The organism is Mycobacterium sp. ST-F2, assembly GCF_001905655.1.
In the GTDB taxonomy this organism is placed as follows: Bacteria; Actinomycetota; Actinomycetes; order Mycobacteriales; family Mycobacteriaceae; genus Mycobacterium.
Map to the genome: position 1 here is coordinate 1 of NZ_JMHT01000036.1, position 56,334 is coordinate 56,334.

Here is a 56,334-nt window from a genome sequence, read left to right on the forward strand (position 1 = left end):
GGGGGGGGGGGGGTGCCGCCAGAGACCGGCCGGCGGGGCGGGGAGCCGGTCGGCGAGCCATTGTGGCGGGCCGGCGCCGCGGACGTTCACCGCGAAGTCGAGCATGCCGGGCGCCACCGCCTGATCGCCGTGATAGCGCGCCCCGAGTTCCACAGGTAGACCCTAGTTCAGAGGTGCCGGAGGCCGAGAAGGACCAAATGGTCGCTCGCATGACCCGCAGAGCAGCCACTTGGTCCTTCTCGCGCAGAAACGATGCGCGCGGTGCGGGCGCCCAGATACATCAGGGACAATGACACCGTGACCCCGCAGTTGGTGCTATTCGACCTCGACGGGACGCTGACCGATTCTGCCGAGGGCATCGTCGCCAGCTTCCGTCACGCGCTCGCCGCCGTCGGCGCAGACGTACCTGACGGTGACCTGGTGACGCGCCTCGCCGGCCCGCCCATGCACGTGACGCTGGGCTCGCTGGGCCTGGGCGACCGTGTCGACGAGGCCATCGCCGCCTACCGCGCCGACTACACCACCCGCGGCTGGTCCATGAACCGCATGTTCGACGGCATCGAGGACCTGCTGGTCGACCTCCGGGCCGCCGGAATCCGCCTGGCGGTGGCGACGTCCAAGGCCGAGCCGACGGCCCAGCGCATCGTCGAGCACTTCGGCATCGACGGGCACTTCGAGGTGATCGCCGGCGCCAGCGTCGACGGCACACGGTCGGCGAAGGCCGATGTCGTCGCCCACGCGCTCGCCCAGCTGGCCCCGGTGCCCGACCGAGTGCTGATGGTCGGCGACCGGTCGCACGACGTCCACGGCGCCGCGCATCACGGCATCGACACCGTCGTCGTCGGGTGGGGTTACGGCGCAGACGATTTCATCGAGGGCTCGACGGTACGGCGGGTCGCCACCGTCGACGAACTGCGGGAGGTGCTGGGTGTCTGACCGCGTGCACGTGACGTTCATCTGTTCGGGCAACATCTGCCGGTCGCCCATGGCCGAGAAGATGTTCGCCCACCAGATCAGCGAGCGCGGACTGGCCGACCTGGTCCGGGTGACCAGCGCCGGCACCGGCGGCTGGCATGCGGGCGACCCCGCCGACAGCCGCGCCGAGCGGGTGCTGCGCGCGCACGGCTACCCCACCGCGCACGCCGCGGCGGCCATCAGCGAAGAGCACCTGGCCGCCGACATGGTCGTCGCCATGGGCCGCAACCACACCCGCATCCTGGGCGACCTGGGCGCCGACCCGGACCGGGTTCGCATGATGCGGTCGTTCGACCCACGGTCGGGCGCCCACGCGCTGGACGTCGAAGACCCGTACTACGGCGGCATCGACGATTTCGAAGAGACCTTTACCGTGATCGAGGCCTCCCTGCCCGGCCTGCACGACTGGGTCGACAAGCTACTGGCGGAACGAGGCGACTGATGCGCCGCCTCGGGTTCCTGCTGCGGCCGCAGTGGCTGGCCCTGTTCGTCGTGGTCATCGCGTTCGCCTACCTGTGCTTCACCGTGCTCGCGCCGTGGCAGCTGGGCAAGAACACCCGGACCTCGCGCGAGAACAACCAGATCGCGTCGTCGCTGAACACCGAGCCGGTGCCGCTGACCTCTGTGCTGCCGCATCAGGATTCGTCGGCCCCGGACTCCCAGTGGCGACGGCTGACAGCGACGGGCCACTACCTCCCCGCGGCAGAGGTGCTGGTCCGGCTGCGAACCAACGATGGTGACCCGTCGTACGAGGTGCTGACCCCCTTCGCGGTCGACGGCGGCCCGACGGTGCTGGTGAACCGCGGCTACATCAAGGCCGGTGAAGGCGTACCGCCGTTCGCGGCGCCACCGCCCGGAACCGTCACGATCACCGGTCGGCTGCGAGACGCCGAGCCACTCATGTCGGGCAAGGAGCCGTTCACAGAGAACGGTATTCGGCAGGTGTATTCGATCAACCTGACCCAGATCTCGCAGCTGACCGGCGTGCCACTGGCGGGTGATTACCTGCAGCTGGTCGACGGCCAGCCGGGCGGACTCGGCGTCATCGCACTCCCCCATCTGGACGCCGGCCCGTTCTTGTCGTACGGCATCCAGTGGATCGCGTTCGGCATCGTCGCACCGCTGGGGCTGGGCTACTTCGTAGTGGCCGAGATGCGGCAGCGCCGGCTGGAGAAGGCCCAATCCGGTTCGCGCACAGACACTTCGGGCGGACCGGACCCCGAGGGGCCGGCAGCCCCGGTCACTGCCGAGGAGAAACTCGCCGACCGCTACGGCCGGCGGCGCTGAGCCCGACAGCCACCAGGGCCGCCAGCGCCTGCACCCGGCGGGTCAGCCGTACCGCGCGACGCAGATCGGCAGGCACCGGAGCGGGCCCCGAACCCAGCGTCGGGCGCATCTCCAACCGGTGCGCATATTGCGTCGGTCCTCCGAGCCGCACACCCAGGGCGCCGGCGAAGGACGCTTCCGCAACACCCGCATTGGGGCTTGGGTGCTTGTGCGCGTCTGAGCGCCAGGCGCGCCACGCCGCGGCGGGCCGGCGGGAGGCCGCCATGACACACAGTCCCGTCACGCGGGCCGGCAGGTAGTTGAGGACGTCGTCGAATCGGGCCGCCGCCCAACCGAACCGGGCGTAGCGCGGGTTGAGGTGACCGATCATCGCGTCCAGGGTGTTGGCACCGCGGTAGACCAGCAGGCCGGGCACCCCGGCGACCGCACCCCACAGGATCGGCGCCACCTGCGCGTCGGAGGTGTTCTCCGCGACCGATTCCAGCGCGGCCCGGGCCAGCCCGTCCGCGTCGAGCGCCGATGGGTCCCGCCCGCACAGTGACGGCAGCAGCTCGCGGGCGGCAGTCACGTCGTCGCGCTCCAGCCGCACCGCCATCTCGGCGCCGGTACGCGCCAGCGACGTCCCGCCCAGCGCCGTGTACGTCGCCGCGGCGGTGACCAGGGTCTTCGCGACCGGCCCCCGAGCGGCGCGCTCCAGCCCCAGGCCCAGCGCACCCAAGCCCACCAACAGCGCGGCGGTGTGACCGGCACCGGCCAGCCGGTTGTCGGCGTACGTGCGGCGTTCCAGGGCAGCCGCGGCCGTGCCGAACAGGGCTACCGGATGGCCCCGCTGCGGGTCCGCCCAGCACACGTCGGCCAGGTAGCCGAGGGCCAGGCCGACCGCCCGTGGGGCGCTTCTGTCAAACACGCCGGGCAGCGTCTCACAAGGTGTTTACTCGGCTTCATGCGGCTCGGTCCCCCTCGGCACCCGACGCGGGTTGTCGACCTCATCAACCCCGCGGCGGTGTTGGCGCCGGCGGCCAACGTGATCATGCAGTTGGCCTTGCCCGGGGTGGGCTACGGCGTGCTGGAGAGCCCCGTCGACAGCGGCAACGTCTACAAACACCCCTTCAAGCGCGCCCGCACGACCGGCACCTATCTGGCGGCCGCGGTGTACGGCACCGACGACGACCGCGCGCTGATCCGCCGCGAAGTGGACCGCGTCCACGCGCTGGTGCGGTCGACGGCATCGAGCCCGGTGAAATACAACGCGTTCGACCCGAAGCTGCAGCTGTGGGTGGCGTCGTGCCTCTACCGCTACTACATCGATCAGCACGAGTTCCTGTACGGCCCGCTCAGCCCCGAGGCTGCCGATGCCATCTATCGGGACGCCCGGACGCTCGGCACCACGCTGCAGGTACGCGAGGGCATGTGGCCGCCCGACCGCGTCGCGTTCGACGAGTACTGGAAACGCACGCTCGATCAGCTACAGATCGACGAACCCGTCCGCGAACACCTGCACGGCGTGGCGTCGCTGGCGTTCCTGCCCACCCCGCTGCGCCAACTGGCCGGTCCCTTCAACCTGTTCGCGACGACGGGCTTCCTGCCTGCCGAGTTCCGCACCCACATGAAGCTGTCATGGACGCCGGGCCAGCAGCGCTGGTTCGACCGGCTGATGACGGCACTGCGGCTGGCCGACCGGATCATCCCGCGCGACGTGTGGCTACTGGGCTACCAGCTGTACCTGTGGGACATGCGGGCCCGCGCGCGGCGCGGAAAACCGGTGGTATGAGGCAACATTCACGATCAGGAGGCATCTCATGGCATTTGCAGCACTGAACCATGTCGCCGTCACCGTCAGCGACATGGCGGTCAGCGGACCCTGGTACCGCGCCCTGATCGGCGACGATCCGGTGCTCGACGAGCACACCGACGCCGGCTACCGACATCTGGTGTGGGCACTGCCCGGCGGCACGTTGTTCGGCATCCACGAGCACGACCGCGCCATCGAGCCGGGCCAGTTCAGTGCATTCCGGGCCGGCCTCGACCACGTCGGCTTCGGCTGCGCCTCCCGGGCCGAACTCGTCGAATGGGCCACCAAGCTCGAGGAGATGGGCATCGCACACGGCGGCGTCGTCGACGCGCCCTACGGCTCGGGCCTGAGTTTCCGCGACCCCGACGGCATCGCGCTGGAATTCTTCGCGCCGCCGGAGTGAGTCAGCGCGCGCTGAACTCGATCGGCAGCGCCAGCGGCCCCGAGATGCCCGTCAGCGGCTTCCACGGCACCGGGCCGGTGACGCGAACCGCGGTCAGCCGCGCGGTGATGACGCGCAGCGCCTCGGTCAGTTCGACACGGGCCAGGTGCGCCCCGAGGCAGTAGTGCATGCCGCCGCCGAAGGTCTGCATCGGTGCGGCATCCTGCCGGGTGATGTCGAGCCGGTCGGGATCGGCGAAAACCTGCGGATCCCGGTTGGCCGCAGCGGTATTGGCAATCACCACCGAGCCGGTCGGAAACGTCATGCCGCCAAACTCGACGTCGACGGTGGCGACCCTCATCGCACCGGGCACGATCGGCGTGTGCCGCATCAGTTCCTCGACCGCCTGGGGTGCGAGGTCCGGACGACGCGCCAGCAGCTCCCACTGCTCAGGGTGCGCGGCCAGCACCTGCACGGCGGCAGCCAGTTGATTGCGCGTGGTGTCGGTGCCGGCGATCAACAGGAGCGCCACCAGGTTCGCCAGCTCGTCGTGACTCAGGCGGTCGCCATCGTCTTCCGAGCGAATCAGTTCAGAGATCAGGTCGTCGCCCAACGACCGCCGGCGGGCGGCGATCAGCTGCTCGACATACGCGCTCAACTCCGTCCAGGCCCGCAGGATGCTGTCCGCATGCTCGGCGACGCCGAGCCCGAAGGCCTGCATGATGTCCGCCGCCCAACCGGTGAACAGCTGCCAGTCCGACGCCGGCGCACCCAGTAACGCGCAGATGATCGGGACCGGGTACGGCGTGGCGATATCGGCGACGACGTCGCACCGCCCCGCAGCGACCTGCCGATCCACCAGCTCGGTGATGACGTCCACACAGGCAGCCCGCATGCGTTCGGCCGCCCGCGGGGTGAACGCGCGGGCCACCAGCCGGCGGAGCCGTTTGTGTTCGGCGCCGTCCATGCTGACCAACAGTTTGGTGACTCGGTCCCAGATGGGCCCCGACGTGATCCCCTGCACCGCAAGCCCGTTCCCCTTCGGGTTGACCAACCTGGAGTCCCGCAGCACCGCGCGCACCAGGTCGTAGCTCAGTACTTCGGGTCCGTACTGCCCCAACGCGATCGGCCCGTGCCGCCGCGCTTCGGCGATGGCCGCACGGAACTCGTCGGGGGTGCTCTCGGGCCCGTAGGTCAAGGTCGGCAATGCCATTGCTGTGGTCATGCCTCGACTATCGCCGCGCAGCACCCGATGCTGCGTCGGCCGATGTGCGTAAAAATTCGCCGCGACATGCGTACGCCGAACCGACCACTGGACAACTATTGGCCATTTGGCTGATGCTTACGCCATCCGCACCGACGCAAGCTGACTGACATGAGCGAACTGCCGACTGGAACGGTCACGCTGCTGCTGGCCGACGTCGAAGGCTCGACGCGGCTCTGGGACACCCAGCCCGACATCATGCGTGCGGCGATCGCGCGCCTCGACGACATCCTCGCTACCGTCGCCGCCACCCACCACGGCGCGCGCCCGGTCGAACAGGGCGAAGGCGACAGCTTCGTCATCGCCTTCCAGCGCGCCGCCGACGCGGTGGCCTGCGCCCTGGATCTACAACGCGCCCCGCTGGCCCCGATCGCCCTCCGCATCGGGCTGCATACCGGTGACATCCAGCTGCGCGACGCGAACAACTACATCGGCCCCACCATCAATCGCGCGGCGCGACTGCGCGACCTCGCCCACGGCGGCCAGACGGTGCTGTCCGGGATCACCGAAGCTCTTGTCGCCGAGCAACTTCCGCCTGACGTCACGCTCGTCGACCTCGGCAGCTACGCCCTGCGCGACCTACCCCGCGCCGAGCACGTCGCCCAGTTGTGCCATCCCGACCTGCGCAACGAATTCCCTCCGCTGCGCACCGCCACGACCCACTACAACCTGCCCGTACAACTGACCAATTTCATTGGGCGCCAATCGGAAATCGACCACGTCCGGCGAACGCTCGACGACCACCGGCTGGTGACGCTGACGGGAGCCGGCGGAGCCGGCAAGACCCGACTGGCCGTGCAGGTGGCCACCATGGTTGCCGGCGAATTCGACGGTGTCTGCTACATCGATCTGGCGCCCATCAACCACCCCGAGGCCGTCGCAGTCACTGCAGCGCGGACCCTGAATCTCCCCGACCAACCCGGCCGGTCGACCACCGAGACCCTCCAGCGGTTCCTGCGTGACCGCCGCCTGCTGCTGGTGCTGGACAACTGTGAGCACCTGCTGGAGGCCAGCGCCCAGCTGGCCACCGCGATACTCGCTGGAGCGCAGCAGCTTTCGATCCTCGCGACCAGCCGCGAACCCCTCGGGGTCTCCGGGGAGGCGACGTGGCAGGTGCCGTCGCTGCCGTTGGCCGACGAGGCCGTCGCGTTGTTCGCCGACCGTGCGCGGCTGGCCCGGTCGAGCTTTTCCCTCACGGAGGACAACACGTCTTCCGTGACCGAGATCTGTCGCCGCCTCGACGGCATGCCGCTGGCCATCGAATTGGCCGCCGCGCGGGTCCGGACGCTGACGTTGACGGAAATCGTTGACAGCCTTCATGACCGCTTCCGCCTGCTGACGGGAGGCTCCCGCACGTCGGTTCGCAGGCAGCAGACGTTGCGCGCGTCGGTGGATTGGTCACATGCGCTGCTGACCGACAACGAACGAATCCTGTTCCGGCGGTTGGCCGTGTTCCTCGGCGGCTTCGACCTCGACGCCGCCCGCGCCATCGCCGGCGACGACACCATCGAGCGCTACCAGGTGCTCGACCAACTCACGCTGCTGGCGGACAAGTCGTTGGTGGTCACCGACGACACCGGCGGCCGTACGCGATACCGGCTGTTGGAGACCATGCGCCAGTACGCGCTCGAAAAGCTCGGCGAGTCAGGCGAAGCCGACACCATCCGGTCGCGGCACCGCGACTACTACACGGCGATGGTCTCGCAGCTGAGTGCGCCCGCGCGGGCCGGCCACGATCAACGCGTCGCGCAGGCCGAGTCCGAGATGGACAATCTGCGCGGCGCATTCGAATGGAGCCTGGAAAACCACGCGGTCGAGAACGCGCTGAGGCTCGCATCTTCGCTGGACGTGCTGTGGTGGACGCGTGGTCGCGTCCAGCAGGGCCGCACCTGGTTCAACGCCGCGCTACCCGACCACGAGCCGCCTGACGTCGCCCCCGCCGTCTACGCCCGCGCCCTCGCCGAGCATGCGTTTCTCGACACGTGGGTGACCGGTTCTGCCAGCACAGAATCCGCACGACGAGCCCTGTCCATGGCCCGCGAACTCGACGATCCGGCTCTGCTCTTCCGCGCGCTGACAGCCTGCGGCTTCACCTTGGGTTATACGGGCGAAGCGGAAGTCGCCGCAACCTATTTCGTCGAAGCCGGCGAGTTGGCCCGGGCGGTGGGCGACAGCTGGGCGCTGATCCAGATTCTGGCGTGGCAGGCCAACATCGCGCAGGCCGCGGGCTTCCCACTGACGGCGTTGCCCTACGCCGAAGAGGCCTGCGTGCTGGCCGAAGCACTCGACGACCGGCACGGTCTACGGATCAGTCAGGTCAGCCGTGCCTGGGTGCACGTTCAACGTGCCGAACTCGGCGCGGCCGTCACAGAGTTCCGCGCCATCCTGGCCGACGCGGAGGCCGCCCACGACGAAATGTCCGCGATCGGCGCCACCACCGGGCTGGCCGTCGCGCACGCCAACCAGGGCCACGCTGCGGACGCTCGCACCATGGCGTTACGCGCCGTCGAAATCGCACGAGGCCTCGACGTCTACTTCCTCGGCTTGGCCACCGGGACTCTGGCCATCGCCGAGCTGGCGGCCGACAACATCACCGCGGCACGCCAGGCCAGTACCCAGAACTGGGAGCAGCTCGGCGCCACACATCCCCAACTCGCGACGGAGCACCTGACCCACCACACCGTGCACTCCGCCCTGGCGGAGGGTGATCTGCCCCTCGCCCGCCATTGCGCCGAGACGTCTGCCGGACGGGCGACCGGCTGGCATCAGGCGGTTGCGCAGCTGGCGTGGTCCCGCATCGCGCAGGCCGAAGGTCAAGTCGACGAGGCTGAACGCCACGTGCATGAGGCCGTGGCCGCCGCCGCGGACAGCGGAGCCCTTCTGCCCCTGGCTGACATCCTGGAACATCTTGCCGCGCTTGCCCTCTGCCACGATGCCGCCCGCGCGACCCGGATTCTTGCTGCCGCCGATGCGTTCCGTCAGCGCACCGGCGTCGTCCGGTTGCCCATGTACGACGGTGCGTACGACGAATCCATCGCCTCCGTTCGCGCGGCGATGTCCCCGGAAGACTTCGCCGCGGCATGGGAGGAAGGCGCACGGCTGTCGACGGACGAGGCCATCGCCTACGTCCAACGCGGGCGAGGCGAACGACGGCGGTCCACGACCGGATGGGACTCGATCACCCGCGCCGAACTGGACGTGGTGAAGCTCGCCGGCGACGGGCTGGGCAACAAGGAGATCGCGGCGCGGCTGTTCGTCTCACCGCGCACGGTGCAGGCTCACCTGTCACACATCTACGCGAAGCTGGGACTGACGTCCCGGGTGCAACTGGCCCAGGAGGCCAACCGACGAGGACTACCGGCGGACGAATGTCGTTGACTGTCAACGGAATCAGTGGATTCCGGCCAAAGTGACGCGGGACCACCGCCTCAGGGCTATGGTCGAGACGTAGTCATGTGAGCTGGGACGCGGGGGTGCTTTCGTTCCTCAGCACGTGTTGGATGCCGTACCGGCCCTCGCGCCAGTTTGTTGCGTCTGCCCAACAAGAGGAGCTGTCATGAGCACAGCGGCCGAGCGCGCAGCCCAACTGGGCTTGGTGTCCCGACTGAAATCGTCCTATCCGGAACTTCCCGACGCCCCCTACCCCGACATGCTCGACTCCGCCCGCATCGCGGCGTACCTCAAACCCGTCCACGACGTGGGTGGCGAGCCCGACGCGCCCATGGAGTACGTCAACAAGCAGTACGAGCTGTGGGAACACATGACGTACGTGATCTGCGAGGTGCTGGCCTGGCGCGGCATCTGGCTGTCGGAGGAACGCCGCCGCATCGGCAACGTCGACGTCGGCCGCGCCGAGTACCTGGGCCTGCCCTATTACGGCCGCTGGTTGTTGTCGGTCGCCCGGGTCCTCATCGAGAAGCACCACATCAGCCTCGGCGAACTCATGGAGCGCATGGCTGAGGTCAAGGGACGGTACGAGGGCGGGCTCGACGGGAAGACCCTGGACGCCAGACCCAAATCCGAAGGCGACGGCGCGAACGTCAAACGCAACAAGCACCACATCGACGCCGTCGGCATCGGCGATCCGCAAATCTACGCCGGCAAGGCCGGCACGCCGAAGTTCAAGGTCGGCGACGCGGTGACGGTGCGCGAACTGCCCGTCATCTTCTACACCCGTACGCCCGAATACGTGCGCGGCGCGACCGGCACCATCGCGGCGCAGGCCTACGAAAGCCCGGCGCCGGAAGACGAGACCTGGGACATCCCCGAAGCGCCTCCGGAGTGGTTCTACGTCGTCCAGTTCAAGCAGTCCGAGCTGTGGGACGGCTACACCGGGCCGGCGAAAGACACGCTGCGCACCGAAATCCCCGAACGCTGGCTGGAAGCCGCCACGTAGCTCAATTCACTGTTGCCAGAAAGGATTTGCATGTCGGATCACCATCATGATCATGACCACGATCACGCCCGCACGGTGAAGCCCATGGTCGACGAGGTCACCGACTTCGAGGTGCTCGAGATCGCGCTGCGCGAATTGTGCATCGAGAAAGGCATTTTCACGGCCGAGGAGCATCGACGGTTCACCGAGTTCGCCGAGCAGATCGGCCCCACGCCGGCGGCCCGGTTGGTCGCCCGGGCCTGGCTGGATCCCGAGTTCAAAGAGCTCGCCGTCAACGACTCACTGGCCGCCAGCAAGGCCGTCGGTGTCGACTGGCTGGAGCCGACGGGCTTCGGCACCCCAAGCGATTTCGTGGCCTTCCAGATTCTCGCCGATACCCCCACGGTGCATCACGTGATCGTCTGCGCGTTGTGCTCGTGCTATCCCCGGCCGATTCTGGGGAACTCGCCGGAGTGGTACCGCACGCCCAACTATCGTCGGCGCCTGGTCCGCTGGCCACGCGAAGTCCTCGCCGAATTCGGGCTGTATCTGCCCGACGACATCGAGGTGCGGGTCGAGGATTCGAACCAGAAGCACCGGTTCATGGTGATGCCGATGCGCCCCGAGGGCACCGACGGGTGGACGGAAGATCAACTCGCCGAGATCATCACGCGCGACTGCCTGATCGGGGTCGCGCTGCCCAAGCCGGGTGTGACCACCAACGTGATCGTGAAAACCCGCCCGGCCATGCACCCGGGGACGGCCGGATGAGCGAGATCGCGCCACTGCGGGACATCGTGGCACGCGACCAGGTGTGGTCGCGCATGGCGGCCAAGTGGGGCGTCGAAAACCCGGTTCCCCCTTGGAAGACCAGTCTCGACGGACTGTGCGACGCGCTCGACCATTCCGCCTGCGACACCGAGGTACTCACCTTCAAAGAACGCCGCGACGAGGAGGACGCGCTCTCGGCCACCGTGTACGCGGGCGTGCCGTACCCGGAAAGCCAACTGGTCTCGCTCGCACACTCGCTCGTCGTCCGCGGCGTCATCAGCGAGGCCGAGTTGCAGGAACGACTCGCGAGTGTCCGAGCCAGGCTGGAGGCTTGAGGTCGCCGGTCACCGCCGCAGCCGCGGAACCAGCATCGGAACCTGCTCGCGATAGGTGCGGTACTGCTCGCCCAGCGCGGCGATGAGGTCCCGTTCCTCGAGCTGGAGCGCAACCAGGATGTACGCCGTCGTCGTGAGCGAGAACAACAGGTGCCCGGCCGTCATGGTCGGAGTCGACCAGAACGCGACGAGGAACCCCAGCATCAGCGGGTGGCGCACCAGGCGGTAGAGCAGCACCGTGCGGAAACCCTTCTCCGCATGGGCTTTCGACTGCCACGCGAGCACCACCTGGCGCACGCCGAACAACTCGAAGTGGTCGATCATGAAAGTCGACGCGAGGACCGTGACCCATCCCGCCGCGCCCAAGGCCTCGAGTGCCACACCGGCGGGCGCGTAATCCACGTGCCACACCGTCGTGTCGATCGCGCGCCACTGCCAGAACACCAGCGCCAGAGCCGATGACGCGAACAGGACGTAGGTGCTGCGCTCGATGGCTGTGGGCACGAAGCGGGTCCACCACCGCTTGAAGGCGGGCCGGGCCATCACGCTGTGCTGCACCGCGAAGACGGTCAACAGGCCGAGGTCGATGATCACTGCCTGCCAGACCGGTGCGTCGATCGCGCGGTCGACGCTGCGCGGCACGACGATGTCGGCGACGAACCCGATCGCGTACAGGAACACGCCGAGGAACAGCGCGTAGCTGACCGCGCCGTAGGCGAGCGCCGCGATGTGGGCCGCCCGTCTGTCACCGGGTTGGTGAGCCGTGGGGTGGTGCAGCACCGGACAGCTGGTGATCTTCACCGTCGGTGGTGTGGCGCTCATGGGACTTCCTCTCGGGTGGTGCGGTTTCGGATTCACCCGACAATCGGCCGTCGCCCTTCGCCAAAAGTTGCACGGCGATGAAATGGCGAGGTCACCTGCGTATTTCACGACTTCTTCAGTGCTCGACAACGCCGCCTGGGCACGGTCATGCCGTCACCAACGACACCTGAGGAGAACAGCAATGAACGGAACCAAATACCTGGGCGGTGTGGCCGCACTCGTGGCGATCGCCGGCCTGGCCACGGGCACCGCGATGGCGGCACCCGCTCAAACCGACGGCGCCACTCTGTACATCTGCCAGGACATCGGCAATCCCAGCAGCTACCGGATCACCGTCAAGGGTGCCTATCCGATGCAGCAGCCCGACGCGGCCGGCTATCTCATCCACATGAACGACGGAAACCACCCCGGCGGCACCGGTCCCGGCGGACTGCGGGTGCAGCTCAAGGGCGACGACCCCGGCAATTCCGATCCCGACATCGGCTATGGCTTCTACCCGACGACGCAGACCACGAGCGAGGGATACCTGCAGGCCGGTCCCAGCGGGCTCGAGTACCGACGCGAAATGGTTGTTCCCCGACCGAATTTCAACGAGGACTACAAGCAGCCCGGATCCGATGACGACACGGACGAGGTCTATGCCGTCGCGACGTTCCGCGACGGCGGCGGCGGGGAACGTCGCGCCGTCACCCAGGTCATCTCTCGCCATTTCGAGGTTCAAGGCATCTGCGACGGCTGCTGCCACTGAGCTGCCACATCAACCAGGAGGAACACGACAATGACCACCTACTCATGGCCGGCGAAACTCGCCGCGGCCGTTATCGCGCTGACCGCCGCCACCACCGCGCCGGCGGCCGCGGCCCCCAAGCCCAGCGGCGCAACGCTTTTCCTGTGCCCTGATTTCGGGAAGCCCGGCTACTACCGGGTGACGATCCGAGGCATCTTCCCCATGACGCAGGCCGATGCCGAGGGCTACCTCATTCACATCGACGACAACCCGGCCAAGCCCGGCCACATGGTCTATTACCTTCAGGACGACGACGGCAACGGCCACGAAGGTGACACCAGCATCGCCTACCTCACAGTGCCGCACCGGCATTCGGATGCCGGAGGCTTTCTGCGGGCCGGTCCGGGCGGGCTGGAATACCAACGCGAGTTGTCCGTGCGAGCCTACGACCTCGATGCCGACGGGACCAAGTGGTACGACCCCGACCGGGTTACCGGTGAAGACCTCGACGAGATCTACGCCGCGGCAACGTTCATCGACGCCGACGGCGGGGCGAGGACCCAGATCAGCCAGCAGATCGTCAAGGACTTCACGGCCCGCGGGGTGTGCGACGGATGCTGTTCCTAGCCCGCGTCTCACATGAAGCGGCGCAGCGCCGTTCGTGTGTACTCGACGATCTGCGTCCCCGTCAGCACGACACTGTCGACGCCGTCCAGCTCAGCCACCTGAGCGGCGTCCAGGGGCGGCCGCCGGCCCGCGGCAACAGCCGCGCGATGGAGCGCCGCGGCGTCGGCGACGGCACCCACCTGGAACAGGAACTGCGCCACGCGGCCCAGGTTGTCCCATTGCAGCGGAATGACTTTCGACGGGCCTGCGATCACGAACATCTCCAGCGTCGTGGTGAAGCCCCGCGCCGCGGCGACACGATCGCCGCGGGCGGCGTGAATGGTCGCCGACTCCATTTCGGCCATGGCGATCAGCCAGGTGTTCTCGACCGACGCCGCCAATTCGCGGGCGTCGCAGATGGTCAGCATGGCCTCGTCCGGCGCGCTGACTGACAACGCACGGGCCAGCGCACAGCGCGCCAGGGCTCGGGCTGTCGGGTTTCCCGTGCCGTCGGCGATCCGCACCGCTTCCTGCACGGCCGGCAACGCCGCATCATGCGTCCGCATCGCTTGGTGCCCAAGGGAAATCCGCTCGGCCATCAGGACCCTGCGCAGCGGGTCGGTCGTCTCCGTGTTCCGGGAGAACAAGTCCTCGAAGTAGGCCGTGCTGGTCACCGCATCGCCGTCGTTCATCGTGACGTCGGCAAGCACGTCGGCCGGATACGCGAGAAACGACACGCCCGCGCCGGGCTCGCGGCCTTCTGCCAGTGCGATGATCGTCCGCGCGTGCGCGAACTCCCCAAGTACCTGGTAGCCGCGTGCGACGGTACCGACCGCCGCCGGAAACAAGGGATGGTGGCGGTCGGCTGCCTGGATGGCCTGTTCCACCCAGTCCATCGGGTCGTAGCCGACGCGAAGGTGGATCTCCGGCAGCGACGTGGCCAGCCGAAGGGCAAGGTCGATGTCGTGGCTCGCCATCGCGAACTCGAAGGCCGTCCGCAGGTTGTCGAAATCCGGTGCGACGAAAGTGGTTCCGGCCTTGGGCAGTACCCGCTGCACCCATGCCGCCTCGTCACGCCCGCGCATGCCCGCCGACGCACGCTCGGCCAACTCGACAAAATACGTCGCGTGGCGCGACGCCACCTCGTCGATGGTTCCGTTGTCCCGCAGGCGTTCCCGGCCATAGGCCCGCAGGGTCTCGAGGACGTCGTACCGCGTGCCGCTCGGTCCGGTCCGTACCGTGACCATCGACTTGTCGACCAAGCCCATGAGCATGTCGAAAGCGTCGTCGTCGGTGGTGCCGGGATCGGCGCACACACCATGAACCGCGTCGATGTCGAAACCGCCGGCGAACACCGACAGGCGCGTGAACAACTGCTGTTCGGCCTCGGACAGCAGTCGGAATGACCAGTCGATGGTCGCCGTGACGCTCTGCTGGCGTGGGTGCGCGCCGCGCTTGCCGCCGCTGAGCAGCCGTAGGCGGTCCAGTCGATGGGCGACATCCGCGCTCGACATCGCCCGCATCCGCGCGGCCGCCAGCTCGATGGCCAACGGCACCCCATCGAGCCGCCGGCAGATCTCCGCGACGGCTCCGACCGGCTCGCGGTCGGGGTCGAAATCCGGCCGACTGGCCTTGGCCCGGTCGACGAACAGCGCGGCGGCGTCATCCTCCGACAACGGATGGACCGGCACGATGCGCTCGGCTTCCACACCGAGCGGTTCCCTGCTGGTCGTCAGTACCTGCACTCCGGGGCACTCGTAGGTGATCCGGTCGATCAGCGCGGCCGTCGTGGCCAGCACATGCTCGCAATTGTCGATGACCAACAGCATTTTCAGCGGGCGCAAGTGATCGATCACGACGTCATCGACGTCCTGACCGTAGCCGGTCTGTACGCGCAGCGCGGCCGCGACGGTGCGCCCGATCGCCGAACCGTCGCTCAGCGGTGCCAGCTCGCAAACCCACGCGCCGTCAACGAAATTGGCGGACTGCCGGGCCGCGGTCTCCAACGCGAGCCGGGTCTTGCCGACACCCCCGACACCCGTGAGCGTGACGACCGGTCCGTCCTCGAATGCGGCGATGACGCGGCGCACATCGTCATCGCGCCCGACGAGCCGCGTCGCCCGCCGCGGCACCACTGATTCAGCCACGGGAGCCACGACCGGCACCGCTACGGCTTGCTCGGCGGGCCGGTTCGGATCGCCGTCGAGGATCTGTTGCTGCACGGCCTGCAGAGCCGGACTCGGGTCGACACCCAACTCCTCGACGAGCCGTTCGCGCATCGCGCGGTACGTGTCCAGCGCAGCAGCCTGTCTGCCGCAACGGTATTGCGCCAACATCAGCTGGCCGGCCACCCGCTCGTCGAGCGGATGCGCCTGCTGCATCGCCGTCAGGTCGTTCAGCAACTCACCGTGACGCCCGGCAGCGAGTGCCGCGTCATTGCGATCGAGGACTGCCGCGAGACGCTCGGCCTGGAGCGACCCACGCACCTCGTTCGCCCACGGCGTGTCGAGCGTGGCGAACGGCTCACCGCGCCACAGCTCGAGCGCGCCGTCGAACAGGCGGGCTGCCTCAGCCGGGTTCGGCGCCGTCCGCGCCCGAGAAAGCATGTCCCGGAACAGGTAGACGTCGACGGTGACCGCATCGGCCTGCAATGTGTAGCCGGCCGGTCCCCGGACGATCTGCACCCCCTCGGCCTCGGAGACGAGCTGCCGCAGCCGAGAGATATACGCCGCCAACGCATTACGCGCCTTGTGCGGTGGCTCGTCAGCCCACACCCGGTCGATGAGCTGATCCGACGACACCGGCCGGTTGACGTCGACCAGTAACGACACCAGGACGCACCGCTGGCGGGCATGACCGACATCGAGGCGCCGGCCATCGACCAGCACCTCGACATCGCCGAGTACCCGAAACTCCACCGCCATCGACGTACAGCGTCCTCCAAGTTTCGGCGGGCCGCCCGGCAATCGCGGCAATCACCACCGGTGCACGCCTACCCGTTGCTGCCATTGTTGCCGTTGCCGTTGTTGCCCTGGCCACCGGTTCCGCCGGTACCTCGCGGGCTGCCACCGTCACCACCGTCGCCGCCCTTGGCGGTACCGGTGGTCGTGGTCGCGTTTCCGCCGTCGCCGCCGCGACCGCCCGTGCCCAGCGGGCCGGTGTTCCCGCCCTGACCCCCGCCGCCGGCTTTCGCCGCGCCCGAGGTCGACGACGCCGCGCCGCCAGTACCGCCCGCGCCTCCCTTGCCGACTCGCGAGTTCGCGCCGGAACCGGCGTAGCCGCCGCTGCCGCTCACACCTGCTCCGCCGCCACCGGCGCCGCCCGCGCCACCGGTTCCCGAGAATCCGCCGTCACCACCAGGCCCACCGCTGCCGCCCACGCCCAGCCCTTGGCTGCTCGCGCCGTTGCCGCCGGCACCGCCGCGGCCGCCGGTCCCGAGGAACGTCCCGGACTTGCCGCCGCGCCCACCCGTGCCACCCACGGCTGTCCCGCCGTTGGTGGCGTTGCCACCCTTGCCGCCGTCGCCACCGTTGCCGGCGATCAAACCGCCGTTACCGCCGACCCCACCTCCGCGGCCCATTCCCCCGTCGCCCGACGTCGCGTTCCCGCCGGCACCGCCGTCGCCCCCGTTGCCGAACAGCCCGGCGTTGCCGCCGTTGCCTGCACCCTGCGTTGCGGTCCCGTCGCCACCCCTGCCGCCGTTGCCGAACAGCAGTCCGCCCCGCCCGCCGTTCTGCCCTACGCCGCCGTCGGCTCCGTTGCCGATCAGCAGTCCGCCGTTCTCGCCGGGCTCGTCGCCGTTGCTGATGAGCATGCTGACGAAGCCACCGAACGGATTACCCACCGGGGCGGGTTCGAGAACCCTCGACGCCGGTTGCCCCGTAGGCGTCGCTGCGACCGGGGCCAGTGCCGCGGGGCCGAATACGAGCGCGGTGTCCCCGGCGACCCGGGCCCGGGGTTCGATGCCAGGCCGGACGCCGAATCCAACAGGATCGGCGGCAACGGCGGCAGCTACCGCTGTAACCGAAATATGCTGTTCCACAACGGGTTCTGCTGATGGCCCCACCAGTTCTGTCCGCTCTCCGACGATCGGGGTCGGCGCCACCTCCGGAGCGTGAACCGTTGCCACACCGCCCCGGACCACCAAGGGCGCATCCATCGACGCGAATGACGTTGGCAACACGGCGATTCCAACGCCCAGAGCAACCGCGAGCGGACCAACCCGCCCGATTGTCTTCAAGTCCAACACGGTCTTCTCCGTTCCTCATCAAGGTCATTGCCCGACGAAGCCATCGGACGGTTCGACGATGGATCCCGACAGTTGCGCTCGGCTGAAGCAGTTGTGAAACACCGGCGGGTCCGCACGGCAGGACACGGCTCGGTGCGCAGCATCTGACCTGCACATTTCAGGAATTCATCAAAGTCACGGCAATCGGCGGGAGGCACGGTTGGAGACACCGCGACGGCCGTCGCGGATACCGCACCCAGAAATGGAGAGACCCATGAAGCGCTACCTGATCGAGCGGGAAATCCCCGGCGCCAGCGAGCTCACCGAGGCCGAACTGGCCGACATTGCCACGAAGTCCAACGACGTCGTGGCGACCCTCGGCGTGCCCTATCGCTGGATCACCAGCTATGTGGCGGGTGACAAGATCTACTGCATCCACGAGGCACCGAGCGAGGACGCGATCCGAGAGCACGCGCGCCGGGGCGGCTTCCCCGCCGACAAGGTGTCGGTACTGGCCAACGAATTCGGCCCCGGGTCCGCCGACAGCTGATGGCGCTTTCGGCCCACAGCCGGCGCACAGGTGCCACACTGGCGGCGTGACGACAAACGATGTCTACGAACGGCTTGGCGTGCTCGAACAGTTGGTCCGACATCTCTACGAGCAGACGGGTATCCCCATGCCGGATGTGCGGGCGATGGCGCAGACCCAGGTGTCGAACCGCGTGCTCGAACTGCTCGCTTCCGGCAACAAGATCGCCGCCGTCAAGGCTTACCGCGACGAGGCCGGAGTCGACCTGCCCACTGCGACCCGGGTTATCGAATCCCTTTAGCCCCGAGGAGCTTTCGCCATGCTCGCAGTCATCGCAACGATCCCGGAGAGTGGCGGCCCAACGGCGGCGGTGGCGAGCCCGGGCGGCGATCGCCTCTACGTCGGGAATAGCGATAGCCCGACGGTCTCTGTGATCGCCACGGCCTCCAACGCCGTGATCGACGCGATCGGACCCGGTGCCGGATTGCAGGCCGCGCAGCAGCTGGTCGTGCACCCGGACGGCACCCGCCTGTACTGCAACAACTTCGGCGGAATGTCGGTGATGGACGTCAACGCCAAATCCGTCGTTGCCGTGGTTCCGTCCGCGTGGGCCGGCCAGGTCGCAATCCACCCCGATGGCTCCACCATCTACCTCGCGTCGGGCGGTGACAGCAGTGGCAATCCCGACCCGAAAATCGTGCTGATCGACACCGCCACCGACGCCGTGACCGGGACCATCAAAGTCGACGGGGCGTATTACGTGGCCGTCAGCCCCGATGGCGCCCGGCTCTACGTTGCGGGCTACACCGGAGGCCTGATCTGGGCCGTCGACACCACCAGCCACAGCGTCGTCAAAACGTTTGCGTTCAATAGGCCGATCGGCGGATTCGTCGTCAGCCCCGACAACAGTCGCCTCTATGTGCTGGGTGAGGTCAAGTTCGGGGTGACCACCAGCAATGTGACCATGGTCGATGTCGGCACCGGCGCGGTCACCACCGCCATCACCTTCCCGCTGGGTCAGGAGCTCACCGACATCGCCGTCGCACCCGACGGCTCCGCGGTATACACCACTCAGTTGACGGGCGATGTGAGCCGGATCGACACCGCCACCATGGCCGTGACCGACACCGTCAATGTCGGTAATTACGCAGGGGCCGTTGCCGTTTCGCCCGATGGTTCGCGAATCTACGTCACCAACCGGTTCGGCAACACGGTGTCGGTGATCGCGCAATTGCACGTTCCCGCCGGGGGCGTCGACCTTCCCGATCTGGTCGGCAAGCTCATCGGCGGCGCGGCCGCGGGCGGGAACGGCTGGTTGGTCATCGGCGATCACTTCTATCCGATCCCGCCCCGTGAGCCCGCGCTGCAGGCCATTGCCCGCGCGCTCGCCCCTCACCTCGGCAAGCCGGTGCAGAACCACGAATTGGGCCAGCGCCTGCGCCGCATCCTGGCGTCCGATCCCGAGGCCCCGAAAATGGCGCCCGGCACATTTCACCCCGACGGGCATCGCCCGCAGCACTGACCGCGGCCAGAACATTTGCGATACCTCCGCATCGAGACAAATTTGTCGCTACCGTCAATTTGCTCGCGTTCCACAGTCTCGGTCAGGAGCTTCTCAATGCACACACTCACAGCCCGCTTGACCCTCCCCGCTACCGCGACCGCTTTCCTGGCTGCGAGCGTCATCGCCATCGCGCCGCCGCCACCCGCGCTGACCGCCCTCCCGGCAGTGACCGCGCACCCGGCAGCGATACCGACCGTGCAGGTGCCCGATATCCAGCTCGCGGCCACGGTCGCCGACATCTTCCAGTTCCCCGCTTTCAGGCAGTGGGTGGTCAATCAGGTCGACGATGCCCTGACCATCGGCGTCGGCCTCGCCAAAGCGGGCCAGGGCGTCGGGCAGACCGTCGCCGCCATCCCGGGACTCGTCGTCACCGTCACGCAGCAGGTACTCGCCCGCGACCTCGTCGGCGCACTCGGCACGGTCGAAGCGGGACTGATCGGTGCCGCGACCGTGATCGGCGGGCCGATTCTGGTCTCCGTCATCGAGCGCAACCAGCGCCAGATCGCGGTGGACCTGGCGCTGCAACAAGCCGTCCCCGCGGCGCTCATCGGTCTCGGCACCGGCCTGGTCGGCGGGTTCAACGACGTCGCGGTCTCCGCCATCGTCGCCGGCCAGAACGTCGTGGCGGCCCTGCTGCCGCTCAACATCGGCAATCTCGTCACCGCCGTGGTCGACGGCGCCAAGCTCGTTGCCCATGGCCTCACCACCGGCGCCGGCAAGGTCGTCAACGGGATCGTGTTCGCGCAGCAGACCATCGCCAATGCGCTCGCCACCACGCCGCCACCGCTCGCCGCCACGACGCCCGCCCCGACAGCTGGGGTGGCCGCCACCGCGATACCCAAGATCGTCGCGACGAAGGTCAAGCCTGCGACGAAACCCACGTCAGCCAAGCCCGCCGCGACCACTCCGGCCGCCGACGACCCGACTGACACCACCAAGGACACGAAGGCCTCGGACACCGGCGGCAAGACCGAGAAGAAGACGACGGAGAAGAAGCCAAAGCCGAAGGCCGGCAACAAGACCCGTGGCCACAAGGCTCCGTCGACGTCGCAGGCCGCGGCCTGATCAGGGCGCTTCACGCGCTGGTCAGAAGGTCACCGAACTTGAGGCTGAGCCAGGGCTTGCGGCCTCCGGCCACGATCTTCCCCCGCAGAATAGAACGCCATTGGCCGCACCGGCCGTAGCCCACCAACAGGTACGCCACGGGGTCGGCGGAGATCCAGCAGTCGGCCTGCCCGGTAGCCGGGCCGACGACGGCAGTTCCGTCGTCGATCGTCATCCGATAGCTGGGACCGCCGCGAAAGCGGAGCTCGTAGGCGACGTGCAGGCCGTCGGCCTTTTGCCGGTCGACGTAGTCGGGAACCATCGCCATGACGCCCGCGATGATCCGCAATGCGTCGGCCCGCGAGATCGGCCAGTCGGCCCCGACGGCGCGGGCAATGTCCAGACCGTGGATGAGCAGTTCACCCAGCATTGCGCTGGTCATGATGGGAACGGTCATCGGTAGACCGTTGAACGTCAGGATCGGTTCATCGGGAGGCCGCTGACCCCCGACCGAGATGAATCCGTCCGCGGCGACGACCAGCATATCCGCGAGACGTCCCAGATCCCGCTCGGTGAACTCCTGCAGCAGCCGAGCATTCGCGATCCCCCCGCGCTCGCCCGGGGTCGCATCGTCGGGGGCGAGCCCGAGGTAGTCACGGACGTCGACGTCGCCGGTAACGACGCCGGTGTAGTGCCGCAGGCTGGTGACAAGGTGAGCTGCGGTCTCGGCCACGGTCCAGGTGAGGTTCGGAACCGGGGTGGCGGGCTCGGCCACCGTGCGGACAAGCGCCGAGGTGCGACACGCGGCAGCCCGCAACGCGTCCTGTGTACCTGCCAGGTCGATACCGAACACGGTGATGATCGTCGCACCCGACGCGCGCTCGCGGGCAGAACTTCTTCGGGGCTATGAGCGGAAGTCGCCGTCTGGAGAAATGTTGGTGGGCGCGGACGGTATCGAACCGCCGACCGCTGGTGTGTAAAACCAGAGCTCTACCACTGAGCTACGCGCCCCGCCTCGGGCACGCTACACGCCGATGGCGGGTCAGGGAAAATCACTCCAGCGCGTTCAACGCCGAAACCCAGACCGACTGGTCGCGTGCCTCGCCAGGAGACGTGCACTCGGCGAACCGCACCACGCCGTCCCGATCGACCAGGAAGGTCCCACGGTCCGGATAGCCGGCATGGGCGTTGAAAACCCCGTAGAGCTGGGACACGGCGCCGTGTGGCCAGAAGTCGGACAAGATCGGGAACTCGAAGCCCGACTCTCGGGCCCACACCTTGTGGGTGGCCGGCGGGCCGACCGAGATGGTCAGCGTCTCCACCGAATCATTGCGATACCGGGCCAGGTTGTCCTGAATCTCGCCGAGCTCCCCCGCACACACCGGGGTGAACGCCAGCGGGAAGAACACCAGCAGCACCGACCGACCCCGCAACGCCGACAGCGTCACGGCACGACCGTGCTGGTCCTTGAGAGTGAAGTCCGGCGCGACGGACCCGACGGCGATCACAGTCGCGAGCCTGACCACAGGGCGAAATGCGGGCCGAAATTCAGACACCCAGTCAGGCTCGGCGCGCAGGAAACCTGCGGGAGCAGACCCAAGCGCACTAGTGCCGGCCCGCGGCCTTCGACTTGGGCTGCACCAGGCGGCTGGCGATCCAGTCCCCGAGGTTGGCCGACGAGGTGACCACCAGTCCGGCCGTGGGCGCCGACTCGGCGATCTCGGCCGGCTGGACGTGGCCATTCTTGCCGGTCTTCGGGGTGGCCACCCAGATCACGCCATCGTCGGCCAGCGGGGTGATGGCGTCCATCAAGCGGTCCACCAGGTCACCGTCATCGTCACGCCACCACAGCAGCACGACGTCCACGACTTCGTCGGAATCTTCGTCGAGGAGCTCTCCGCCGCAGGCATCTTCGATGTCAGCACGGATGTCGTCGTCGGTGTCCTCGTCCCAGCCCAGCTCCTGGACGATCTGATCTTTGTGAATGCCCAGTCTCTGGGCGTAGTTCGGCGCGTCCGCCGCGGCCACCGGTGTCCTCCTCTAACCTGCCTGTTTGCAGCCCGTGTGTGTGTGGAACCCCATAGTCGCACGCGGCGACGATTCATTCGATGCAAGACACATCTTTGATGTGCGGGCGTTATTCGCACGCGGTCTCGGTCGCCGACTTGGCCTCGTTGAACGAGTCGACCGCCGCATTGAAATCAGAGGTCGACGCATTGGTGCTGATCGCCGTGGCCAGCGACTGAGCCGCTGCCGCCCAGCCGCCGAGCGCCGTTTTGAGGGCTGCCGACTGCACGGTCGGCACTGCTTTGGTCACCGCGTCGGCGGCGTGGTGCAGCGCGTCGACGGCAGCCTGCAGCTTGGCGGCATCCGTACCGCCGGCGTTCTCGGCGTCGACGTAGGCGTTGACGGCTTGCATCGCCGGCTTGCCGGTGTCGACGAACACCTGGCAGGCAGCCTGCGTGGCCGCGACCGAGGCGCTCGACGAACTGGAGCTGGCCGAGGCTGCGGCGGAGAGCGACACCGAGGTGCGGAATGCCGCTGCCCCCGGCTGGTCGACTGTAGAGCTGCCTTCGACGGACTTGCTGCAGCCGACGATCACCATGGCGGACACCGCCACGCCCCCGGACACCAAAGCGGCTGCGCGAAGCCGCGACGCACTGGCCGCGCTGGTCATCATCAGCTGACCGTACAGGGTAGATGTGCCAATCACAGGCATCCGAACGCGTACTCGCCGGTAGCCCACCCCAACGCCTAATCTGCGCAACGATGGGGGGACGATGGGCAGTGCCAAAAGCATCCCCAAAATCGAATACCAAGGAGTGGCAGTTGACCACTGAGTTCGTGCGCCAAGACCTGGCTCAAAACTCCAGTACCTCAGCCGAACCCGACCGGGTCCGGGTGATCCGTGATGGCGTCGCGTCGTACCTACCCGACATCGACCCGGACGAGACGGCCGAATGGCTGGAATCATTCGACGACCTGCTGGGTCGGTCGGGGCCCGCGCGTGCCCGCTACCTGATGCTTCGGCTGCTGGAGCGCTCACGCGAGATGCGCGTGTCCATCCCCGCGCTGACGTCCACCGACTACGTCAACACCATCCCCACCGATCTGGAGCCCTGGTTCCCCGGTGACGAAGAGGTCGAGCGCCGCTTCCGCCGCTGGATCCGCTGGAACGCCGCGATCATGGTGCACCGCGCGCAGCGGCCGGGAGTCGGTGTCGGCGGCCACATTTCGACGTACGCGTCGTCGGCGTCGCTGTACGAGGTCGGCTTCAACCACTTCTTCCGCGGCAAGAACCACCCCGGCGGCGGCGACCAGATCTTCATTCAGGGCCACGCCTCCCCCGGCATCTACGCCCGCGCCTTCCTCGAGGGCCGGATCGACGAACACCGCTTGGACGGCTTCCGTCAGGAACGCTCGCATGCCGGGCTGGGCGGTGGCCTGCCGTCGTACCCGCACCCCCGCCTGATGCCTGATTTCTGGGAATTCCCCACGGTGTCAATGGGTTTGGGCCCGATGAACGCCATCTACCAGGCGCGCTTCAACCACTACCTGCACGACCGCGGCCTCAAGGACACCAGCGATCAGCATGTGTGGGCCTTCCTCGGCGACGGCGAGATGGACGAGCCCGAGAGCCGCGGCCTGATCCAGGTCGCCGCCAACGAGGCGCTCGACAACCTGACGTTCGTCGTCAACTGCAACCTGCAGCGTCTGGACGGCCCGGTCCGCGGTAACGGCAAGATCATCCAGGAGCTGGAGTCGTTCTTCCGCGGCGCCGGCTGGAACGTCATCAAGGTGGTCTGGGGCCGCGAATGGGACGCCCTGCTGCACGCCGACAAGGACGGCGCGCTGGTGAACCTGATGAACGTCACCCCCGACGGTGACTACCAGACCTACAAGGCCAACGACGGCGCGTACGTCCGCGACCACTTCTTCGGCCGCGACCCGCGCACCAAGGCCCTGGTCGACCCGATGACCGACCAGGAGATCTGGAACCTCAAGCGCGGCGGCCACGACTACCGCAAGCTGTACGCCGCCTACCGCTCGGCCCTGGACCACAAGGGCCAGCCGACGGTCATCCTGGCCAAGACCATCAAGGGCTACACGCTGGGCAGCCACTTCGAGGGCCGCAACGCGACGCACCAGATGAAGAAGCTGGCGCTCGACGACCTCAAGAAGTTCCGCGACGCGACGCGGGTGCCCATCACGGACGCCCAGCTCGAAGAGAACCCGTACCTGCCGCCGTACTACCACCCGGGCTCCGAGTCGCCGGAAATCCGGTACATGCTCGACCGGCGCCGGGCGCTGGGCGGCTTCCTGCCGGAGCGGCGCACCAAGTCCAAGCCGCTGACGCTGCCGGGCCGCGACGTCTACAAGTCGCTGAAGAAGGGCTCGGGCAACCAGGCCGTCGCGACCACCATGGCGACGGTGCGTACCTTCAAAGAACTGTTGCGGGACAAGAACATCGGGCCGCGCATCGTGCCGATCATCCCCGACGAGGCCCGCACGTTCGGCATGGACTCGTGGTTCCCGAGCCTCAAGATCTACAACCGCAACGGTCAGCTCTACACCGCCGTGGACGCCGATCTGATGTTGGCGTACAAGGAATCCGAAGTCGGCCAGATCCTGCACGAGGGCATCAACGAAGCCGGGTCGACGGCGTCGTTCACCGCGGTGTCGACGTCGTACTCGACGCACGACCTGCCAATGATCCCGATCTACATCTTCTATTCGATGTTCGGGTTCCAGCGCACCGGCGACGGATTCTGGGCGGCCGCCGACCAGATGGGCCGCGGCTTCGTCCTCGGCGCCACGGCCGGGCGCACCACGCTCACCGGCGAGGGCCTGCAGCACGCGGACGGACACTCGCTGCTGCTGGCCTCGACCAACCCCGCGGTGGTGGCGTACGACCCGGCGTTCGCCTACGAGATCGCGTACATCATCGAGAACGGCCTCGAGCGCATGTACGGCGAGAACTCGGAGAACGTCTACTTCTACATCACCATCTACAACGAGCCGTACCAGCAGCCGGCCGAGCCCGAGAACTTCGACCCCGAAGGCGTGCTGCGCGGTATGTACCGCTTCCGCGCCGCGACGGAGAAGCGCTCCAGCACGGCGCAGATCCTGGCGTCGGGCGTCTCGATGCCCGATGCGCTGCGGGCAGCCGACATGCTGGCCGCCGACTGGGACGTGGCCGCCGACGTGTGGTCGGTGACCAGCTGGGGCGAGCTGAACCGCGACGGTGTGGCCATCGACCGAGAGGCGCTGCGGCACCCGGACCAGCAGGCCGGCGTGCCGTACGTGACCGCCAAGCTCGCGAACACCGCGGGCCCCGTGGTCGCGGTGTCGGACTGGATGCGCGCGGTCCCCGAGCAGATCCGTCCGTGGGTGCCCAACACGTACGTCACGCTCGGCACCGACGGGTTCGGCTTCTCCGACACCCGCCCGGCGGCGCGTCGCTACTTCAACACCGATGCCGAGTCGGTCGTGGTGGCAGTGCTGGAGGCCCTGGCCCGCGACGGCGAGATCGACCCGTCGGTGGCCGTCACGGCCGCCAAGCAGTACCGGATCGACGACGTCTCCGCGGCCGAGGTCTCGTACGCGGACACCGGCAGCGCGTAGCAAAGCCTGCAGCGACACGCGATGCCGAGATGACGCTCTTCTGACGGAAAGCGCCATCTCGGCATCGCCAGTTGGCAGAAATCTCCAGAAATCAGGCGTAGCTTTTAGTAGTGCCCAACAACACGGCCGGTAATCGGTTCGTCCCGCCCAAGTCCACCCTCGAGGTGCTGGAGAACGTTCCGGAGACGGTGCTGCGCCGTCTGAAGCAGTACTCCGGCACGTTGGCGACCCAAGCCGTGCACGCCCTGGAAGAGCGGCTGCCATTCTTCGCCGACCTCGAAGCGTCCCAGCGGGCGAGCGTCCACCTCGTGGTACAGACGGCCGTGGTCAACTTCGTCGAGTGGATGCGGGACCCGAACAGCGACGTCAGCTACACCGCAGAGGCCTTCGAAGTGGTGCCCCAGGACCTGCGACGCCGGATCGCGTTGCGCCAGTCCGTGGAGATGGTGCGGACGACCATGGAGTTCTTCGAGGAAGTCGTGCCGCTCCTGGCCCGCACCGAAGAGCAGCTGACCGCCCTGACCGCCGGCATCCTGCGGTACAGCCGCGACCTGGCCTTCGCGGCCGCCAGCGCCTATGCCGACCAGGCCGAGGCCCGCGGCGCCTGGGATACCCGGATGGAAGCCAACGTCGTCGACGCCGTCGTACGCGGCGACGTCGGCACCAGCCTGCAGTCGCAGGCCGCGGCGCTGAACTGGGACGCGACGGCCCCCGCCACCGTCGTCGTGGGGTACCCGCAACCCGACCGCGCCGACCTGGCCAGCGGGGACGTGCACGACGTCGCCACCCGCCACGGCCGCGTTGCACTGTCCGACGTGCACGGCACCTGGCTGGTGGCCATCGTGTCGGGCCCCATCGCCCCCACCGACCGATTCCTGGGCGAGTTGATGGCGGTGTTCGCCGATGCCCCGGTGGTGATCGGACCGACCGCCGCGACGCTCGCGGCCGCCCACTACAGCGCCACCGAAGCCATTGCCGGGATGAACGCCGTGACGGGCTGGACGGGCGCGCCGCGACCGGTGCCGGCCCGCGAACTGCTGCCCGAACGTGCGCTCCTCGGCGATCGTTCGGCCATCGCCGCCCTGGAGATGGAGGTGGTCCGACCGCTCGCTGACGCAGGTCCGGCACTGTCCGAGACGCTCGACGCCTACCTCGATTCGGGCGGCGCCATAGAAGCATGCGCCCGCAAATTGTTCGTTCATCCAAACACCGTGCGGTACCGACTGCGCCGCATCGCGGACTTCACCGGCCGCGATCCGATGGTGCCCAGGGATGCGTATGTGCTCCGTGTGGCCTCGACAGTGGGCCGATTGAGCCGTCAGGCGCCCCAATCCAATCCTCAAATTGCCTGATCAGGACACCCGAACCTGGCCTACCCAGCAGTAACTAGCGACTCGGTAGGGTGATCCATGTCGCAGCGAGGTCTCGCCAACGTTGCATAACGTGCGTTTTTGTAGACATTCCACAAAAACTTAAGACGAGGTTCATAATCTCTTACACGGCATAAAACCCGCTTCACAGTGTTTTCTTAATCCGTGCCCCAAACACCTGTGCTTGCGCTGCTTGCCCCCGGGCAGGGATCTCAGACGCCCGGCATGCTCACCCCTTGGTTGGAGCTGCCCGGCGCCGCTGACCGTCTGGCCACCTGGTCGCAGATCAGCGGCCTCGATCTGGCCCAACTGGGGACCACGGCGACCGCCGAGGAGATCACCGACACCGCGGTGACCCAGCCCCTGGTCGTCGCGGCCACGCTGCTGGCACACGAAGAGCTGACCAAGCGCGGCCTGTTGGCCGGCGCCACCACGATCGTCGCCGGCCACTCCGTCGGTGAGATCGCCGCCTACGCCATCGCCGGCGTCATCTCCGCCGACGAGGCCATCAAGCTGGCCGCCACCCGCGGCGCCGAGATGGCCAAGGCTTGTGCGCTGGAACCCACCGGTATGGCCGCCGTGCTCGGTGGCGACGAGGCCGAGGTCCTGGCCCGTCTCGAAGCTCTGGAACTGGTCCCGGCCAACCGCAACGCAGCGGGCCAGATCGTCGCCGCCGGTGCCGTCTCGGCCCTTGAGAAGCTGGCCGAGGATCCCCCGGCCAAGGCCCGGGTCCGGGTGCTGGCCACCGCCGGCGCCTTCCACACGCACTTCATGGGCTCGGCGCAGGAGCCGTACGCGGCTGCCGCGGCGACCGTGACCCCGAGCGAGCCGACCACCACGCTGCTGTCCAACGCCGACGGCCAGCCGGTCGCCGACGCCGCGGACGCCATGGCCAAGCTGGTCGCCCAGATGACCCGCCCGGTGCGCTGGGACCTGTGCTCGGCCACCCTCCGCGAGCGGTTCGACGGTCAGGAAGTGACCGGCATCATCGAATTCCCGCCGGCCGGCACCCTCACCGGTATCGCCAAGCGCGAGGTCAAGGGTGTGCCGACCTTCGCCATCAAGACTCCTGCAGACCTGGACGGACTCGCCGAGTTCTGACAGGGCTGTTTGCCGCAACAACCAACCCCGGCACATCAACTCCGGTGTGCCGACACAACAAAAAGAAGGAGCCATCGTGGCTGCCAACCAGGAAGAAATCATCGCCGGCCTCGCCGAGATCATCGAAGAGGTCACCGGCATCGAGCCCTCTGAGGTCACCCCCGAGAAGTCCTTCGTCGACGACCTGGACATCGACTCGCTGTCGATGGTCGAGATCGCGGTTCAGACCGAGGACAAGTACGGCGTGAAGATCCCGGACGAGGACCTGGCCGGCCTGCGCACCGTTGGTGACGTCGTCGCCTACATCCAGAAGCTCGAGGAAGAGAACCCCGAGGCTGCTGCCGCGCTGCGTGATAAGTTCAGCAAGTGACCAGGCCTTCCACTGCTAACGGCGGCTTCCCGAACGTAGTGGTGACCGCCGTGGAGGCAACCACGGCGCTCGCTGCTGACATCGAGAGCACGTGGAAGGGCCTCCTGGCAGGAGAGAGCGGCATCCGCACTCTCGAGGACGACTGGGTCGAGAAGTGGGACCTTCCGGTGCGTATCGGTGGCCACCTGGTCGATGACCTGGAAAGCCAGCTGACCCGCGTCGAGCTGCGTCGCAACTCCTACGTGCAGCGCATGTCGCTCGTGCTGGCGCGACGGTTGTGGAAGAACGCGGGTGCGCCCGAGGTCGATCCCGATCGTTTCGCCGTCGTGATCGGCACCGGTCTGGGTGGCGGCGAGAAGATCGTCGAAACCTACGACGCCATGAACGAGGGCGGCATCCGCAAGGTCAGCCCGCTCGCCGTTCAGATGATCATGCCCAACGGTGCGGCTGCTGTCGCCGGTCTCGAGCTCGGCGCCCGCGCCGGTGTCATCACCCCGGTGTCGGCGTGTTCGTCGGGTTCTGAGGCCATCGCCCACGGCTGGCGTCAGGTCGTCATGGGCGACGCGGACTTCGCCGTCGTCGGCGGCGTCGAAGGTGCCATCGAGGCGCTGCCCATCGCGGCGTTCTCGATGATGCGCGCCATGTCGACCCGTAACGACGATCCCGCGGCTGCGTCGCGGCCGTTCGACAAGGATCGCGACGGCTTCGTGTTCGGCGAGGCCGGCGCGATGATGATCATCGAGACCGAAGAGCACGCCCTGGCCCGTGGCGCCAAGCCGCTGGCCCGGCTGATGGGTGCCGGTATCACCTCGGACGCGTTCCACATGGTGGCCCCGGCAGACGGCGGCGTACGCGCCGGTGCCGCAATGAAGCGTGCACTGGAGACCGCCGGCCTGGACGCCAAGGACATTGACCACATCAATGCCCACGGCACGGCCACCCCGATCGGTGACACCGCCGAGGCCAATGCCATCCGCGTTGCCGGATGTCAGAACGCCGCGGTCTACGCACCGAAGTCGGCTCTCGGCCACTCCATCGGTGCGGTCGGTGCGCTCGAGTCGGTGCTGACGGTGCTCGCGTTGCGCGACGGCGTCATCCCGCCGACGCTGAATTACGAAACGCCGGATCCCGACATCGATCTCGATGTGGTTGCGGGCGAGCCTCGTTATGGCGACTACAAGTACGCCATCAACAACTCGTTCGGTTTCGGTGGACACAATGTCGCCCTGGCCTTTGGGCGTTATTAAGTCGAAGGGACATTGGAGCAGTAATGGCAGGGGTAACCGCTAACAGGTTGTCAACGGGGAATGGTCTCCCCAATGTGGTCGTCACTGGCGTCGCCATGTCGACCGCCCTGGCAACCGATGCTGAAACCACGTGGCAGAAGCTCCTTGACGGGCAGAGCGGGATTCGCCTTCTCGAAGACGATTTCATCGAGAAGTACGACCTCCCCGTCCGTATCGGCGGGCACCTGCACGAGGATTTCGATAGTGAACTGACGCGGGTCGAACTGCGTCGGCTGTCATACCTGCAGAAAATGTCGACGGTCATCGGCCGGCGAGTCTGGGAAAACGCAGGCTCGCCGGACGTTGACCCCCGGCGACTGATGGTGTCGATCGGCACCGGCCTCGGCTCTGCTGAGGAACTGGTCTTCGCCTACGACGGCATGCGCGAACGCGGCCTGCGAGCGGTGTCGCCGCTGGTCGTGCAGATGTACATGCCCAACGGGGCGGCGGCCGCTGTCGGGCTGGAACGCAAGGCCAAGGCCGGGGTGAGCACCCTGATCTCGGCCTGCGCGTCCGGTTCGGAAGCCATCGCCAACGCCTGGCGCCAGCTGGTGCTGGGCGAGGCCGACATCGCCATCTGTGGCGGTGTCGAAACCAAGATCGAGGCAGTGCCGATCGCCGGGTTCGCCCAGATGCGCATCGTGCTGTCCAACACCAATGACAACCCGGCCGGTGCCTGCCGCCCGTTCGACCGCGACCGCAACGGCTTCGTGTTCGGCGAGGGCGGCGCCATGCTGGTGCTCGAAACCGAGGAGCATGCCAAGGCCCGCGGCGCCAACATCCTGGCCCGCCTGATGGGTGCCAGCGTGACCTCGGACGGCTACCACATCGTCGCTCCGGACCCCAACGGTGAACAGGCCGGCTACGCCATGTCCCGGGCCATCGAACTGGCGGGCCTTGTGCCCTCTGACATCGACCACGTCAACGCACACGCCACCGGCACCAGCGTCGGTGACGTCGCCGAGGGCGTGGCCATCAACAACGCCATGAAGGGCCACCGGCCCGCGGTGTACGCCCCGAAGTCGGCCCTGGGCCACTCGGTGGGGGCAGTCGGCGCGGTGGAGTCCATCCTCACCGTGTTCGCGCTGCGCGACGGCGTAGTTCCGCCCACACTGAACCTGGAGAACCTGGATCCGGAGATCGATCTGGACGTGGTCTCCAAGGCTCCGCGGCAGGGCGACTACAAGTACGCAATCAACAATTCGTTCGGGTTCGGCGGGCACAACGTCGCGCTCGCCTTCGGCCGGTATTAACCACGCGAGCCCGCGAGATCAAGGAGATAGAAAATGACGACCCTGGCACCTGAGGCGACGGCCGCCGAATCACTTGATCCTCGCGACCCTCTGTTGCGGCTCGCGACCTTCTTCGACCCGGGCAGCGTCAGGCCGCTGCACGAGCGTGACAAGTCGGGTGTCCTCGCGGCCTCCGGCACCGTCAACGGCGTACACACCATCGCGTTCGCCACTGACGGCACCGTCATGGGTGGCGCCATGGGCGTCGACGGCTGCGCGCACATCGTCCGCGCCTACGACACCGCCATCGACGAGCAGGCCCCCATCGTGGGCATCTGGCACTCCGGTGGTGCTCGCCTCGCCGAGGGTGTGCGCGCGCTGCACGCCGTCGGGCAGGTCTTCGAGGCGATGATCCGGGCCTCGGGCTACATCCCCCAGATTTCGCTGGTCGTCGGCTTCGCCGCTGGTGGTGCCGCCTACGGCCCGGCACTGACCGACGTCATCGTCATGGCCCCCGAGGGCCGCGTGTTCGTCACCGGCCCGGACGTCGTCCGCAGCGTCACCGGTGAGGACGTCGACATGATCTCGCTCGGCGGGCCCGACACCCACCACAAGAAGTCGGGTGTGTGCCACATCGTCGCCGACGACGAACTCGACTGCTACGCGCGCGGCCAGCGCCTGGTCGGGCTGTTCAGCCAGCAGGGTCACTTCGACCGCACCAAGGCCGAGGCCGGCGATACCGACATCCGCGCCCTCATGCCCGAGTCGGCGCGTCGTGCCTACGACGTGCACCCGATCGTCGAGGCTCTGCTCGACGAGGGCGTGCCGTTCGAAGAGTTCCAGTCCAAGTGGGCACCGTCCATCGTGGTCGGCCTGGGCCGCCTCGCCGGCCGTTCCGTCGGCGTCATCGCCAACAACCCGCTGCGTCTGGGCGGCTGCCTGAATTCCGAAAGCGCCGAGAAGGCCGCACGTTTCGTGCGCCTGTGCGACGCCTTCGGCATCCCGCTGATCGTGCTGGTCGACGTGCCCGGCTACCTGCCCGGTGTCGACCAGGAGTGGGGCGGCGTGGTGCGTCGTGGCGCCAAGCTGCTGCACGCTTTCGGTGAGGCCGAGGTCCCCCGCGTCACCCTGGTGACCCGCAAGATCTACGGCGGCGCCTACATCGCGATGAACTCGCGGTCGCTCGGTGCGTCGAAGGTGTTCGCCTGGCCGGACGCCGAGGTCGCCGTCATGGGCGCCAAGGCTGCCGTCGGCATCCTGCACAAGCGCAAGCTGGCCGCCGTCGAGGACGCTGCCGAGCGCGAGGCCCTGCACGAAGAACTGGCCCTCGAGCACGAGCGGATCGCCGGTGGCGTCGACTCGGCCATCGAGATCGGCGTGGTCGACGAGAAGATCGACCCGGCCCACACCCGGTCGAAGATCACCCAGGCCCTCGCCGAGGCCCCGGCCCGCCGCGGTCGCCACAAGAACATCGCGCTGTAATCACGCGAAGAATCGCAAAACTGCCCCTCTCCTGTGGACGAGGGGCAGTTTTGTCTTATCGCGATGAGTTTCGTCAACCTCGGAGGTCAACACGTCCATGACGCAACTGGTGAAAGTGCAGAACTTCTGTGTGTCGGCCGACGGCTTCGGTGCGGGGACGGGCCAGAGTTTCGAACGCCCCTTCGGCCACGCCGACCCGGGGGTCCTGATCGGTTCGTGGGCCGGTGCCACCGCCAGCTGGCCTACCCGCACCGATGCCGGCGGTAGCCGCGGTCTCGACGACTACCTGGTGCGCGATTTCTCCAACAACATCGGCGCAGAGATCATGGGTGCCAACAAGTTCAGTCCCTACCGCGGACCGGCCCGGCTCGACTGGCAGGGCTGGTGGGGTGACGAGCCGCCGTTCCACACTCCGGTTTTCGTCATGACGCACCACCCGCGGCCGTCATTCAGCTTGTCGGACACCACCTTCCACTTCGTCTCCGGGTCTCCGACTGAAGTCCTGGACCTGACCCGGGAAGCCGCGCAGGGCAAGGACATTCGCATCGGCGGCGGGGCGCAGACGGTGCGGGAGTTCCTCGATGCCGACCTGATCGACACCCTGCACGTGGCGGTATCCCCCAGCGTGACGCTCGGCGAGGGCTCACGACTCTGGGAGTCGCCCGACGAGCTGCTCGACCGCTACCACTGCGACGTCGTCCCCAGCCCCAGCGGCGTCATCCACCACTTGTTCTGGCGCCGTTGAGCCTTCGCTCCTATCGCGTGGTGTAGCCACCGTTGGCGAAGATGGTCTGGCCGGTGATCCAGTGGCCCTCGTCAGCGAGGAACACGACCAGCGGGGCGATGTCCTCGATGAGGGTCAACCGGCCGCCCATCGCCTGCGACTTGTGGAACGCCACCCGCTCCGGGGTCTCCTGGCCGTAGAAGAACGGCGTGTCCATGGGTCCCGGGCCGACGTTGTTGACGTTGATGCCGCGCGCCGCAAACTCTTTCGCCGCGGCGCGGGTGAAGTGCTCGACGGGGCTCTTGGCGCCGGCGTAGGTGCTGTAGCCGTCGGTGAAGGCGGCCAGCAGCGACGTCACGATGGTGATGACCGAACCACCGTCGCCCAGCCGACGGCCGGCCTGTTGCAGGAAGAAGTACGCCGCCTTCGAGTTGATGTCGAACATCGAATCGTATTCGGCCTCAGTGGTTTCCACGATCGGCTTGCGCAGCACTTTACCGACGGTGTTGATGGCGATATCGACACCGCCAAATGCTTCGACCGCGGCGTCGAACAGCTTCTCGACGTTGCCCGGGACGGTGAGGTCACCCTGGACCTTGATGGCCTTGGCACCGGAGGACTCGATGGTGGCGACGGTCTGGTCGGCGTCTGCCTCAGTGGCCGCGCTGTTGTAGTGCACCGCGACGTTGACGCCGCGCGCGCCGAGCGTGGTGCTGATCAGACCGCCGAGGTTCTTGGCTCCGGCGGCGACGACTGCTGACTTGCCTTCGAGATTGCTCATGTGGCCCACGCTAGCCACGCCGGCCCACAATTAGAAACGAATCTTTTCTACCTATCCACAAGCAATTCTTGTGGATAGGATGCGTCGGGTGACCAGGCCGTATCCCGACCTACGGCGGCTGCAGCACTTCCTGGCAGTCGCCGACACCGGCGGCTTCACGCGGGCCGCGGACCAGCTGCACCTCAGTCAACAGGCGCTCAGCAGCTCCATCCGTCAGCTCGAAAAAGAGCTCGGGGTAACGCTTTTCGCGCGTGACGGCCGACGGGTCAGCCTGACGCCCGCCGGCCGCCAGCTGCACAGCGACGCCCGCACCCTCCTCGCGGCCGCCCACACCGTCACCGACCACGTGCAGCGGGTCGCCAGTGCCGCGCGGGAGAACTACGTCGTCGGGCATACCCCCGCACTCGAGAGCATCGAGGCCTATGCGCTGCTGGAGCCCGCGATCGAGGCCTTCGACGACGTGTCGTTCACCTTCCGCCAGATGTTTCCCGATCAGCTCTCCCCCGCGTTGCTCGACGGATCGATCCAGCTGGCGCTGCGCCGTGGGGTGGTGCCGGACCGCGACCTCGCCACCGCGGTGTTGGGCTATCACCCGGTCCGGGTGGCTGTGCTGAGCACGCACCCGCTGGCGGGGCGCGACGCCGTCGACCTCACCGACCTGGCTCACGAGCGCATCGCGCTGTGGGCACCATCTGGCGCCTCGTACTACAGCGATCTCCTGCTCGGCGCCTGCCGGCGAGCCGGCTTCGAACCGGACTACATCATCAGCCGGGTACAGGGCGCGGCGACGGTGGCCGCACCGCTGACGACGGGCGCCGTCGCGTTCGTGACGCATCCGGTCGGGCCGGCGGTGGACGGCCGGGTGACCGTCGTCGACCTGCAGCCGGAGTTGCTGGTGCCGGTGCAGGCCATGTGGCAGCGCCACACGCGCTCCCCCATCCGCGACCTGCTACTCGCCCAGCAGCCCTAAGCCGTGACGAACTCCGCGGCCACGGCCGCGACACGCTCGCGGTCGGCGTCGACCAACCCGATCCGGGTACGGCGGTCCAGGATGTCGTCGGCCGTGAGTGCGCCCTCGTGCGTGACGGCGTACTCGAATTCGGCTCGGGTGACATCGATTCCGTCGGCTACCGGTTCGGTGGGGCGCTCGCACGTGGCGGCGGCGAATACGTTCGAGGCTTCGGCGCCGTAGCGCGCCAGTAATGACTCCGGCAGCCCCACAACACGATTCATCGATACCGGGTTGTCCGGGGCACCGACCAGCGGCAGGTTCCGCGTCCGGCACTCCCCCGCACCGAGCCCGCGCAACGCCACCGCCCGGTCGAGCACGTCCTCGGCCATGTACCGGTATTCGGTGAGCTTGCCGCCGATGACGCTGAGCACACCGTTGTCCGACTCGACGACGGCGTGATCGCGGGAGACGTCGGCGGTGTTGCCCTCACCGGTGTCGATCAACGGGCGCAGCCCGGCATACGCGCCGAGCACGTCTTCCGGACCCAGGCTCGTCGCCAGCGCGGTGTTGACGGTGTCGAGCAGGAACGTGATCTCGGCCGGAGTCGGTTCCGGCACATCGGGAATGGGGCCGGGCGCGTCCTCGTCGGTGAGTCCGAGGTAGACGCGGCCGAGCTGTTCGGGCATGGCGAAGATGAACCGGTTGAGCTCGCCGGGAATCGGAACCGTCAGGGCCGCAGTCGGATTGCCGAACGCCGCGGCATCGAACACCAGATGGGTGCCGCGACTGGGCCGCAGTTTGATCGCGCTGTCGAGTTCTCCGGCCCACACGCCGGCGGCATTGATCACCGCGCGGGCGCCCAGATCGAACGAGTCGCCGGTGAGCTGGTCGGTCAGCCGCACCGAGGTCCCGGTGGCATCCGACGCCGCCACCCGGGTCAGGATGCGGGCACCGTGCTGCGCGGCGGTGCGTGCCACCGCGGTGACCAGGCGGGCGTCGTCGATCAACTGGCCGTCGTAGGCGAGCAGGGCACCGTCGAGTCCGTCGCGCCGGACGGCGGGCACCAGTTCAGCAGCGCGCGCCGCGTTGACCCGGCCCGACCGCGGCAGGACCGACGCCGAGGTGCCGGCCAGGCGCCGCAGTCCGTCGCCGGCGATGAAGCCCGTGCGCACCAAAGCCCTTGAGGCCCTGTTCATCCCGGGCAGCAACGGCACCAACTGCGGCATTGCGTGTACGAGGTGCGGGGCGTTGCGGCTCATCAGGATGCCGCGCTCGATGGCGCTGCGCCGGGCGATGCCGATGTTGCCGGTCGCCAGGTAGCGCAGGCCGCCGTGCACCAGCTTGGAACTCCACCGGCTGGTGCCGAAGGCCAGGTCGTGCTTTTCCACCAGCACCGTCGAGAGCCCACGGCTCGCGGCATCCAGAGCTATGCCCACGCCGGTGATGCCACCGCCGATGACGACGACGTCGACCACGTCACCGTCGGCCAGTGCCGTCAGCTCGGAGGTACGGCGGGTGGCGTTGAGGGCACTGGTGGTCATGGCTTCAGGTATCCGTTCAGGGAGTGAGCAAGTTCGATGTCCAGCGCGGCGACGTCGAGGACGGGCGCGACCATCTGCGCGGACTGGATGGCCGATTGAACGATCAGCAGGCACATGGCCGCGAGCTGCTTGGTGTCACCGGGGCGGACGCTACCGTCGGCCTGCGCGGTGGCCAGGGCGCCGGCCAGCACTTCGAGAAGAATCTGCTGGCTGGTGCCCATGCGCTCAGCGATGTAGACCATGGCCAGGGCCGGCGCGCTGCTCAGCACCGACATGATGACCTCGTCACCGCGCAGCTGCCCCGCCATGCCGACCATCCGTTGGACGATCGCCTCGCGGTCGGTGCCGCTGACCGTGACTTCGTTCAGCGCGTTGGTGATTCGTGCCGTCAGCAGTGCCGCGAGAATCGCCTGGGTGTCCGGCCAGCGCCGGTACACCGTCGGCCGGCTGACGCCGGCACGACGTGCGATCTCGGCCAACGTCACGCGATCCACGCCGAAGGCGATCACGCAGTCAGCCGCAGCGTCGATGATTCGGGCATCCAGGGAATCCCGAGCTTCATCGTTACTGATTGACATCATGTGTAATACTGTAACGCATGACCGCGACACGTGACCACCTCGAACCGCCGATGAAGTGGAACGCCTGGGGCGACCCCGCTGCAGCCAAGCCCCTGTCCGATGGCATCCGCGGCCTGCTGACCGCAGCCCTGGGCATCGACGCGGCTCCGGCGGACGAGCTCGAGGCCGACCAGGTCACGTTGCGCCCGTCCGCCCTGGCAGATGCTGACCGCGTCGCACTCGCAGCGATCGTCGGAGACGAGTTCTGCCGCACCGACGACCACGACCGCCTGCTGCGGGCCGGCGGCAAGTCGACGCTGGACCTGTTGCGCCGCAAGGACACCGGCGAGCAGGATGCGCCGGACGCGATCCTGTTGCCGGGCAACGAAGAACAGATCGCGGCCATCCTGAGCTACTGCACCGACCACCGCATCGCGGTCGTCCCATTCGGCGGCGGCACCAGCGTCGTCGGCGGACTCGACCCGATCCGGGGCGGTTTCAGCGCTGTCGTGTCGCTCGATCTGCGCCGCCTGGACCGCCTGGTGTCCATCGACAAGGAATCCGGCGAGGCCGAGCTGGAAGCCGGCGTCACCGGCCCGCGGGCCGAGGAACTGCTTGGCGCGGAAGGATTTTCGCTGGGCCACTTCCCCCAGAGCTTCGAGTTCGCCACCATCGGCGGGTTCGCCGCGACGCGCTCGTCAGGCCAGAACTCGGCGGGCTACAGCCGGTTCGACGACATGGTGCGCGGCCTGACCGTCGTCACCCCGGCCGGCGTGCTGGACCTCGGCCGGGCCCCGGCCTCGGCGGCCGGCCCCGACCTGCGTCAGCTGATCGTCGGCTCCGAGGGCACGTTCGGCGTCATCACCCGCGTCCGGGTCCGCGTGCACCCGGTGCCCGAGACCACCCGCTACGAGGCCTGGTCCTTCCCCGACTTCGCCACCGGCGCAGCGGCTTTGCGCGCCGTCGTCCAGAACGGCACCGGCCCGACGGTCATCCGACTGTCCGACGAGGTCGAGACCGGCATCAACCTCGCGACCACCGAGAGCATCGGCGAGCAGACCATCACCGGCGGCTGCCTGGCCATCACCTTGTTCGAAGGCACTGCGGCACACACCGAAAGCCGCCACGAGGAAACCCGCGCGCTGCTGGCCGCCCAGGGCGGCACGTCGCTCGGCGAGGCCCCGGCCCGCGCCTGGCAGCACGGGCGGTTCGGTGCGCCGTACCTGCGTGACTCACTGCTGTCGGCGGGCGCCCTGTGCGAGACCCTGGAAACCGCGACGACGTGGTCCAACGTGCCGGCGCTGAAGGCCGCGGTCACCGAGGCACTGACGACGTCACTGCAGGAAAGTGGCACACCGGCTTTGGTCATGTGCCACATCTCGCACGTCTACCCCACCGGCGCCTCGCTGTACTTCACGGTGGTCGCCGGCCAGCGCGGCAACCCCATCGAGCAGTGGCGCGCGGCGAAAACCGCTGCGTCCGAGGCCATGGTGCGCTGCGGTGCCACCATAACCCACCACCACGCGGTCGGTGCCGATCACAAGCCGTGGATGACCGCCGAGGTCGGCGACCTGGGTGTCGAGGTTCTGCGCGCGGTGAAGAATGTGCTCGACCCCGGTGGAATCCTCAACCCGGGCAAGCTGATCCCATGACAGGCACGCTCCAGCGAGTCACCCTGCTGACCAACCCCGCCTCCGGCCAAGGCCGGGGATCCGCGGCGGCCCAGCGCGCTGTCGTGCGACTGCAACGTCGTGGCGTCGACGTGGTCGAGCTGATCGGATCCGACGCTGCCCATGCTCGGCAGCTGCTCGACGAAGCACTCGACCACGGCACCGACGCGGTGGTGGTGGCCGGTGGTGACGGCATCATTTCCCTTGCGCTGCAAGCACTTGCACAGGGCGATGTGCCGCTGGGCATCATTCCCGCGGGCACTGGCAACGACCACGCCCGCGAATTCGGGATTCCGCGTGATGACCCGGAAGCCGCCGCGGACATCATCGCGACAGGCCGTACCCGCACCATCGACCTGGGCCGGATCGAGGGAGCCGACGGCACCGTCCGCTGGTTCGGCACGGTGATGTCGGCGGGATTCGACTCGCTGGTCACCGATCGCGCCAACCGGATGACGTGGCCGCGAGGCCGGATGCGCTACAACACCGCGATGCTGGTGGAATTGTCACAGCTGCGGATGCATACGGCCCGGGTCAGTTTCGACGGCGGTCCCGAGCAGGAAATCCCCGTGACGCTGGCAACTTTCGGCAACGGCAAGAGCTATGGCGGCGGCATGCTGATCTGCCCGGGCGCCGATCTGAGTGACGGTCTGCTCGACGTCACGATGGCGGCCTCGGCTTCACGGACCAAGTTGATCCGGCTGTTCCCGACAGTGTTCAAGGGCACCCATGTCCACCTTGACGAGGTGACCACGAGACGCGCCCGCACCGTCACCATCGACGTCCCCGGGATCAACGCCTACGCCGACGGCGAATTCGTGTGCCCGCTGCCGGTGACGGTGTCCGCGGTACCGGCAGCGCTACAGGTTCTGGTTCCGTAGTCTGAAGCGCGTGGATTGGGAGTTCGAGGCCGAGGTGTTCCAATGGCGCGGCCCCGCACCGTATTTCTTCGTGGCCACACCCGAGGACATCGACGCCTTCCTGCACGACCATCTCGGTGAACTGACCTACGGCTGGGGCTGCATTCCGGCGCAGGTGCGCATCGGCGCCACCGAGATGCAGACGTCATTGATGCCGAAAGACGACGTATACCTGGTGCCACTGAAGGTGGCGTTGCGGCGGGCGGAGGGCATCGACGACGGCGACGTCGTGTCGCTGCGGCTTTCGGTGGCCTTCAATCCTGCGTAGCCGCAAGGAGCGCAAGCAGATTCATCAACCGCGTGATGGCACCGGTGACCGGTCGCGCGGGCAATGTCGGATCGACCGCACGTTGAATCCCGAGCCCGATGCCGGCGCTGAGAAAGAGGTTGCCGATGTCGTCGAAGCTGTCGATCACCCCGGCAGCCACCATCTGCTCTTCACCGAGCCCCAAATCGACTGCGAGCGAGCGCAATACATCGACCACCATCTGGGCTGCTTCGTTGCGTAGGTCCGTGACCATCTGACCCAGCTCGGGATCGTTGCGCGACAGCACCACGAATTCGAGTTCCAGCATCGTCCAGCCCACGTCGCCGGCGGTGCGCTCCAGCCACGCGTTGACCGCCTCGACACGGCTCGGGACGTCGGCGTCCGACATCGCCAGTTCGGACATCTCGGAGAACTTCTCGCGGTGGATGGCCTCCAGCACTTCCCGACACAAGACGGGCTTGCTGCCGAAGTTCGAATACACCGCGCCCTTGCTGTAGCCGGCGTCGTCAGCGATGTCCTCGAGGCTGGTCGATGCGTATCCGTGCTTGAGAAACCGGGCCTTGGCCGCGTCCAGTAGCTCAGCGCGCGTCTGTTCCTGACGCTGCACCCTGGTCAACCTCGGCATACATCGATGTTAGTCGTTTGCGATACCGCGAGTACTGGCTTTACCGGGAGGATTCGGATACCGTCAGTATGCGAATGCAGCCAAAGGGCTTCTACCAGCAGATTCGAGGCTATCGATGCAGCTAGTGCGACGATCAGTGCCGCTCGACGGCGCCACCGTCATCATCACGGGAGGCGCCAGGGGCATCGGCGCCAAGACCGCCGAACTCTTCTCACAACACGGTGCCAATGTCTGGATCGGCGACGTCGACGCCGATATCGCACAGCAGACGGCCACGAGAATCCCCCGCTGTCGCAGCGCGCGACTGGACGTCACCCGGCGTGACTCGTGGGACCAGTTCGTCGGGCAGGTGCTCAAGGAATCCGGCCGCATCGACGTCCTCATCAACAACGCCGGTGTGATGCCGCTGGGCGCCTTCGAGACCGAGGCCGAGGCCACGACCGACCTGATCCTCGACGTCAACGTCCGGGGCGTCCTGAACGGCATGCGAGCCGTGATCCCACTGATGATCACGCGCGGCAGCGGCCACGTCGTGAACGTGGCATCGATGGCCGGCATGATCCCCGTCCCGGGCATGGTCACCTACAACGCCAGCAAGTTCGCCGCCGTCGGCGCGTCACTGGCGGCGCGCACCGAATACGCCGGAACCGGCGTCACCGTATGTGCCGTACTGCCCTCGGCGGTACGCACCGAACTCGCATCCGGCGTCCAACTCGGCGGCGGCATGCCGACGGTCGACCCCGAAGATGTCGCGCAGGCCATCCTGAAGACATTGCGCACCAAGGCCGCCCGCACCTCGGTACCTGGGTGGGTGGCACCCGGCTGGGCCCTGATCGACGCACTGGTCCCCGAGTTCATCCAGCGCGCGGGCCGCTCGCTCATCGACGACCGCCGCGCCCTGACCGCCCTGGACCCGGTCGGCCGCTCGGCCTACTTGGACCGGATCGAACGGCAGTCGAAAGACCATGACGCCGAGTCGCACTCGGAAGCAGGACGATGAAGCGGGCACTGGTCATCGGTTGCGGTGGGACCATCGGCGGAGCGTGGATCGTGGCGGTGCTGCACGCACTGCAGGAGCAGACCGGTTGGGACCCGCGGGAAGCCTCTGTGCTGCAAGGCACCTCGGCCGGCGCCGAGATGGTCACCATGCTCGGGGGCGGTGCGTCCGTCGACGACCTGGTGGCCATGCACCGGGGCACCAGCACCGATGAACGCCTGATCCGGCATATCAACGCGACACCGCCGAGCCTGCCGCCGTTGCCGTCACCCCGGTTGCTGAACCCCGGGCTGCTGCGCAGCCAGAGCGGCCTGGCCGCCGTCACCGGCATCGCACCGACCGGCCGCGCCGACTCGGACTGGTTGGAGGAATTGGCTGCCGGGTTCGCCGACGCCTCCGGGTGGGTACCGCACCCGGGCGCGCGCATGGTGGCCTTCGACTACCAGCGCGGCGAGCGCGTGGCGTTCGGCGCGCCTGACGCTCCGAAAGCGACTGCAGGACAAGCACTCCGGGCCTCATGGGGCGTCCCCGGCTGGATGCCGCCGGTCAGCATCGGTGACCGCACGTTCGTCGACGGTGGCGCCGCGTCCACCGCGTCGGTCGACCTCATCTCCCCCGATGATGCCGACCTGATCTACGTCATCACCCCGATGGCATCCGAAAGCGGCGTTCGTGCACCGGGATTGGGTGGCATCATCGAAGATCGATTGCTCCGCCGCCCCATGTCCGCCGGGCTCGACGCCGAGGTTGCCACCGCACGCAGCCGCGGCATCGAGGTGGTCGTGATCCGCCCGGACGCTGCCGACCTGGCCGGCCTCGGCGCCAACTTCATGCTGCGCAGCCGCCGGCGCGCGGCCTTCGAATCCGCCATGACCACCGCACCGGCGACGGTGCGTCGAGCTTGGGAGTCCTGATGAGCAACCGTGATCCGCGCATCGTCATCATCGGCGCCGGTGTCGCCGGCATCGCCTCGGCGTACACCTTCCAGCAGGCCGGGTTCACCAACTTCACCATCCTGGAGAAGGGTTCGGACGTCGGCGGAGTCTGGCACTGGAACCGGTATCCCGGGCTGACGTGCGACGTGCCATCGCACATCTACCAGTTCGCCTTCGCCCCCAAGCCGGACTGGAGCCATGTCTGGGCGGGCGGCCAGGAGATTCAGGAATATCACCGTGCCGTCGTCGAGCGGTTCGGCCTCGACAACCACCTGCGACTGGGCACCGAAGTGACCGCGCTGCACTACGACCAGGACACGCACGCCTGGACGGTCACCACCGAGAACGACACGCTGACAGCCGATTTCGTCATCTGTGCCACCGGCGTGCTGCACCACCCCTTCACCCCGGACATCCCCGGCATGGACACGTTCAACGGGACCGTCGTGCATACCGCCCGGTGGGACCCCGAGCTGAAGACCGCGGGCAAGCGCATCGCCGTGATCGGCACCGGATCGACCGGGGTTCAGGTGGTTTCGGCGCTGCAGCCCGAGGCCGGAAAGGTGCTGCATTTCGCGCGGTCGCCGCAGTGGATGCTCTGGGCACCGATGAAGTTGCCACAACTGGGTGCGGTCACCGCGCTGCTGCGTGCCGTGCCGCACCTGCACCAGGCGATCGCCGAGCGCATACCGCTCTGGGGCTCGAGCGTTCTTGTCGACATCGTGACCAAGCCGACGTGGCGCCGGAAGCTGGTGCAGCAGTATGCGCGCCTCAGCCTGCGGGCCCAGATTCGCGACCCGCAGCTGCGTGCCGAGCTGACGCCCGACTACCAGCCGCTGTGCAAACGGCAGGTGCTGTCCGGCACGTACTACCAAGCGATCACGGCCCCCAACGCTGAGTTGGTCACCGACCGCATCGCCGAATTCACCCCGACCGGTATCCGCACCACCGATGGTGCGCATCACGAGATCGATATCGCCGTGCTGGCCACCGGTTTTCAGGCGCACAACTACATGCGCCCGATGCACGTGGTGGGCCGCGACGGCGTCACCCTCGACGACGCGTGGGTCAAGGGCCCGCGCGCCTACCGGATGACCGCGATCCCGGGCTTCCCGAATCTGTTCACCGTGCTCGGCCCGAACTCTCCGACGGGGTCCATCTCACTGCAGTACACCGCCGAACTGACGGCGCGGTACATCGTGAAGTGGCTCAAGCGGTTCGAGCGCGGCGAGATCAACGAGGTCGAGGTGACCGAGGAGGCCACCGACGAGTTCAACGCCGCGGCGGTCGAGGCCATGGAGCCGACGGTGTGGAACACGGGCTGCAATTCCTGGTACTTCAGCGAGGGCGGCAGCATCGACCTGTGGCCGTTCGACGTCGCCACGATCACCAGCATGCTGAGCGAGCCGGAGCCCGAGCACTACCGGGTGAGTTGATCGCAACGATCAGTACTTCCGGGCAGCGCGCAACCGGGTGACATATTCGATCTGGGGCCGTCAACTTTCCTTGGCGTCAAGGAAAGTTGACGGCTCTGGGCCGAACATGCCAAGGGAGACCGCCGGAACTACCCCACGCCCCGGTTCAGCCAGCTGACTTCGCCGACCTCGGCGCCGCCGCCGCGGTAGGGCTCAAGCGCTTCGTCCCAGGCGGTGCCGAGGACGGTGTCGAGTTCAGCGGCCAGCATGTCGGCGCCGCCCTCCATCAGCGTGCGCAGGCGCTGCTCGCCGACCATGGTGTCACCATTGGCGCTCATCGAGCCGCTCCACAGACCGAGGGTCGGGGTGTGGCACCAGCGGTGACCGTCGACGCCGGCGCTCGGGTCCTCGGTCACCTCGAAGCGCAGCACCGACCACGAGCGCAGAGCGCTGGCGAGCTGAGCTCCGGTGCCGACGGGCCCCATCCAGTTGGTGATGGCGCGCAGTTGACCGGGCATGGCGGGTTGGGGCGTCCACTTCAGGTTCGCCCGCGCCGACAGAGTCGACGACAGCGCCCACTCCACGTGCGGGCATACCGCCGCGGGAGAGGCATGGATGTACACCACGCCCGTCGTCGCGTCGGCGAGTTGGTTCGACGCACGCATCATCTGCTCCTTCAGCTCCACCAGGGACGTCTTCCCCAACGACCTTGTGTTGCCGAAATGTTGCAGTTGTTTAGTGCGTGTCTATTGTGCCGCGTGAGACCCCTGTTGCGCTAGTCTGTCGCGCAATCTCTCAGGACGGCCACATAAACCGACGGCCATTGCCGACGTGTGGTCGACGAATCGCCCAATTCTCGAACACGAGCCAACAGTCGCGCGGAGCACCAGCGCGCCATCTATCTTCTAACCCGTGACTGCCCTGGACCGGTTCTTCGAGATCTCCGCGCGCGGCTCTACCGTCGCCGCTGAACTGCGCGGTGGCGCGGTGACCTTCATCGCGATGGCGTACATCATCGTGCTGAACCCGATCATCCTGTCGAGCACGGCTGATATCGCCGGACACAAGCTCGCGTTCGGCCAGGTCTCGGCGGTGACGTCGCTGGCGGCCGGCGCCATGACCATCCTGTTCGGCGTGGTCGCGCGTCTCCCCTTCGCGTTCGCCGCCGGGCTGGGCATCAACTCGTTCCTGGCCAGCTCCGTCGTGGGCGTCCTGACCTGGCCAGAAGCCATGGGGCTGGTGGTGATCGAAGGCCTCATCATCGTCGCGATGGCGGTCACCGGTCTACGCCGCATGATCTTCGACGCGGTACCCATGCCGCTGAAGTTGGCCATCACGGCCGGCATCGGGTTGTTCATCATGTTCATCGGACTGGTCAACGCCGGCTTCGTCGCATCGACCGGACATCCGTCACCGCCGCTGGGTCTGGGCGCCGGCGGCACGGGCTCGGTCCGCGCGATTCCCACGCTGGTCTTCGTGTTCACCCTGCTGACCTCGGGCGTCCTGGTGGCCCGCAAGGTGCGCGGCGGCATCCTCATCGGTCTCATCTCGGGCACCGCGCTGGCGGCCATCATCGAGGCGATCTGGCACCTCGGCTCGGCAACGGAAAAGCCCGGCGGCTGGAGCCTGTCGGTGCCGACGCTGTCCGGTTCGCCGTTCGCGGTGCCCAACCTGTCGCTGATCGGTCACGTGGACTTCGGCAGCTTCGGCCGGATCGGTGCCATCGCCGCCCTCATGCTGGTGTTCACGCTGTTGTTCACCAATTTCTTCGACGCCATGGGCACCATGACGGGCCTGTCCCGGCAGGCCGGCCTGGCCGACGAACACGGCAACTTCCCGCGCCTGCAGTCGGCGCTGGTGATCGAGGGCACCGGCGCCGTGGTCGGTGGCGCGGTGTCGGCGTCGTCGAACACCGTGTTCGTCGAGTCCGGCACCGGCATCGGCGAGGGCGCCCGCACCGGCCTGGCCAGCCTGGTGACCGGCACCCTGTTCCTGGCCGCCATGTTCTTGACCCCGTTGACGGAGATCGTGCCCACCGAGGTCGCGGCGGCCGCGCTGGTCATCGTCGGCACGCTGATGGTCTCGGTGCTCCGCGAGATCGACTTCTCCGATTTCTCGGTGGCCCTGCCGGTGGTGCTGACGGTCGCCGTCATGCCGCTGTCCTACTCGATCGCCAACGGCATCGGCGTCGGCTTCATCGCCTGGGCCGTGCTGCGCGCGGCATCCGGCCGCATCAAGGAGATCAGCCCGCTGCTGTGGATCGTCGCCGCCGGGTTCCTGCTGTTCTTCGCGCGCGGCTGGATTGACCAGCTCATCGGAGTCAGCCGCTGAATTCGCGCAACACCGCCGCCGACACCTCGGGCCACACGGTATACGTCCAGTCCCCGAAATCCCGGTCGGTCAGCACGATCAGCGCCAGGTCCACATCTGGATCGACCCAGAGGAACGTCCCGGCCTGGCCGAAGTGGCCGAACGTCCGCGGCGAGTTGTCCGCGGCCGTCCAGTGCGGGTGCTTGCCGTCCCGGATTTCGAAACCCAGACCCCAGTCGTTGGGCCGCTGCGATCCGAAGCCCGGCAGTACCCCGGCCAGGCCCGGAAACTGCACCGAGATCGCGTCGGAGTGCATGGGTGCCGATACCAACTCCGGACGCAGTAGGTCACCGGCGAACGCCGCGAGATCGGTGACCGTCGACCAGGCGCCGTACCCCGCGGTCTCGGCCGCACCCGGCAGTTCGGAATCGCCCATGCCCAACGGCTCGAACACCGCTTCGCGCAGGTACTGCCCGAACTCGATGCCGGACTCGTGCTCCAGCACCTGGGCCAGTACCGCGAACCCGACGTTGGAGTAGATGCGGCGGGTACCGGGGGCCGCGAGGGCATCGGGGGTCTGCATCGCCAGGCCCGAGGTGTGCGCGAGCAGGTGCCGCACCGTCGATCCGGGTGGGCCGGCCGGGGTGTCCAGCTCGATGACGCCCTCTTCGATCGCAACCTGCGCGGCGCGCGCAGTCAGGGGTTTGGTCACCGACGCCAGCCGGAACGCCCGGTCGACGGGTCCGTGCGTGGCGATCACGCCCGACGGGGACACCACCGCGGCTGCGGCGTGCGGTACCGGCCAGGAATCAAGCAACTCGAGTGCGGTCACGGTCACGACCCTGTCATAGATCTGCCGCCAACAAACAGCGGCTTCCACCCGTTAACCAGACATTTGTATGGACACCATTCCAACTCTTGCGTGAGGCATTAGGTTGTAGCCATGAGTCAGACAGTGCGTGGCGTGATTTCCCGGGCCAAGAAGCAGCCCATCGAGCTGGTCGACATCGTCATCCCCGATCCCGGACCCGGCGAGGTCGTCGTGGACATCATCGCCTGCGGCGTGTGCCATACCGACCTGACCTACCGAGAGGGCGGCATCAACGACGAATACCCGTTCCTGCTCGGCCACGAGGCCGCCGGCACCGTCGAGTCGGTCGGCGAAGGTGTCACGCACGTCGAGCCCGGCGACTTCGTCATCCTCAACTGGCGGGCCGTCTGCGGCGAGTGCCGCGCCTGCAAGCGCGGCCGCCCGCACCTGTGCTTCAACACGTTCAACGCCACCCAGAAGATGACGCTGACCGACGGCACCGAACTCACTCCCGCACTGGGCATCGGCGCCTTCGCCGACAAGACCCTCGTGCACGAACGTCAGTGCACCAAGGTCGATTCCGAGGCCGACCCGGCCGTCGCCGGTCTGCTGGGCTGCGGCGTGATGGCCGGCATCGGCGCCGCCATCAACACCGGCGGCGTGACACGGGACGACACCGTCGCCGTCATCGGCTGCGGCGGCGTCGGTGACGCGGCCATCGCCGGTGCGGCACTCGTCGGCGCCAAGCGCATCATCGCCGTCGACACCGACAACAAGAAGCTGCACTGGGCCCGCGAATTCGGCGCCACCCACACCATCAACGCCCGCGACCTCGACCCGGTCGAGACCATTCAGGACCTGACCGACGGCAACGGCGCCGATGTCGTGATCGACGCCGTCGGCCGGCCCGAGACCTGGAAGCAGGCGTTCTACGCTCGCGATCTCGCGGGAACCGTTGTCCTTGTTGGTGTTCCGACGCCCGACATGACGCTCGAGATGCCGCTGATCGACTTCTTCTCCCACGGCGGCTCGCTGAAGTCGTCGTGGTACGGCGACTGCCTGCCCGAACGCGACTTCCCCACCCTCATCAGCCTGTACCTGCAGGGCCGGCTGCCGCTGGAGAAGTTCGTCTCCGAGCGCATCGGGCTGGACCAGATTGAAGACGCCTTCCACAAGATGCACAGCGGTGAGGTGCTGCGGTCGGTGGTGGTCCTGAAGTGAGTGCCATCCAGCGCGTTGTCACCAGCGGCACCTTCAGCCTGGACGGCGGCACCTGGGACGTCGACAACAACATCTGGCTCGTCGGCGACGACAAGGACGTCGTCGTGTTCGACGCCGCCCATACCGCGGCACCCATCATCGACGCCGTGAACGGCCGCAACGTCGTCGCCGTGATCTGCACCCACGGGCACAACGACCACATCACCGTCGCGCCGGAGCTCTCGGCCGCGCTCGACGCGCCGGTGTTGCTGCATCCGGCCGACGAGATGTTGTGGCGGGTTATCCACCCGGACAACCCTTTTCACACCGTGGACGACGACCAGGTGCTCACCGTGGGTGGTCTGGAGATCAAGGCCATCCACACGCCGGGGCACTCCCCCGGCTCGGTGTGCTGGCACATCCCGGACCTCAATGCGGTGATCTCCGGCGACACCCTGTTCCACGGCGGCCCGGGCGCGACCGGCCGCTCGTACTCGGACTTCCCGACCATCCTGGCTTCGATCTCCGACAAGCTCGGCAAGCTGCCCTCCGACACCGTCGTCTACACCGGGCACGGCGACACCACCACCATCGGCGGCGAGCTGGTGCACTACGACGAATGGGTGGCGCGCGGCCATTAGAGGTCTATGACGTAGCCGCTGCGCTGTACCGGGCGGCGGGTCCGCGACGCCCACACCCGGGCGAGTACCAGCGCGACGGTCGCCACACCGAAGGTCACCGCGAACACCAGCGGCAAGTACCCGTAGCGGGTGTCATGTCCGAACGCGAGGGTCGGGTTGACGTAGGCGCTCACGTTGCCCTCGGTCGTGATGGCGTAGTCACCCTCGACGACGATCTGCGCAAACCAGACCCGGACGTGCGCGTCGTTGTTGATGGTCGTGCTGCCGCTGATGTCCTCGGTCAGCACCGGGTCGGGCGCACCGGTCGGCGGCACGATGCCGATGGACATCTTCGGGACGGGCAGTCCGCCGCCGCGGCCGATCACCATCGTGTGCAGGCTGATGGTCGCCGTGCCCGCCGGCAGGTGCACAGTCCCCGAGCCGGGGATTTCGACCTCGCCGTAGGCGTCGAAATCGTCGAAGACGAACGCATTGAGGACCAGTGCGGCGATGAATCCGACCGCCGCCATGACCATCGTCGACACGGCGGCCACAGTGAGCGCCCTCGGCGCAGTCCAGCGACTCATGGCCCGCAGTCTGACACGACCCAGTTTTGGGGACTACCGTTTCACCATGCCCGAGTCCAGTGTGGTGGTGCAGCCCGATCCGCTCGGGAGTTCGCGCCTGGAGACCGTCGGACTCCGCACGGCCACAAAGCTTTTCGAACAGGCCGCCGCCGAGGTTCCGCTGCCTCCCGCACCGCACCCGGTGGCCATCGCCGAGTACGGCTGCGGCAACGCCCATAACGGCCTGCTCCCCATCGGCGCCGGTATCGCCGCACTGCGCAAACGCATCCGGCCCGAGCACCCCGTCGTGGTGACGCACACCGACATCCCCGACAACGATTTCAGTGCCCTGTTCCGGACGCTGCGCGACGACCCGTTCAGCTACCTGCGCAGCGACCGGGCCACGTTCGCGTCGGCGGTGGGCCGGTCGTATCTCAGCCAGATTCTGCCGTCGGAAGGTGTGCACCTGGGCTGGTCCGCGTGGGCCATCCACTGGCTCAGCCGCATGCCGTCCGACATCCCCGATCACGTCCAGGCGTCCTACAGCGCCGACGCTCAGGTGCGCGCCGCGTGCGCGCGGCAGGCGGCACATGACTGGCACGAGTTCATCGCGTTCCGCGGCCGTGAGTTGAGTCCGGGCGGCCGCCTGGTGGTCATGACCATGGGGCAGCACGACGACGGACGGCTCGGCCTGGAGCCACTTTTCGACGCGCTCATGCAGGCGCTGTCCGAGCTGCAGTCGCAGCGCCTCATCACCGCCGACGAGTTCCGGCGCATGCACCTGCCGATCGTGGGCCGCAGTGAGGCCGACTTCCGGTCACCGTTCGCGCCGTCAGGGCGCTTCGAACGGCTGCAGATCACCCACCTGATGGTGGCCGACGAGCCGGACCGCTTCTGGCAGCGGTACCAAACCGACCACGACGCAACGGCTTTCGCGAAGAGCTGGGTCGGCTTCACCCGAGCGGCGGTGTTCGACTCCCTGCTCGCAGCGGTGGACCCGGCCGATCCGTCGCGCCGATGTCAGCTCGCCGACACCGTGGCGGCCGCGTTGATCGACCTCCTGTCCGCCAAGCCGGAGCCCATGCCGATTCCGGTGGCGCACATCGTCGTTCAGAAACAGGCGCGCTAGATGAAGACGTCCAGGACCAGGACCATGGCCAGACCGGACACCGAGAGCACGGTCTCCATGATGGACCAGGTCTTGATCGTCTGACCGACGCTCAGCGTGAAGTACTCCTTGACCAACCAGAAGCCTGCGTCGTTCACGTGCGAGAAGAACAGCGAGCCCGCGCCGACGGCCAGCACCACCAAAGACAGCTCGCCCGAACCCATCCCGTCGACCAGACCCAGGATCAGCGACGACGCCGTGATGGTGGCGACCGTGGCGGACCCGGTGGCCAGGCGGATCAGCACCGCGAGCAACCACGCCAGAACGAGCACCGAGATGTGCACGCCTTCGGCCCACCGCGCCAGCATGGTGCCGATGCCGGTGTCCACCAGCACCTGCTTGAATCCGCCGCCGGCGGCGACGATCAGGAAGATCCCCGCGACCGGGGGCAGGCTCGACTCGATGCACTTGGTGATCGCGGGGCGATCCATCCCCGCGCCCCGGCCGAGGGTGACGGTGCCGACCACGACGGCGATCAGCAGCGCGACCAACGGGGTGCCGACGGCGTCGAAGATCCGGCGGAACCACTGCACCTTGTCGTCGATGAAGATGTCGACCAGGGCCTTGCCCAGCATCAGCGCGACCGGCAGCAGCACCGAGAACAACGTGACGCTGAAGCGGGGCCGCTTGCCGTGCGCCCGAAGGGCTTCCGGATCGGTGGTGAACGTGTCCGGCGCCGCGACGACGACCCACTTGCCGGCCAGCCGGCCGAACAACGGCCCCGCGACGACGATGGTCGGCACCGCGACCAGCACGCCCAGCCCGAGCGTGACGCCGAGGTCGGCGCCCAGCAGCCCGACCGCGGTCAGCGGCCCGGGGTGCGGCGGCACGAAACCGTGCATGGCCGACAGGCCCGCCAGTGCCGGGATGCCGATGGTGATCAGCGACTGCTGCGAGCGCCGGGCCACCAGATAGATGACGGGCATCAGCAGCACCAGACCGATCTCGAAGAACATCGGCAGCCCGATGATCGCGCCGACCAGCGCCATCGCCCAAGGCAGGGCGCGGGGTGAGGCGGCACCGACGATGGTGTCGACGATCTCGTCGGCGCCACCGGAGTCGGCGAGCAGTTTGGCGAACATCGCGCCGAGGGCGATCAGGATGCCGACGCCGGCCGCCGTGGCGCCGAATCCGTCGGAGAACGACTTGAGGACGGCGGTGAGGTTCTCGCCCGCGGCCAGTCCCACCGTCAGTCCGCCGAAGATCAGAGCCAGGAACGGGTGCAGTTTGACCAGCGTGATGAGGACGACGATGACGCTGATGCCGAGCACGAACGACAGGATCAGCTGCGTGGCCGAGGAAACCGGCTCGATCAGTTTGGGTGCGTCGGCCAGGAAGGTGACGGCGGTGGTCATGAACGGTCGCCTCCAGTGCGTGAAATGTATTCGTCGACAATCGAATCGATGCTCTGCCCGACGTCGATGACGACGCCGGCCTCATCGGCTCGCAGCGGTTCGAGGGTTTCGAACTGTGAGGCCAGCAGCGACGCCGGCATGAAGTGTCCGGGCCGGCTGGCCTGCCGGGCGCCGATGACCTCGGGGGTGCCGAACAGGTGCAGGAACCGGGTGCCCGGGCAGTGGCTGCGCAGTTGGACGCGGTACTCGTATTTCAGCGCCGAGCAGCTCATCACGCCGCCGTCGCCGCAGTGCTCCCCCAGCCACAGCCCGATAGTCTCCAGCCAGGGCCGGCGGTCGTCGTCGTTCAGCGGGTGACCGGCCGCCATCTTCGCGATGTTGGCGGCGGGGTGGAAGTCGTCCGCGTCGGCGAACGGCACGCGGAGCCGCTGCGCGAGCGCCGCGCCCACCGTGGACTTGCCGGATCCTGAAACGCCCATGACGACGATCGGTGATGGCATCGACTACACCCGCCCTTGCTGTGGTTTGACTCACACAGCGTGGCATAAAAGTCTGACTATTGCAATAGTATGACGAAAATCATCAGTTTTAAGCCAGGCGATCCGGCTTATGACACGATGTTATGCGTGGTTACCCCCTCAAACGTCAGCGCACTGCACGACAACGTCCTGAGCGCGCTGGGGACCGCGGTGGTGTCCGGGACGTACGCCCCCGGCGAGGTGATCACCCTCGAAGCGGTCAGTGCCGAACACGGGGTCTCCCGCAGCGTCGCGCGGGAAGCCATCCGCGTTCTCGAATCGATGGGCATGGTCGCCTCGCGCCGCCGGGTGGGCATCACGATTCAGCCCTCGGCCAATTGGAATGTCTTCGACCCCAGGCTGATTCGCTGGCGCCTCGATTCCAGCGACCGGGCCGCCCAGCTGATGTCGTTGTCGGAGTTGCGCCGCGGATTCGAACCGGCGGCGGCCGCCCTGGCCGCCGAGCGGGCCAACCCCCACCAGTGCCGCATCATGGCCGCCGCCGCGTCGGACATGGCGGTACATGGCCGCGATGGCGACCTCGCCGCATATCTACAAGCGGACAAGGTTTTTCACCAAACCCTGTTGGAGGCCAGCGGCAACGAGATGTTCCGCGCGCTGAACTCGGTGGTATCCGAGGTCCTCGCCGGACGCACGCACCACGGCATGATGCCGGACTCACCCAATCCGGCGGCCATCGCGCTGCACGACGAGGTCGCCCGCGCCGTGCGCATGCGCGATCAGGCCGGTGCCGAACGCGCGATGCGCGCCATCATCGATGAGTCCGCCGCCGCGGTCGCCGCGGACTCCGATTCGGACTGACCTAGCGGCAGCGCTTCAGGCCGTCGTTGGGGTCACAGAACAGCGGGTATTGCTGCACCGGAATAGGCAGCGGCTTCTGGAACTCCAGCCGGAACGACTTCTTCGTCATCGACGCCGGTACACCACACTGCTCGTTGTTGGTGGTGGTCCGGGTGCCGGTCCAGTTGGTGTCCTCGAACTCGTAGGTCTCGACGAGCTTCGACTTGGATCCGTCCGGGCACGTGAAGCCCTGGAGGTCGGTCTGGGTGAACATCCAGTGGCCCTCGCCGCCGGTCTGCCGGGCGTCGCCGCCGTACGTTCCCCCGTACTGGTCGGCCCCGACGTGGACGAGGCAGGCCACCGGGAGTTCCAGGTTGTTGCGCAGATCGCCAACGGTCGGGGTGCAGACGGGCCAGATGGTCCACACGCCGATCGGCGTGCCCTCCTGGATGAAGGTGTAGATGCCTTGAGGCAGCCGGATGTCGGCCTGCGCCGGCGCCGCCGCCCCGAAGAGTGCGCCCGCTGCGGCGAAGCCAAAACTCGAAACCATAGCGAGAACACGTTTCATTTTCACCGCCCGAGTATCGCAAACGACCTGCCCGCGGCGTGAGAAAGTCACCGTATGAGTTCACTCAGCGGGAAAGTTGCGTTGATCACCGGAGCTTCGGCCGGTCTGGGCGCGGCCACGGTCAAGGTTTTCGCCGAACGCGGCGCATCGGTCTTCGGCATCGCGCGCGACGCCGAGCGGATGGCGACGGTGTTCGCCGACGCGTACGGCGATCAGCCGGGCGGCGCGTTCTCCGCGGTGGACATCAGCACGGCCGACGCCTGCCGGCAGGCGGTCGAGGACTGCATCGCGAAGTTCGGCCGGCTGGACGTGCTGGTGAACGTCGCGGGTTTCCACGTCATGCGGCACACCCTGTCGATGACCGACGACGACTGGGACCGCGACCTCGCGGTGAATTTGAACGGCCCGTTCTACCTGACCCGGGCAGCGCTGCCGCAGCTGCTGGAAAACGGTGGCAATATCGTCAACGTCTCGTCGATCGCCGGCGTCGAGGGCGAGATCTACTCGGCCGGCTACTGCGCCGCCAAGCACGGGCTGATCGGGCTGACGCGTGCGCTGGCCGTCGAGTACACCAAGGAAAAGCTGCGGGTCAATGCGGTGTGCCCGGGTGGGATGCTGACGGCGCAGGTCACCGAGTTCGCGGCGCCCGAGAACGCCGACTGGGACCTGATCATGCGCATCGCCGCCCCGCGTGGGTTCATGGAGCCGCGCGACGTGGCGAACGTCATCGCGTTCCTCGCCAGTGATGATGCGGCCGCCATTCACGGTTCGGTGTACCGCGTCGACAACGGCAAGGGCCCGGCCTGATCCAGGCCGGGCCGGCCTGACGGCTAGTGCGCCAGCGCGACCAGCAGGTCGTGCTTCTCTGGGCAGTAGGTGTCGAAAGCGGCGTTGAGGAACTGGTACACCTGCTGCTCCGAGCTGCTGTTGCGCGGCAGGTTCTTCTTCAGGAACGCCGCCGAGTCGGTGGCGCTGTGGTCGACGTTGTTGTCGAGCCGCTGGCAGGTGATCTTGCCGATCCAGGCGTTGTAGTCCTTGGGGCCGTAGATTCCATAGGTGTGCAGCTGGTTGGCGAAATCGGTGTCGGGGTCGGCCTGCGCGGGAACCGCCATGGTGACGGCAGCCGCCACGGCACCCGCAACTGCGACCAGAGTGCGTGCCTTCATGTGACGGAGTCTATTCGTGCTGGTTGCCATGTGCCCCTGCTCCCTGAACAGTCGTCGCCGCCTGTTCAATCCCATTGAACTGCTGCGTATTTGGTTCGATCTGCTGCGCGCTACCCGCTACGGTGATACGAGCTACCCACAGCGAAGGTTTCCCATGATTAACTTAACTGGTCTAATCTAACACTTAAATGACCTAATCTGTCGCGGTCAGGGTACGGGAAGCGGGGAGCAGCAAGTGCAGTCGACCATGGTGTCCGCAGCGTGATCGGCAATGCGCTCAAGAAGGCGTGGATCCCGTTGCTCATCCTCGCCGTGGCCCTCGTCGCCGGCTTCACCGTGCAGCGCGTGCGCACCTACTTCGGCCAGAACCCCGTCATCGTCACCCCGCGCAACTTCGCCGACGACGCCAAACCGTTCAAGCCCAAGGTCGTCACCTACGAGATCACCGGCGAACCCGGCGCCTACGCCGACATCAACTACCTCGACCTGGACGCCAAACCGCAGCGCGTCGATCACGCGATGCTGCCCTGGAAGCTCGTCCTGTCCACCACCGCACCGGCAGCCTCGCCCAACATCGTCGCCCAGGGCGACGGTGACTCCATCACCTGCACCGTCCACGTCGACGACGAACTCAAAGACACCCGAACCTCCACGGGCGTGCACGCCCAGACCTTCTGCCTGGTGAAATCTGCATGA

General features: G+C 67.6%; 57 protein-coding genes, 1 tRNA gene and 1 pseudogene. 37 read left to right on the forward strand and 22 right to left on the reverse strand.

The window, feature by feature from the left end; translation table 11 throughout:
• Positions 1–105 (reverse strand): annotated as a pseudogene (locus tag EB75_RS30295) (Rv2231c family pyridoxal phosphate-dependent protein CobC); the annotation flags it as partial.
• A gap of 147 nt (positions 106–252) precedes the next feature.
• Between EB75_RS30295 and EB75_RS14500 the strand changes: the two are divergent.
• The 3 genes from EB75_RS14500 to EB75_RS14510 are packed head-to-tail and all read left to right on the forward strand — an operon-like array spanning position 253 to position 2,262.
• Positions 253–936: an HAD-IA family hydrolase gene (locus EB75_RS14500; protein WP_073696079.1), complete on the forward strand. Its 684-nt coding sequence runs from the start codon at positions 253–255 to the stop codon at positions 934–936.
• Positions 929–1,417 carry a low molecular weight protein-tyrosine-phosphatase gene (locus EB75_RS14505; protein ID WP_073696080.1) on the forward strand — a complete coding sequence of 163 codons (489 nt, stop codon included), beginning with the start codon at positions 929–931 and terminating at the stop codon, positions 1,415–1,417. The genes EB75_RS14500 and EB75_RS14505 overlap by 8 nt, the downstream gene beginning before the upstream one ends.
• Entirely contained in the window at positions 1,417–2,262 is an 846-nt protein-coding gene (locus EB75_RS14510) for an SURF1 family cytochrome oxidase biogenesis protein (RefSeq protein ID WP_073696081.1), read from the forward strand. The genes EB75_RS14505 and EB75_RS14510 overlap by 1 nt, the downstream gene beginning before the upstream one ends.
• Here EB75_RS14510 and EB75_RS14515 read toward each other — a convergent pair.
• A complete protein-coding gene (locus EB75_RS14515) occupies positions 2,216–3,169 on the reverse strand; it encodes a cobalamin biosynthesis protein (RefSeq protein ID WP_073696082.1) in 954 nt (317 codons plus the stop codon). The genes EB75_RS14510 and EB75_RS14515 overlap by 47 nt on opposite strands.
• A gap of 36 nt (positions 3,170–3,205) precedes the next feature.
• Between EB75_RS14515 and EB75_RS14520 the strand changes: the two genes are divergently transcribed.
• Positions 3,206–4,033: an oxygenase MpaB family protein gene (locus EB75_RS14520; RefSeq protein WP_073696083.1), complete on the forward strand. Its 828-nt coding sequence runs from the start codon at positions 3,206–3,208 to the stop codon at positions 4,031–4,033.
• A gap of 28 nt (positions 4,034–4,061) precedes the next feature.
• Positions 4,062–4,457, forward strand: coding sequence for a VOC family protein (locus EB75_RS14525; protein WP_073696084.1), 396 nt, complete (start codon positions 4,062–4,064; stop codon positions 4,455–4,457).
• Position 4,458: 1 nt separating this feature from the next.
• On the opposite strand, the gene EB75_RS14530 is transcribed toward EB75_RS14525, so the two are convergent.
• On the reverse strand, positions 4,459–5,661 hold the full coding sequence (locus EB75_RS14530; RefSeq protein ID WP_073696085.1) for a cytochrome P450: 1,203 nt from the start codon (positions 5,659–5,661) through the stop codon (positions 4,459–4,461).
• Between the two features lie 150 nt (positions 5,662–5,811).
• Between EB75_RS14530 and EB75_RS14535 the strand changes: the two genes are divergently transcribed.
• The 4 genes from EB75_RS14535 (at position 5,812) to EB75_RS14550 (ending at position 11,181) form a co-directional block, all read left to right on the forward strand.
• On the forward strand, positions 5,812–9,078 hold the full coding sequence (locus EB75_RS14535; protein WP_073696086.1) for a LuxR C-terminal-related transcriptional regulator: 3,267 nt from the start codon (positions 5,812–5,814) through the stop codon (positions 9,076–9,078).
• Positions 9,079–9,256: 178 nt separating this feature from the next.
• Positions 9,257–10,096 carry an SH3-like domain-containing protein gene (locus EB75_RS14540; RefSeq protein ID WP_073696087.1) on the forward strand — a complete coding sequence of 280 codons (840 nt, stop codon included), beginning with the start codon at positions 9,257–9,259 and terminating at the stop codon, positions 10,094–10,096.
• Positions 10,097–10,126: 30 nt separating this feature from the next.
• Entirely contained in the window at positions 10,127–10,846 is a 720-nt protein-coding gene (scnC, locus tag EB75_RS14545) for a thiocyanate hydrolase subunit gamma (RefSeq protein WP_073696088.1), read from the forward strand.
• Positions 10,843–11,181 (forward strand): thiocyanate hydrolase, encoded by a 339-nt coding sequence (locus EB75_RS14550; protein WP_073696089.1) that lies wholly within the window; start codon positions 10,843–10,845, stop codon positions 11,179–11,181. Before scnC ends, EB75_RS14550 begins: the two co-directional genes overlap by 4 nt.
• Positions 11,182–11,190: 9 nt before the next feature.
• Here the strand turns inward: EB75_RS14550 and mddA are convergent, their stop codons facing one another.
• Positions 11,191–12,003 carry a methanethiol S-methyltransferase gene (gene mddA, locus EB75_RS14555; RefSeq protein WP_286150197.1) on the reverse strand — a complete coding sequence of 271 codons (813 nt, stop codon included), beginning with the start codon at positions 12,001–12,003 and terminating at the stop codon, positions 11,191–11,193.
• A 181-nt stretch (positions 12,004–12,184) separates the two neighbouring features.
• Here mddA and EB75_RS14560 point away from each other — a divergent pair, with 181 nt between their 5' ends.
• Positions 12,185–12,751, forward strand: a complete 567-nt coding sequence (locus EB75_RS14560) for a hypothetical protein (RefSeq protein WP_073696090.1) — start codon at positions 12,185–12,187, stop codon at positions 12,749–12,751.
• Positions 12,752–12,781: 30 nt separating this feature from the next.
• Positions 12,782–13,357 carry a hypothetical protein gene (locus EB75_RS14565; RefSeq protein ID WP_073696091.1) on the forward strand — a complete coding sequence of 192 codons (576 nt, stop codon included), beginning with the start codon at positions 12,782–12,784 and terminating at the stop codon, positions 13,355–13,357.
• An 8-nt stretch (positions 13,358–13,365) separates the two neighbouring features.
• On the opposite strand, the gene EB75_RS14570 is transcribed toward EB75_RS14565, so the two are convergent.
• Positions 13,366–16,260, reverse strand: coding sequence for an AfsR/SARP family transcriptional regulator (locus tag EB75_RS14570; protein ID WP_073696092.1), 2,895 nt, complete (start codon positions 16,258–16,260; stop codon positions 13,366–13,368).
• A 68-nt stretch (positions 16,261–16,328) separates the two neighbouring features.
• Complete coding sequence (locus tag EB75_RS29975) at positions 16,329–17,441, reverse strand: PGRS repeat-containing protein (RefSeq protein ID WP_168176044.1); 1,113 nt, start codon at positions 17,439–17,441, stop codon at positions 16,329–16,331.
• Between the two features lie 397 nt (positions 17,442–17,838).
• Between EB75_RS29975 and EB75_RS14580 the strand changes: the two genes are divergently transcribed.
• From EB75_RS14580 to EB75_RS14595, 4 genes are all read left to right on the forward strand, one after another.
• Positions 17,839–18,114 (forward strand): DUF4242 domain-containing protein, encoded by a 276-nt coding sequence (locus tag EB75_RS14580; protein ID WP_073696094.1) that lies wholly within the window; start codon positions 17,839–17,841, stop codon positions 18,112–18,114.
• 46 nt (positions 18,115–18,160) lie between these two features.
• Entirely contained in the window at positions 18,161–18,394 is a 234-nt protein-coding gene (locus EB75_RS14585) for a hypothetical protein (protein ID WP_073696095.1), read from the forward strand.
• Between the two features lie 18 nt (positions 18,395–18,412).
• Complete coding sequence (locus EB75_RS14590) at positions 18,413–19,615, forward strand: beta-propeller fold lactonase family protein (RefSeq protein ID WP_073696096.1); 1,203 nt, start codon at positions 18,413–18,415, stop codon at positions 19,613–19,615.
• A gap of 96 nt (positions 19,616–19,711) precedes the next feature.
• A complete protein-coding gene (locus EB75_RS14595; protein WP_073696097.1) occupies positions 19,712–20,722 on the forward strand; it encodes a hypothetical protein in 1,011 nt (336 codons plus the stop codon).
• A 10-nt stretch (positions 20,723–20,732) separates the two neighbouring features.
• Here the strand turns inward: EB75_RS14595 and EB75_RS14600 are convergent, their stop codons facing one another.
• From EB75_RS14600 to EB75_RS29305, 5 genes are all read right to left on the reverse strand, one after another.
• A complete protein-coding gene (locus EB75_RS14600) occupies positions 20,733–21,554 on the reverse strand; it encodes a maleylpyruvate isomerase N-terminal domain-containing protein (protein WP_286150198.1) in 822 nt (273 codons plus the stop codon).
• A gap of 83 nt (positions 21,555–21,637) precedes the next feature.
• Positions 21,638–21,712 (reverse strand) — tRNA-Val (locus EB75_RS14605).
• A 41-nt stretch (positions 21,713–21,753) separates the two neighbouring features.
• Complete coding sequence (locus tag EB75_RS14610; protein ID WP_073696098.1) at positions 21,754–22,209, reverse strand: peroxiredoxin; 456 nt, start codon at positions 22,207–22,209, stop codon at positions 21,754–21,756.
• 97 nt (positions 22,210–22,306) lie between these two features.
• Complete coding sequence (locus EB75_RS14615) at positions 22,307–22,729, reverse strand: DUF3052 domain-containing protein (protein WP_064979978.1); 423 nt, start codon at positions 22,727–22,729, stop codon at positions 22,307–22,309.
• A gap of 109 nt (positions 22,730–22,838) precedes the next feature.
• Positions 22,839–23,381, reverse strand: a complete 543-nt coding sequence (locus tag EB75_RS29305) for an Rv2240c family protein (protein ID WP_073696099.1) — start codon at positions 23,379–23,381, stop codon at positions 22,839–22,841.
• A gap of 149 nt (positions 23,382–23,530) precedes the next feature.
• On the opposite strand from EB75_RS29305, the gene aceE reads away from it, so the two are divergent.
• The 8 genes from aceE (at position 23,531) to EB75_RS14660 (ending at position 33,912) form a co-directional block, all read left to right on the forward strand.
• Positions 23,531–26,326: a pyruvate dehydrogenase (acetyl-transferring), homodimeric type gene (gene aceE, locus EB75_RS14625; protein WP_073696100.1), complete on the forward strand. Its 2,796-nt coding sequence runs from the start codon at positions 23,531–23,533 to the stop codon at positions 26,324–26,326.
• 110 nt (positions 26,327–26,436) lie between these two features.
• Positions 26,437–27,678 carry a PucR family transcriptional regulator gene (locus EB75_RS14630; RefSeq protein ID WP_073696101.1) on the forward strand — a complete coding sequence of 414 codons (1,242 nt, stop codon included), beginning with the start codon at positions 26,437–26,439 and terminating at the stop codon, positions 27,676–27,678.
• A 198-nt stretch (positions 27,679–27,876) separates the two neighbouring features.
• Complete coding sequence (locus EB75_RS14635; RefSeq protein ID WP_174557674.1) at positions 27,877–28,797, forward strand: ACP S-malonyltransferase; 921 nt, start codon at positions 27,877–27,879, stop codon at positions 28,795–28,797.
• A gap of 76 nt (positions 28,798–28,873) precedes the next feature.
• Entirely contained in the window at positions 28,874–29,167 is a 294-nt protein-coding gene (acpM, locus tag EB75_RS14640) for a meromycolate extension acyl carrier protein AcpM (protein WP_073696103.1), read from the forward strand.
• The gene (gene kasA / locus EB75_RS14645; RefSeq protein WP_073696104.1) at positions 29,164–30,414 is read left to right on the forward strand and encodes a 3-oxoacyl-ACP synthase KasA; all 1,251 of its coding nucleotides are present in this window, start codon (positions 29,164–29,166) and stop codon (positions 30,412–30,414) included. Before acpM ends, kasA begins: the two co-directional genes overlap by 4 nt.
• A gap of 23 nt (positions 30,415–30,437) precedes the next feature.
• The gene (kasB, locus tag EB75_RS14650; RefSeq protein ID WP_073696105.1) at positions 30,438–31,706 is read left to right on the forward strand and encodes a 3-oxoacyl-ACP synthase KasB; all 1,269 of its coding nucleotides are present in this window, start codon (positions 30,438–30,440) and stop codon (positions 31,704–31,706) included.
• A gap of 33 nt (positions 31,707–31,739) precedes the next feature.
• Positions 31,740–33,167 carry an acyl-CoA carboxylase subunit beta gene (locus EB75_RS14655; RefSeq protein WP_073696106.1) on the forward strand — a complete coding sequence of 476 codons (1,428 nt, stop codon included), beginning with the start codon at positions 31,740–31,742 and terminating at the stop codon, positions 33,165–33,167.
• Positions 33,168–33,264: 97 nt separating this feature from the next.
• Entirely contained in the window at positions 33,265–33,912 is a 648-nt protein-coding gene (locus EB75_RS14660) for a dihydrofolate reductase family protein (protein ID WP_073696107.1), read from the forward strand.
• A 10-nt stretch (positions 33,913–33,922) separates the two neighbouring features.
• Here EB75_RS14660 and EB75_RS14665 read toward each other — a convergent pair whose 3' ends face one another.
• On the reverse strand, positions 33,923–34,672 hold the full coding sequence (locus tag EB75_RS14665; RefSeq protein WP_073696129.1) for an SDR family oxidoreductase: 750 nt from the start codon (positions 34,670–34,672) through the stop codon (positions 33,923–33,925).
• Between the two features lie 88 nt (positions 34,673–34,760).
• Between EB75_RS14665 and EB75_RS14670 the strand changes: the two genes are divergently transcribed.
• Entirely contained in the window at positions 34,761–35,642 is an 882-nt protein-coding gene (locus tag EB75_RS14670; RefSeq protein ID WP_083612280.1) for a LysR family transcriptional regulator, read from the forward strand.
• On the opposite strand, the gene EB75_RS14675 is transcribed toward EB75_RS14670, so the two are convergent.
• Together EB75_RS14675 and EB75_RS14680 are read right to left on the reverse strand one after the other, a co-directional pair.
• Positions 35,639–37,165: a glycerol-3-phosphate dehydrogenase/oxidase gene (locus tag EB75_RS14675; RefSeq protein WP_073696109.1), complete on the reverse strand. Its 1,527-nt coding sequence runs from the start codon at positions 37,163–37,165 to the stop codon at positions 35,639–35,641. The two genes, EB75_RS14670 and EB75_RS14675, sit on opposite strands and share 4 nt — an antisense overlap.
• Positions 37,162–37,746, reverse strand: coding sequence for a TetR/AcrR family transcriptional regulator (locus EB75_RS14680; protein ID WP_073696110.1), 585 nt, complete (start codon positions 37,744–37,746; stop codon positions 37,162–37,164). The genes EB75_RS14675 and EB75_RS14680 overlap by 4 nt, the downstream gene beginning before the upstream one ends.
• A 50-nt stretch (positions 37,747–37,796) precedes the next feature.
• Between EB75_RS14680 and EB75_RS14685 the strand changes: the two genes are divergently transcribed.
• Genes EB75_RS14685 through EB75_RS14695 form a run of 3 tightly spaced genes read left to right on the forward strand, consistent with a single transcriptional unit; the run spans position 37,797 to position 40,583 of the window.
• Complete coding sequence (locus EB75_RS14685) at positions 37,797–39,377, forward strand: FAD-binding oxidoreductase (protein WP_142239607.1); 1,581 nt, start codon at positions 37,797–37,799, stop codon at positions 39,375–39,377.
• A complete protein-coding gene (locus EB75_RS14690) occupies positions 39,374–40,276 on the forward strand; it encodes a diacylglycerol kinase (RefSeq protein WP_073696112.1) in 903 nt (300 codons plus the stop codon). The genes EB75_RS14685 and EB75_RS14690 overlap by 4 nt, the downstream gene beginning before the upstream one ends.
• A gap of 10 nt (positions 40,277–40,286) precedes the next feature.
• A complete protein-coding gene (locus tag EB75_RS14695; RefSeq protein WP_073696113.1) occupies positions 40,287–40,583 on the forward strand; it encodes a DUF1905 domain-containing protein in 297 nt (98 codons plus the stop codon).
• Here EB75_RS14695 and EB75_RS14700 read toward each other — a convergent pair.
• Positions 40,570–41,208 carry a TetR/AcrR family transcriptional regulator gene (locus EB75_RS14700; protein ID WP_073696114.1) on the reverse strand — a complete coding sequence of 213 codons (639 nt, stop codon included), beginning with the start codon at positions 41,206–41,208 and terminating at the stop codon, positions 40,570–40,572. The two genes, EB75_RS14695 and EB75_RS14700, sit on opposite strands and share 14 nt — an antisense overlap.
• A 115-nt stretch (positions 41,209–41,323) precedes the next feature.
• Here EB75_RS14700 and EB75_RS14705 point away from each other — a divergent pair, with 115 nt between their 5' ends.
• From EB75_RS14705 to EB75_RS14715, 3 genes are read left to right on the forward strand one after another with little or no spacing between them, the layout of a single operon-like run.
• On the forward strand, positions 41,324–42,208 hold the full coding sequence (locus tag EB75_RS14705) for an SDR family oxidoreductase (RefSeq protein ID WP_073696115.1): 885 nt from the start codon (positions 41,324–41,326) through the stop codon (positions 42,206–42,208).
• Positions 42,205–43,119: a patatin-like phospholipase family protein gene (locus EB75_RS14710; RefSeq protein ID WP_073696116.1), complete on the forward strand. Its 915-nt coding sequence runs from the start codon at positions 42,205–42,207 to the stop codon at positions 43,117–43,119. Before EB75_RS14705 ends, EB75_RS14710 begins: the two co-directional genes overlap by 4 nt.
• On the forward strand, positions 43,119–44,576 hold the full coding sequence (locus EB75_RS14715; protein WP_073696117.1) for a flavin-containing monooxygenase: 1,458 nt from the start codon (positions 43,119–43,121) through the stop codon (positions 44,574–44,576). Before EB75_RS14710 ends, EB75_RS14715 begins: the two co-directional genes overlap by 1 nt.
• A gap of 128 nt (positions 44,577–44,704) precedes the next feature.
• On the opposite strand, the gene EB75_RS14720 is transcribed toward EB75_RS14715, so the two are convergent.
• Positions 44,705–45,220: a DUF3145 domain-containing protein gene (locus EB75_RS14720; protein ID WP_061006284.1), complete on the reverse strand. Its 516-nt coding sequence runs from the start codon at positions 45,218–45,220 to the stop codon at positions 44,705–44,707.
• A 247-nt stretch (positions 45,221–45,467) separates the two neighbouring features.
• On the opposite strand from EB75_RS14720, the gene EB75_RS14725 reads away from it, so the two are divergent.
• The gene (locus EB75_RS14725) at positions 45,468–46,886 is read left to right on the forward strand and encodes an NCS2 family permease (RefSeq protein WP_073696118.1); all 1,419 of its coding nucleotides are present in this window, start codon (positions 45,468–45,470) and stop codon (positions 46,884–46,886) included.
• Here EB75_RS14725 and EB75_RS14730 read toward each other — a convergent pair.
• Positions 46,876–47,697, reverse strand: a complete 822-nt coding sequence (locus EB75_RS14730; protein ID WP_073696130.1) for a serine hydrolase domain-containing protein — start codon at positions 47,695–47,697, stop codon at positions 46,876–46,878. The two genes, EB75_RS14725 and EB75_RS14730, sit on opposite strands and share 11 nt — an antisense overlap.
• 111 nt (positions 47,698–47,808) lie before the next feature.
• Between EB75_RS14730 and EB75_RS14735 the strand changes: the two genes are divergently transcribed.
• Complete coding sequence (locus tag EB75_RS14735) at positions 47,809–48,897, forward strand: S-(hydroxymethyl)mycothiol dehydrogenase (RefSeq protein ID WP_073696119.1); 1,089 nt, start codon at positions 47,809–47,811, stop codon at positions 48,895–48,897.
• Entirely contained in the window at positions 48,894–49,517 is a 624-nt protein-coding gene (locus EB75_RS14740) for an MBL fold metallo-hydrolase (RefSeq protein ID WP_073696120.1), read from the forward strand. Before EB75_RS14735 ends, EB75_RS14740 begins: the two co-directional genes overlap by 4 nt.
• Here EB75_RS14740 and EB75_RS14745 read toward each other — a convergent pair.
• Positions 49,514–50,083, reverse strand: a complete 570-nt coding sequence (locus EB75_RS14745; RefSeq protein WP_142239605.1) for an SHOCT domain-containing protein — start codon at positions 50,081–50,083, stop codon at positions 49,514–49,516. The genes EB75_RS14740 and EB75_RS14745 overlap by 4 nt on opposite strands.
• Before the next feature lie 46 nt (positions 50,084–50,129).
• Here EB75_RS14745 and EB75_RS14750 point away from each other — a divergent pair, with 46 nt between their 5' ends.
• Positions 50,130–51,191, forward strand: a complete 1,062-nt coding sequence (locus EB75_RS14750; protein ID WP_073696131.1) for a class I SAM-dependent methyltransferase — start codon at positions 50,130–50,132, stop codon at positions 51,189–51,191.
• Here the strand turns inward: EB75_RS14750 and EB75_RS14755 are convergent.
• Both EB75_RS14755 and EB75_RS14760 read right to left on the reverse strand, forming a co-directional pair.
• Positions 51,188–52,585: a GntP family permease gene (locus EB75_RS14755; RefSeq protein WP_073696122.1), complete on the reverse strand. Its 1,398-nt coding sequence runs from the start codon at positions 52,583–52,585 to the stop codon at positions 51,188–51,190. The genes EB75_RS14750 and EB75_RS14755 overlap by 4 nt on opposite strands.
• Positions 52,582–53,085 carry a gluconokinase gene (locus tag EB75_RS14760; protein ID WP_073696123.1) on the reverse strand — a complete coding sequence of 168 codons (504 nt, stop codon included), beginning with the start codon at positions 53,083–53,085 and terminating at the stop codon, positions 52,582–52,584. Before EB75_RS14760 ends, EB75_RS14755 begins: the two co-directional genes overlap by 4 nt.
• A gap of 126 nt (positions 53,086–53,211) precedes the next feature.
• Here EB75_RS14760 and EB75_RS14765 point away from each other — a divergent pair, with 126 nt between their 5' ends.
• Positions 53,212–53,925: a FadR/GntR family transcriptional regulator gene (locus EB75_RS14765; RefSeq protein WP_286150200.1), complete on the forward strand. Its 714-nt coding sequence runs from the start codon at positions 53,212–53,214 to the stop codon at positions 53,923–53,925.
• A gap of 1 nt (position 53,926) precedes the next feature.
• Here EB75_RS14765 and EB75_RS14770 read toward each other — a convergent pair whose 3' ends face one another.
• Entirely contained in the window at positions 53,927–54,454 is a 528-nt protein-coding gene (locus tag EB75_RS14770; protein ID WP_142239606.1) for a hypothetical protein, read from the reverse strand.
• A gap of 72 nt (positions 54,455–54,526) precedes the next feature.
• Between EB75_RS14770 and EB75_RS14775 the strand changes: the two genes are divergently transcribed.
• Positions 54,527–55,279, forward strand: a complete 753-nt coding sequence (locus tag EB75_RS14775) for an SDR family NAD(P)-dependent oxidoreductase (RefSeq protein ID WP_073696126.1) — start codon at positions 54,527–54,529, stop codon at positions 55,277–55,279.
• A 23-nt stretch (positions 55,280–55,302) separates the two neighbouring features.
• On the opposite strand, the gene EB75_RS14780 is transcribed toward EB75_RS14775, so the two are convergent.
• Complete coding sequence (locus EB75_RS14780; RefSeq protein WP_061002723.1) at positions 55,303–55,638, reverse strand: DUF732 domain-containing protein; 336 nt, start codon at positions 55,636–55,638, stop codon at positions 55,303–55,305.
• Between the two features lie 261 nt (positions 55,639–55,899).
• On the opposite strand from EB75_RS14780, the gene EB75_RS14785 reads away from it, so the two are divergent.
• Positions 55,900–56,334 (forward strand): MmpS family transport accessory protein, encoded by a 435-nt coding sequence (locus tag EB75_RS14785; RefSeq protein WP_064860213.1) that lies wholly within the window; start codon positions 55,900–55,902, stop codon positions 56,332–56,334.

Bases quoted from the DNA above. Each gene is read 5' to 3' on its own strand.
- EB75_RS14500 (WP_073696079.1), top strand. From the start codon at position 253: ATGCGCGCGGTGCGGGCGCCCAGATACATCAGGGACAATGACACCGTG.
- EB75_RS14510 (WP_073696081.1), top strand. From the start codon at position 1,417: ATGCGCCGCCTCGGGTTCCTGCTGCGGCCGCAGTGGCTGGCCCTGTTC.
- EB75_RS14520 (WP_073696083.1), top strand. From the start codon at position 3,206: ATGCGGCTCGGTCCCCCTCGGCACCCGACGCGGGTTGTCGACCTCATC.
- EB75_RS14525 (WP_073696084.1), top strand. From the start codon at position 4,062: ATGGCATTTGCAGCACTGAACCATGTCGCCGTCACCGTCAGCGACATG.
- EB75_RS14530 (WP_073696085.1), bottom strand. From the start codon at position 5,661: ATGACCACAGCAATGGCATTGCCGACCTTGACCTACGGGCCCGAGAGC.
- EB75_RS14535 (WP_073696086.1), top strand. From the start codon at position 5,812: ATGAGCGAACTGCCGACTGGAACGGTCACGCTGCTGCTGGCCGACGTC.
- EB75_RS14540 (WP_073696087.1), top strand. From the start codon at position 9,257: ATGAGCACAGCGGCCGAGCGCGCAGCCCAACTGGGCTTGGTGTCCCGA.
- scnC (WP_073696088.1), top strand. From the start codon at position 10,127: ATGTCGGATCACCATCATGATCATGACCACGATCACGCCCGCACGGTG.
- EB75_RS14550 (WP_073696089.1), top strand. From the start codon at position 10,843: ATGAGCGAGATCGCGCCACTGCGGGACATCGTGGCACGCGACCAGGTG.
- mddA (WP_286150197.1), bottom strand. From the start codon at position 12,003: ATGAGCGCCACACCACCGACGGTGAAGATCACCAGCTGTCCGGTGCTG.
- EB75_RS14560 (WP_073696090.1), top strand. From the start codon at position 12,185: ATGAACGGAACCAAATACCTGGGCGGTGTGGCCGCACTCGTGGCGATC.
- EB75_RS14565 (WP_073696091.1), top strand. From the start codon at position 12,782: ATGACCACCTACTCATGGCCGGCGAAACTCGCCGCGGCCGTTATCGCG.
- EB75_RS14570 (WP_073696092.1), bottom strand. From the start codon at position 16,260: ATGGCGGTGGAGTTTCGGGTACTCGGCGATGTCGAGGTGCTGGTCGAT.
- EB75_RS14580 (WP_073696094.1), top strand. From the start codon at position 17,839: ATGAAGCGCTACCTGATCGAGCGGGAAATCCCCGGCGCCAGCGAGCTC.
- EB75_RS14590 (WP_073696096.1), top strand. From the start codon at position 18,413: ATGCTCGCAGTCATCGCAACGATCCCGGAGAGTGGCGGCCCAACGGCG.
- EB75_RS14595 (WP_073696097.1), top strand. From the start codon at position 19,712: ATGCACACACTCACAGCCCGCTTGACCCTCCCCGCTACCGCGACCGCT.
- EB75_RS29305 (WP_073696099.1), bottom strand. From the start codon at position 23,381: ATGATGACCAGCGCGGCCAGTGCGTCGCGGCTTCGCGCAGCCGCTTTG.
- kasB (WP_073696105.1), top strand. From the start codon at position 30,438: ATGGCAGGGGTAACCGCTAACAGGTTGTCAACGGGGAATGGTCTCCCC.
- EB75_RS14655 (WP_073696106.1), top strand. From the start codon at position 31,740: ATGACGACCCTGGCACCTGAGGCGACGGCCGCCGAATCACTTGATCCT.
- EB75_RS14660 (WP_073696107.1), top strand. From the start codon at position 33,265: ATGACGCAACTGGTGAAAGTGCAGAACTTCTGTGTGTCGGCCGACGGC.
- EB75_RS14665 (WP_073696129.1), bottom strand. From the start codon at position 34,672: ATGAGCAATCTCGAAGGCAAGTCAGCAGTCGTCGCCGCCGGAGCCAAG.
- EB75_RS14675 (WP_073696109.1), bottom strand. From the start codon at position 37,165: ATGACCACCAGTGCCCTCAACGCCACCCGCCGTACCTCCGAGCTGACG.
- EB75_RS14680 (WP_073696110.1), bottom strand. From the start codon at position 37,746: ATGATGTCAATCAGTAACGATGAAGCTCGGGATTCCCTGGATGCCCGA.
- EB75_RS14685 (WP_142239607.1), top strand. From the start codon at position 37,797: ATGAAGTGGAACGCCTGGGGCGACCCCGCTGCAGCCAAGCCCCTGTCC.
- EB75_RS14690 (WP_073696112.1), top strand. From the start codon at position 39,374: ATGACAGGCACGCTCCAGCGAGTCACCCTGCTGACCAACCCCGCCTCC.
- EB75_RS14700 (WP_073696114.1), bottom strand. From the start codon at position 41,208: ATGCCGAGGTTGACCAGGGTGCAGCGTCAGGAACAGACGCGCGCTGAG.
- EB75_RS14705 (WP_073696115.1), top strand. From the start codon at position 41,324: ATGCAGCTAGTGCGACGATCAGTGCCGCTCGACGGCGCCACCGTCATC.
- EB75_RS14710 (WP_073696116.1), top strand. From the start codon at position 42,205: ATGAAGCGGGCACTGGTCATCGGTTGCGGTGGGACCATCGGCGGAGCG.
- EB75_RS14715 (WP_073696117.1), top strand. From the start codon at position 43,119: ATGAGCAACCGTGATCCGCGCATCGTCATCATCGGCGCCGGTGTCGCC.
- EB75_RS14720 (WP_061006284.1), bottom strand. From the start codon at position 45,220: ATGCGTGCGTCGAACCAACTCGCCGACGCGACGACGGGCGTGGTGTAC.
- EB75_RS14735 (WP_073696119.1), top strand. From the start codon at position 47,809: ATGAGTCAGACAGTGCGTGGCGTGATTTCCCGGGCCAAGAAGCAGCCC.
- EB75_RS14745 (WP_142239605.1), bottom strand. From the start codon at position 50,083: ATGAGTCGCTGGACTGCGCCGAGGGCGCTCACTGTGGCCGCCGTGTCG.
- EB75_RS14750 (WP_073696131.1), top strand. From the start codon at position 50,130: ATGCCCGAGTCCAGTGTGGTGGTGCAGCCCGATCCGCTCGGGAGTTCG.
- EB75_RS14755 (WP_073696122.1), bottom strand. From the start codon at position 52,585: ATGACCACCGCCGTCACCTTCCTGGCCGACGCACCCAAACTGATCGAG.
- EB75_RS14760 (WP_073696123.1), bottom strand. From the start codon at position 53,085: ATGCCATCACCGATCGTCGTCATGGGCGTTTCAGGATCCGGCAAGTCC.
- EB75_RS14770 (WP_142239606.1), bottom strand. From the start codon at position 54,454: ATGGTTTCGAGTTTTGGCTTCGCCGCAGCGGGCGCACTCTTCGGGGCG.
- EB75_RS14775 (WP_073696126.1), top strand. From the start codon at position 54,527: ATGAGTTCACTCAGCGGGAAAGTTGCGTTGATCACCGGAGCTTCGGCC.
- EB75_RS14780 (WP_061002723.1), bottom strand. From the start codon at position 55,638: ATGAAGGCACGCACTCTGGTCGCAGTTGCGGGTGCCGTGGCGGCTGCC.